The following is a 57,671-nucleotide window of genomic DNA, read 5'->3' as shown; positions in this document are numbered from 1 at the left end:
GGAAAGGGTCATCATCTGCACGCCTTTGGCTCGTTCACCCAGGTCGAATACATAGAGACAGTGGCCGTAACTGTATTTCAGACCGCCTCCGAACGAGCCCCCGGCAATCTTTTCCGCCAGTTTGTCGTCCCCGTCCTCTTTTGCGGCTTCGACGGCCATGCGGCGGTAAGTCTCGATGGGATCAACGCTATATCCGGCATCGGTAGCGCGGGTGACAGTGACATACATCTTTTGGGGCTTGTTCCCCGTAGCGGGTTTCTCCAGCTCCAGAAGCAGCTGGTGGACGGGATACTCATAGCCCGGACGTGTCGGCGAGCCGTCCGGATTGGGAGCGATGGGCAGGATACGGAGACGGTAAGTCCCGAACTTGTCCATGCGGAAGAACTCCGTACGGGCGAACGCCCTGTTCTCCTCCTGGGCACGCAACTGTGCCTCCTGATAAGATTCCTGAACGCCGAGGAACATTTCCTCGACAGACATGCCTTCCATGCCGTTGTTCTTTTCTTCTTCTTGCATAAACGCTTTGTTTTATGGATTTAAAAATGCCCGAAGAATGCGACACGGTATACCCGCATCGCAAAGAAACTGGTAACAGGACGGACGGGTTCGGTTGCACCGTCCGCGTTCAACTGATAAAATTGGGAGAGGATGTCTCGCTGACCGTATCCCGAAAGAGGATACTCATTTGACAATATGGAAAGGTCTTGCAGCGACCGTGGAATACAAAATTAGGCAAATTACCCGGAACAGCCATACATGTACATGAATGTTTCTCACCGGCATTGTCCTTCAGCGCATTACCGTTTCATTTTAAGAATGCTTTTAATCTCTCCGAGCAGTCTGTCGCCGCCCGGCGCGTTCCGCGCTTCGGCAAGCAGCCTCCTGCGGTTCCGGCGGATATACTCTTCTCTCTTGCGGCGGCATATGCCTTCATAGTAGGCTTTGCGCTCCGGCGTGAGCCGTTTCCCGCGCCGGCAATAGACCCCGTCCCGGCGGTACTCGTCCAGGTAGCGGCGGAACTTCGCCTTGCCGCAGGAAGGGTCTTTCGATGCCTCCGCCACCGACCGTATGACCTGCCAGTCCGGCTCGAAGGGCTGCTGCGTGGCGCATAACCTGCGGAGCAGATGATAGACTACCGGCATCTCATACCGGAGCATGAAGCCTATCCGTGTCTCGTCGAAAGGAAAGCGCTTAAGCGTCCCCTGCGGTCTTCCGTCTTCTCGCTTTCGGGGCTTCTGCTGCCGGGGAGACGGTTTCTTCTGCGGCTGCCGCCTGATTTTCTTCTGTTTCATGATGTTGCGGTTGAATGGTTTGCTGTACGGTTTCACGGACGGGAACGTTCCTGCGCTCCGCAATCCTCCGGCGGCTTTCAATATCGCCGTTTACATTGAGTTTATGTTTCATGACTATACAAAATAGGTGAAGTTGAGTTCTACATTGACATTGTACATACCGCGCTCGTAAAGCTGTATCCTGCGCGAACCGCCGTAGATGGTGAACGAGGAGCCCCGGTTGTACTTGTGGTCATCGTTCCAGTCAGCGGCGCTGCAGCGCACGCTGTATCTCGGGGGCTGTATCTTGTTCGGGATGACGGCAACGATGCCGCCCCAGTTGCTGCCGTCCCTGCGTGCGGTATTGATATACCCCTGTATGGACACGATATTCCCGATCTGGCGGATAAACAGCCCCTGGGTATCTGTTCCCGAGCCGCTGTTCTCCATGTGCATCCATCCCGTATCCGCCAGCAGGGGCTGGTATTCTTCCGCATAGGCGGCTCCGATAGCGCGGCAGGCCTGCCGTTTCGCCTCCGCTGTCGGCAAGGACAGGTCGGAAAGTTTGCCGTCCTTGCGCAGGTAGTCCTTGACGATTTCGTCTTTGGACAGCACGTCCAACTTGTTCCGCAGGAGCTGCCGGGCTTCCATGGGGGATTTTCCTTGCCCGGTCAAAAAGTCGATGTAATCCTGGAACAGGTTTTCAAGCGCGGCGAAGCGGGCGTCCGCCCCGACCTTGGTATACAGGTTCAGGTTGGTAGCGATGGTATCCTTTTCGGAAGCGTTGTAGCCGCCCATCAGCCGTTCCGCCTTTTTCTTGAGTTCCCTGACAACCTGCGAGGTCATCACGTATCCCTCGACCTGCGCGTGCGAAATGCCACCTTCATCTATGTAGGCGAACGAACCGGTCTTGATTTCCAGCAGTTTGTCCCTGAGTTCGGCTGTGAAGACAATGCCCTCGTAAGCGGAGTCAGTCCCGAGCTTGCCGTCCATCATCCGGTCTATCTCGGCCGTGGAATAGACTTCGAGGTTCTTGCGTGCCTTGCCCTTGTCCGGAAGGTCGGACAGGTTCGAGGTCTTGGCCAGTTTCAGCTCCCCGATACCTTTCTTTTCGGCATCGAGGGTATCCCTGACGGCCGCCTGCCGCTTTGCTTTCAGTTCGGCGGCTTCCTCTGCCGTCAGCCCGCTGATCTCGTCCGCCGTCAGGCGCACCAGCTCCTTCAATCCTTCGGAGATTTCCAGAAATACCTCCCCGGCTTCCGCTTTGGAATAGACATCGATATTCTTCCGGGCGGCAGCCTTGTCCATGACATCGGAAAGGTTCCCGTCGGCGGAGAGTTTCATTTTCAAAGCCGCCGCGACGGTTCCCGATGTGACATAACCTTCGCCGCCCTCCGTCAGTTCTCCGGTAGTGATAGCCGCCAGTTTCTTCCTGTATTCGGTCGTGAAGTCTTCGGTAGAGAGCTGTTTGCCTTCTACCACATCCACTTTCTTTCCCATCGCCTCCGTAAAGGCCCTGACGGTCACATAGGTGTCGGACACGGATTTTCCGTTGATTTTAAGCGTACCGAGCACATCCACCGCTCCCAAAGGGGCAAGCACGATGTCGCCCAGAACGTTCCTCAGCGCAAAACGGAAACTGTCAGCGGTGTCGAAACCGACGGTGGCGAGCAGCGCGGCGGCACTGTCACGCCAGGTAATCAGGTTTGTCAGCCTGGCATTGTCTTTCGTATAGGCGGTATTCTGAATATCGATACCCCGTCCGGTGCTTTGCAGGGAGAGCAGTCCGCCGACCTGCAGGGTGGCGGTACGCCCGATGACTTTCAAAACAGGTGTGGTGCAGGCTTTTCCGTCATGCACGGCAAAGTCACGGTATTTTGTTCCGCCGCCCTCCGTGCCGTGGTAATTGATACGGATACAACCCTCATCCGTCACATCCGAGGTGTTATAAATGTCGTATCCCTTGATGCGGACAGCCCCGATCCGGGCGTTTTCATTCAGCGAAGTACCGCAGGATATGCCGTCTTCCGTAACCCTGGCCAGTTCCTTGCCTTGTTTCATGAAACTGAACGTGCCGTCCGTCCGGATGACAATCTCGTTGACAAGCAGACCGTGCAGGTAGGCACCGATGGCGGCATGGCCGTCCGCCTTGACGATGCCTTTGAGCATGTAGCCGTTCCCGCCGCTGACGGAGACGGCGGTCTTGGAGCTGATTTCTTTCTGCCCGGTGAACGTTCCGGCCAGCACCAGATCCTTCTTGACGGTCTGCCGGGCAAAAGGTGTATCGAGCAGGACAGCATAGCGGCCGAAGAACTTGTCGATGAACCGGGGTGCATAGCTCTCCGTCACCTCGATGGCCGCCGGCAGTTTGTCAGTAACCGGATCGACCGTATCCGGGACAGCCTTGGCTCCGGCACAGAGATAACAGGTACGCCCGCGCTTGTTGACCTCATTGGCGTAGACCACCGATTCATGCCGGTTGATTTCGTATATATAATAGGGATAGACAGCATCGGCGCAGCCGTCGAAACGGCGTACCTTTCCGCCGAGCCAGACATAACCCGGGGAGACGCGGGGACCCTCGATCTCGCATCCGGAGATGATGAAGTCCGAGCAGCCGTCAAAAACGGCACTCATGCTGAGAGCCAGTTCCTGCAAGTTCAGGATATCGTCCGAGTAGGTATACCGTCCGCCGGTTTCCGCAATATATTCTTTCATTGTCCTGTATTCTTATTGGGGGTGTATTCGTCTTCGTCGATCTTGATCAGGTAGGTCTTGCCTGCTGTCTTATAGGTGTTCACCACATAGGAAAGCATATAGACCAGTTCCCGCGGAGGTATGGTGACGGGCGGGACGCAGACCATGAAGCTGACCTTGTTGATCAGCTTCTCTTCCGCCAGCAGGTAGAACGGACGGGGGCGTTCCGCCTCATTGTCCGTTGTAACCTGTTCCCCGTTGTACCATACGGTGAAAGGACGCTGGTATTCCGCCCCTTCGTGGTACAGGTCCACACCGACACTCGTGCTGTCCTTGATGAAGATGCGGTCCTTGCCGTCCTTGATGTATTTACCGAACCGGTAGTTCAGGAACCACTCGAAATAGATGACCTGTGAGGTCATGCGCGCCTCGATATGCCGTTCCCGTGCAAACGTACGGAACCGTTCGTTCAGGCTTTGCAAGGGATAGAGGCAGCTCTGCACGAAGAGGATGAACCGCCGTCCCGACAGGTAGTGCGGCACGAGCCGGTTCACCGAACGGTCTATGGGCAGCTTATATCTCATGGTTTTCGACTTTGAGCGTGATGGCTTCCCGGAAGGTCGGCAGTTCCGACTCCTCGTCCTTGCGCGAGGACTCTTTCAGGTAGCCCGAGGCGGTGTATGTCATGCGGCCGACACGTTGCAGGGGCTGGATTTGCCCGTCCGTATCGTGGCAAGCAATAAACACGCCCTGCTCGGGGATTGCCGTCTCGTCGATATAGACGTCTGTAACGTGTTCGGCACGGCGTATGGCATCCGTCAGGCGGGAGACATAGACCGCAGCGTCGAAGTCGATGCCCATAATGTAGTCCCGGATACGGGTCTCGATGCTGTCGTACATCTCCGCCTCGGGAACGGCACCATCGTAGAAGACCGTAAGACGCGGCACCAGCACGTCGCCTTTGGTCGAGATGACCTCGATGCGTGTGCCGGCGAATTTCAGCTTGCCGATATAGGCATTGATGGGCACCAGCTCCTCGGCGGGAATAGCTTCCAGATGTCCTTTCGTGCCGGTAGCGATTTTCAGTACCAGCTTGCTGTCGAGGTTGCTGTCGTCCGTGCTCTCCACATAGGAGACCTGCGTAATGATGCGTTTGGTCTCATCGACCTGGGCATACCCGAAAGCCAGTCCGTCCTCGCGGACGGTCAGCTCGTCGCCCTGCTGGTATTGCAGCAGCGCATTGGCGTAGTAGTCCGGCGTGCCGTTGATCCGGTTGTTGATGGCTTCCGAGATATCCACCGCGAAGACATCAAGCAGCGTCTCGAAACTGTAGATGACAGCGGCTACGGTCCATAGGATACCGTTCATGACAGACAGCTTCGAGTCGCTGGCGAACTCCGTCAGTTCCAGCCGCCGGTTGCGTTCCTGCACGGCTTCATTGTATATCTCCTTAATCGTCCGGCTCATTCCACTGTATAGGTTATATCGTCGATAATGAATTTCCACGCGCCACCCTCATTCCAGGCCTCCTCGTGCAGGATGACCCATACGGCTTCCATGCCCGAGGCGATACGGTAGCGCCCCGTTTCGGTATCCCGGTCCGGCTCCCGATAGGTTCCCGTCGGGGCTGTAGGTAAAATGACCGTGCAATTCCGTCGGTCGCCGTAATGTTCCACAAGGGTTGTCAGGTAATGATCTATGACTGTCGGTTTCAGTCGGGCGGCGGAGAGGTCGAGTGTCATCAGTTCCCGGCATTCGGCAAGCGGTGCAAGATCGGCCAACGCGCAATTCGACAGGTTCAGGCTGTAGGTTCCGGAAAGCAGCCGCAGGCTCTCCAAGGAGAGTGTGGCGTGCGTGAGCGTCAGCTCCTCCACCGGCAGTGTCTGCACCAGTACCAACGACCGCGGTTTGAGCCCGCTCCAGTCGATACTCCGGAAGCAGGCATCGGTAAACCAACGGATACGACGCCTGTCCCTGACTTTGTTGTCGAAGGTATGGGTGAGCAGCTGCGGCGTGTCCGCGAGGAGGACGGTCTCGGTGTCGCTGTTGTCGCCCCAGTCGATTTCCAGCTGTCCCGCACCGGAAACGGCACACTGCACGGTGATGATCCCGGCAGCGAGCGTGAGGACGACAGCAAGCGGCAAGGTGAACGTTTTGGGATAGACATGCCGTTCACCGTTAGCGGGGACGATGCCGTGCAACCCGTTATAGGCGACTACATCGGCGCGGATAACGAAATCGTCCGTGTAGACAAGTTCCCGGCCGGCAGTCAATGTCGTGGCGAAGGAGAGATCGGGGTTGTTGATGAGCAAATCCACGACTCCCTCGATGCTGCCGTACAGGTACAGGGCCACATCGTAGATATTCTGTCCGGCTACGACCCTGTACTTACCCATCGTTCTCCTCCTTTTCCTCGGTTTCTAAAAGCAGCTCTCCCGTGGCAGAATCCATATAGGCATTCTTGATGACGACCTTGTCCGACAGGAATTCCGACTGCAGTTTGGCGGCAAGACCGTTGTTTTCCAGACTCGAATGCAGGTAGTCGACGAGGCCGACACCTGTCGTAGAATGTTGGTAGAGATTTCCGGCTGAAGCTTTCAGCAGAAACGTCTCGTTCTGGGCTTTGGCGGCTCCTATTTCGAAGTCGGTCTCTGAGCCGCTGTACACGGCAAGGTAACCGTCCCGTGACAGCAGGTTGTAGACTCCCTTCTCATTGAGGGAGAAAAATGCGGCCAGGGCGATATCGGCCGTGCCGGCTTCCGTCTCCGCCACGACGGGAAACCAATGTTTGCCCGTCGCAGGATTTCTCAGGTACTCCGTGCCGCCCGAACCGCTTTCCATAACCAGACGGACCGTCAGGCGGCGCATGTCGGGCGTATAGGGAATCCTGACATGGAACCCTTTGCCGTCGTTATACGTGTACACGAAGCCGACGGGGACGGTAATCTCTCCGTAGCGGAAGGTGTCGTTGTCCGCACCCGCGACGGCATCGAGCAGGCGGAAGTCGTAGAAACTCTTGCCGGCGATATTGCCGGAAGTCTCCACCTCACCGTATTCGGCGTCCATTGTTATGTCCTGTCTTGCCATGAACGATACTTCAACAAAAAGCCCGACCATACATCAGAGTACGACCGGGCACTCTTTTCAAAAGAGTAGCGGCAGAAAGAAAGGATGGTTTACTTCTCCTGAATGAAATCGTAGATGCGCGACACGGTAGCCCACATATCGTCCGGAAGCTCCTCGTCCGAGATGCGTTCGCAGGCTTTCCGGAGATACTCCATCTCGTCCCCCGAGAACTCCACGGCAAGCGGTTTCTCCTTCTCCACATCCCATTCGATGCGCTTGTCCTCGGCATTCTCGTGAAGACCGATGGCTTTGCGCTCCTCGTCCGGAATGGCGATCTTGCGCAGAATCTCTTTTTTGAGGTTGAAGTCCTTGAAGTTGCCCCGTGCCGGCAAAAAGGACGGCAGGTAAAGGCGGTCTTTGACTGACAGTTCCATATTATTTATGCATTTTGTACGTTACTCTTTTTTATTTCGTCGATCATGGTATCGAAATCATGAAACAGGGGTGCAAGCGGCTCTCCCATAGGAATGTTGCATGAAATAACGCCTTGTTCCATGTAGATGATACCTATCTGCGGAGCGTTCCCCGAGCCATCCGTATCCTTCTTGCGGATGGAGGCGTGGACGCGGGTCAGCGCGTCATTGACGATGGAATATTCCAACTGGTAGTCGGCATTCTCCGTGCTCTCTTCGGCAACCTTGGTTACCGTTACGTTGGTGATGTTCATAATTCGCTTCTGTTTTTATTAAGTGTAGGGATATTCCCAGCAGAAAAGTTTTTAATAAGAGTGATTTAATATCTGGTAATGGAACGAGGGGTAATTGGCGCACAATACCGTAATGGAGTCTCCCTTGGCTAACGTGTAACTGGCAAGATCCCCGTTGTGGTTACGGATATTGGTGAATACAAGGCTATTCCCCCAGTTGTAGTTGTAAATTAGGGTAAATATGCAGGCGAAGTCCGACGGCAGAGTCGAGTAACCGAACATGGTGGCCACGGACGATGCCGACGGCAGGGTCACGCTGTACTTCTGGTTGGCATAAACGAAAAAGATGTTGAACTGCGAGAAATCGATCGTGTAACCGCTGCCTGTGAAATAGACATTCTTGATCTTGTTGCCGATGCAGGCAGGGGCTATAACAGAGGCATTGGACCATATTCCGTAGTTACGGTTACCGTTTTTGACATCGATATAAAGCCCGTAGTTGTTATTAAAGATGCTGTTCACCTTGTTGTTCACAATACGTCCGGTGGCACATGATCCGCCGGCGGATGCCGGTATGGTGTTGCTGCCGAACAGGACATACGAAATGGTGTCCCCCACGCGGAACAGGTCGTCGTAGATGGCAAGGCCGCCGCCTGAGCCGGTTCCTGTCGCCGTCGAGCCGATGCGCCCCTGACCGATGACGAATCCCCCGATGGTGCCGGCATTGGCGTTGATGGTGCCCGTCATCGTGACATTTCCCGAGGCGTCCCATTTGATATTCTGGTTGGCCAGATAACCCGATCCGTCATTGGCAAAGGAGATTTTCCCGCACCCGAACGTGGCGGAACCGTCCGTGTTCAGCGCCCAATAGTTTACTCCGGTGGAAGGGTTGTCGTGGTAAATATATCCTGAAGCCCCCATAACGATGCGGTGCCCCGAGGCCGGAGCCGAAGCGGTCAGGGCGCTTGTTCCGAGAATCCAGCCGCCGATCTTGCCGCTCACGGCCGTGATACCGTTCCTGTCCAGCGTGACCTTTACGCTATTGTTCGCATCCTTGACGGAGATGCTGCCGTTATAGCTGCTCCCTCCGACAGTCAGGGCGGAATCCACGATAATCTGGTTGGCGCGTACGGTTCCCGTGTAAATGCCGTTGGCATCGATGGTGGTCGTGTATTTCTCCGTGGAGGTAAGGTCGAAGACCGTGGCATAGGCCACATACCAGATGACAGGCGTATCGGAAGTCCCCTGCGTGCCGTCCACGTAGAAGAAATGGGTGCTGGAAAAATCGGCGGTGCCGCACACGACCTTGTAGACGTATTCTTTCCAGTCGCCCGTGCCGGCGTTCGACGTAAGCCACCGGTGCGAACCTCCCGTGCCGACGCTGTTCGTCGCCCAACAGAGATTTCTGCCGGCGGGGATCTTGGCGATAATGCGGGCGACGAGCACCTTGCGGTAACCGCATTTCGCCCCGAAATAGAAGCCTCCGTTGCGAGGGCTGGCACTGCCGCTGGTCTGGATTTTCAGGACATACTTGCTGTCATTGGGTGCCGTGGCATCCTGCTGCCGGGTAACGGTCACCATACCGTTCTGGGAGTTGTTGTAAACCACGACACCGTTGTTTCCGTTCCAGAAAGTCGGGTCGCGGTAGAGCATCTTCCCGAACGCCATGGCCGAAGCGAGTTCCTGCGCCGTCGTGATGCCCGTAGTCCACTGGGCGGATACGGATGCGGCAAAGGTAACCGTGCCGGCGGCATTCCATGAGATATTACCCGAGGCTATGTGCCCAGACCCGTCGTTGTTCAGACTCCATTTCGTGGAGTTGGCGATAGATCCGTCGCTGCCCAGCGAGATGTTGTTTTTCCAGATATGGTTGTGGTCGAAGGCCCACCCCGCGATACGGTTGTATACCTCCTTGCTGCCGCTTTTGGTATAGTTCACCGAGAGGCAGAAGTATTCCAGATTGTCCCATGACATCATCTGAAGACCTATGAATCCGGTCTTGACACTGTTGCCGGATGCCGCCACCTGCCCGAGGACGATATGCCCTGCATTGCTGCTCTGATACCACGTAAGGCATATACCCAGCGGCTTGTAGGCTCCCGTGTACCAGTAACCGCTGCCCGTGGAGGCGGAACGGATTTGCAACGGGATGGCACCCACAGCTCCGACGTTCCCTATGGTCATGTTGTCACTGCCGATGGAGAAACCGCCGATCTTGCCCTTCGTGAACGTGCAGCTGAGACCGTTGATGTAATCGGTATTGATAATGGACGACTTGATACCCACGGCATCGAGTTTCGAGGCGCTGATGCTGCCCGCGGCGATACGGTCTGCCGAAAGTGTTCCCGTCTTGATACTGCCGGCATCGATCGCCACGGCGTTGACCTGCGCCGCGGTAAGGGTGCCCGTGTAAATCCCTGTCGAGCCGATATAGGTCAGCGGGTGCGCCGCAAGCGTGCTGTCCGTGCTTTGCGCCAGAGCAATGAACCGATGGCGGCGGATCTCCTCCTCGACGGCAGCCGTGAGGGTGCGCGGCGCGGGGGCATAGGCTTGTGTGGAACCGCTCTGGAAGATAAGGTCGTTGCCGTAAGCGATTTGCGGAGCTGCCGGAATCGGCGAAGGACTATAACTGCTGCTCTCTATCGGCTGGTCGGAGTAGAGGTGGTACACGGCACCCGTATCGCCGCCGCCACGCAGGAAGACGGCGAACATGCAGTAGTTGCCGCACAGCTGCGCCCCGGCGAACATCCGGCAGTAGGTCTCGGAAAGGTCATAGATATCCCATGAATAGGCAATGCCACCCCAACCGCCGAAGTTGGTTTTGATAAGTACGATCAGACCTCCTTTGTGCGTGGATGTGTTCCACGAGACCGGAGCCTGCTCGGCATATCCCCGACGGACGAGAATGGTACGTTTGATGTTCTGGTCGCCACCTTTGAAAACGACTGGATAATAGGTCGCTTCGTCGCCGTTGATGATGAGTTTCTTGTAATATCGATAGCCGAAGTTCGTAACCTTGGCCGCTTCGATGTCGTTCTTCCATTGCAGCGATACGGAAGCCCCGAACGTAACGTTCCCGGCAGTGTCCCATGCAATGTTGCCCGAGGCGATCTGCCCCGAACCGTCGTTGTTCAGTTTCCATTTCGTGGAGTTGATGATCGAGCCGTCGCTGCCCAGCGACACGTTGCCCTTGCGAATGGAAGTCGTGTCGATCGTCCAGCCGGCTATGCTGTTGCTCGAACCCAGCTGTGCCACGCAGTACCCTGCACTGTCCGTGGTATAGAGCCCGAAGTCCGTGTCGCTGTTGTAGTAGAGCTGCACCCGCTGCCCGCTAGCGACACCCGAATTGGCCCCGTACACCGCGATGCGTCTGTTGCCGCTGTCTATCGAGATATGCGTGGCAGTGAGGGCCGAAGCCCCGATCATCCAGCCGCCGATTTTTCCTTTGGTGAAGGTACAGCTCAGGCCGTTGATATAGTCCGTGTTGATGATGGAGGACCTGATGCTGGCGGCATCGAGCTTCGAGGCCGCTATACTGCCTGCCGCTATGCGGTCGGCGGAGATGGTTCCTGCGGTAATCTGCGAGGCGGTGATACTGCCGGTATAGATTCCGTCGGCCGTGATCTTCGTCAGCTTGGGATAGCCGCTGCCGCCCAAAGCCGTGGTGAGGGAGCCGATAGGTGCCGTCCACAAGGCACTGACCGTCGAGGCGAACGTGACGTTGCCCGAAGCGTCCCACGCGATGTTGCCGCCCGCGACCGCTCCGGCTCCCGAGGCATCCAGCCGCCATTTATAGCCCCGGATACCGTTCGAGCCGAGCGTAATGCTACCTGCGGCAGAGGTGCAGCTCCCCACAGTGTTGTTCTTCGTACCCCGGTAAAGGGAGTCGGCATCCACCGTCCAGCCGCCGATTTTCCCTTTTGTAACGTTCAAGGTCAGAGCTTCGATGTTTCCGGCGGTAATCAAGGAGGCTTTCAACGCCGCCGTGTCGATGCGTGCCGCAGCGATAATCCCCGATGTGATCTGGGAAGCACTGATGGAAATCGTCTTAATCGTATCGGCCGAGAGTGTTCCGGTAAAGACGCCGTCCTTGTCGATGTAGGTCGCACCGACCCAGTTCAGACTCACTCCGCTGCCGAACTCGACCTTGCCTGTCGTGGCGTTATACCTGACATACTGGTCGCCATAACCCAACTGGGCGTTACCGCCGTTATCTACATAGAAGGTTTTGTAGCCATCCCTAAATCCATAGATGCCGTTTACCGCCTCTGCGGCGATCGTTCCCGAGGAGGTCTTCGTATTGAGTGTAAACGAGCCTATGGCTATCCCGGAGACGGTGCCGTCGCTGTTTTTCGTGCCCGCAAAGAGTTTGGGGGTGATGACCGTGTTGCCGTTGATGAGCGTCTTACCCGTATTCCACTCCTTGACCCAGTCGAGCATGTCGGCATCGACCCCGTCCTTGCCCGGGATACCCGCCTTGGCTTTCGACCAGACGAACGACAGATGATAGACAATACCGGAAATTGTCACGGGAATATCTATTGTTCCGTGGTCGGCGAGGGTCGTCGTACCGGCGGTGATAACGTAGGTTAAGGTCTTCGTGCCGTTATTGACGGTAACGGATGAGAATCCCGCCGGCTTACCCACCGCACCGATGGTAAAGGCCGTGAGTTCCTCGTCCCCGCACATCACCCGTACGGTCGAGGTGAGAGTGACGGACGAGAGAATCTTCCCCGTGTCATCCGCGGGGAACACGTATTCACCCAAAGACTGGGTTATGGTATACCCGTCCTTCTGGACATAGATGGTCGCCTGTCCCCGGGCGATGAGAATCTTTGCCATGAAACCTTTTTCTGAAAGTATAGTGCGGAATGATTCCGGCAGGTTGCGGATTTTTTTTCGTGTAAATGATATTATTATAAAAAATATTTGTATTTTTGTAATTGGAAATGGTTCCGGGCGGTTCGCCGCCACGGATGAAAAGGGAATCCGGTGAGAATCCGGGACAGTACCCGTTGCTGTAAGTCCCCTCAAGGTTGCCGCAACCTGCCACTGGTGTAATGCTGGGAAGGCGCGACGACTGGGACGAGTCAGAAGACCTGCCATGACCGGAAAAGGATTTACACCCGCGGGAGAAAATCGGGTTGCGATCAGATACGGAATGCCGTAGGAGTCATTCTCATATTTGAAGACAAACATAATCCCGTTCGTGTAAACCTGCGCGAACGGGATTTTTTGTGTTTGTTAAAAATATGTTTTATTAAAAAACAAGTAAGCTATGAAAAGAAACTTACGCTTTCTGGCGGGAGCTTTCCTGTTGACGGCAACCGCCCTGTTCTCCGGCTGTAATTCAGACGATGACTTTTTGATGAATCCTCAAACTGATTCAGTAACTCCCGAAACCCGAGCCAACTTTAATGATGATGGCACTACAACCATTACATTCGATGACTTCGATGAAACATTCATGGCGGTTTCGCCTAAAGCAGAGAACTACTACACGCTTTATGGATATACTGCAGAGAACCAAATCAGGGAAATATACGATCCCGATTTTGTGTTTGTCTCCGACATGAATACTGTAACCAATTCTTATGGAGCGTATACTGAATTTTCCAGTGGTGCCATTGCGTTGTCGAAATACAATTATCGTTCTGATTCTGCTGCCGGCAAGACTTCTGGAACTAATTGGTGGTATACTTGGGAGAATCAATGTAGTGTCTATAATACAGCATCCACAGATGGGGCCAATACAGGGGCAGGTCACAGCGGTTCCAATTTTGCTGTTGTATACGGCTACTCTGATTTCGGAAATACGGAGTGGATGGCCAAACCTGAATTCTATTTTGACTCCCCTCGCAAATTCAAGGGTTTATGGTATTGTAACACAGCATATACCTATGGTGTGATTATAAATGGTAATCAGTTCGGAACATCGGGTGTTGCAACACCGTTGAGTAATCTGAAAGATTCTGACGGCAACAATATAGGATATTTCCAAGTCAACATCGAATGTTATGACGTAGATGGAAATTTGATCACCACTGTATCGAAATTGTTGGCCGACTACCGATATGATAAACCAACAGTGTCCCCCGTAACTACATGGACATATTGGGATATTAATGTAGCGGATGTGCAAAGTGTAAAATTCAATTTTGAAGGATCTGATGTCGATCCTATATATGGACTCAATACTCCGGCGTATCTTTGTATAGACGACGTTACAATAGAATAACAATTTAATATAGTTTGGCATAGAACTGATTTCAGTTCTATGCCTTTTTTATTATGAAGGCTTTCATATTTAGTATTCTTGTACTTTTGTTTTTTATTACAAGCTGTAATAAGAACGATGTAATTACTGAAGCAATAAAACAAGCTCCTATAATTGAACTCGATAGTGAGACTGGCATTTACACTATCAAAGTTGGGCGTGAACTGACAATTGCCCCGACATATAAATATGCGAATAATGCACTTTATGCATGGACAGTAGATGGAAAACTTCTTTCATCTGAATCAATATTGAAGTATACATGGAATCAGGAACAACATCTATATATCAAATTGCGAGTTGATACACCAGAGGGTTATGCGGAAGAAGAGTTAAAAGTAGAAGTATTGGAGTTAACTCCACCTACAATTTCAATCATAATCCCCTCTAAAGGATTAAAAGTGCCTCAAAACACGGATTATATTTTATCTCCAGATATTCAACATGACGATCTTGAAAATTTTAGAATTGAATGGGTACGCGATGGAGAAATCGTCGGAACAGAAAAAGCATATACGTTTCACGAAAAAGAACTCGGTACATATTCGATAACAATCCGGGCATCCAATATAGACGGAGAAACAATCCGTGATTTCGACGTAGAAGTTGTGGAAACAATGCCTTATTCCGTACGGTTTCCGACACCATCCTATACACAAACTTCTACGGATCGTTATACTTTTGCAGGGCGTCCTGTATATTTGCGGCCTTTGCTGGAATATTTCGATTATCCACAGTATCAATGGCAGGTCAATGGAAAAATTATGGAAGCCGCTACCGACAGGGTTTTTAAATTCACGCCGACGACTCCTGGAGAATATTTCGTTGCTGTTACTGTTACAGAAAAAATGCCCAACACACAGCCACTTTCACGTAACATAACACGTAGTAATACTTCAATTACAACGACAGTTAAGGTTATTTGTGAAGAAAAAACGGAACAAGAACGCTATCGGCAAGCGACAGCGACAAGTTCAGGTATTTGGGATAAGGTTTATGAATTCATTCCTGCTCCCGGACAGTTTATTAATGAGTTATCCCAAAATACCGGATTTATAGGAAATGAAACGACGCCCCAACAAGCCATAGAGTATGCAACGAAACGATTGAACAAAAAAGCGCATGTTTCACTGGGATCTTTCGGTGGTTATATCATCATCGGTTTTGACCATAGTATTGCTCCGAGTGGCCGAGAATACGATTTTGCAATACAAGGAAATGCTTTTAACAGTTCGAGCGGTGGCTCAAATGAGCCGGGCATTGTTTGGGTAATGCAAGATATAAATGGCAATGGCCAGCCAGACGATGAATGGTATGAATTAAAAGGATCTGAAACCGGCATCGATGGTACAATACAAGACTACGAAGTAACTTACTATAGACCTGCACCCAGAGCACATACTCCGTGGGTAGATAGTGAAGGTAATTCAGGTTCTGTCGATATGAATGCATACCATGGCCAAGAATATTATTATCCCAATTGGATTAAAGAAGATAGCTATACATTATATGGGACGCGTCTGACTCCTCGCAACAATCAAGATCCCGTTACAGGATATTGGGCGAATAACGCTTATGAGTGGGGGTATGTGGATAATATGGGTTCAGATAATCTGGTAGGAGGAAATGTCATTGATGGTAGCGGTCAGCGCAACGGATTCAAAATAGCCAATGCAATATATCATGACGGGACTCCAGTAAAATTGCAATATATAGACTTTATCAAAGTTCAGTGTGGAGTATTATCGAAAAGTGGTTGGCTTGGAGAGATATCCACAGAAGTATTTTCATTTGAAGACTTATCAATAACTAATAATCAATAATATGAGACAGTTTTGGCTTTTACTATTCATTGCCCCATTTCTTTTTTTATCATGTTCAGAAGATAATCAGACTCCAGAAAGTCCTGCTGATGCCGATGACAATTTTATCACATCAGTCGTGATGACTGTGGCAAGTCAATCCTATACAGCGGAAATAATTGACAATATAATTACCATAACAGTTCCATATACTGTTTCGTTAAATAATGCTCAAGTCGAATTCAAATACACATCCTCGGCAACAATTATTCCCGATCCGGCAAGCATTACTGACTGGGATACGGAACGAACGTTTCGTGTAACCTCTTACAATGGAGAAGCGAATGATTATACATATAAAGTCATTAAAGACGAGATTCGCTATGAAGGGGATGTGGAATTGAAGACAACAGCGGATGTTACGGCTTTCATTGATACGGACGTAACGGTTATCAAAGGTGATTTGATTATCGGGTCGGATGCTGAGGATGCAGAAGAATTGTCGGATATCGCCGCATTAAAAATATTGAAGGAAGTCGAAGGAAACATCATCATTCGGAAAAGTTATGTTGGACAAGATCTTACGGGACTTGATAATATCACTTCAATTGGAGGTTTGCAAATAGGAACTGAAACTGCCTTTGCGACCAACAGTAAATTGCAGATGGTCAGTATGAGATCTTTGCAGCATATTACTGGCGACATCGTTGTCTGCAACAATCAAGTAGCATATGTGCAATTCGACAACCTTGAAACGATTGATGGAAATATAATATTCAGGACTTCATCTCTACAAAGTTTTGAATTCCCTAAATTAACCACTGTCGTAAAGGATTTTGATCTCCAGTGTCTGACAAGTGACGGAGAACCAGGAGGAGAAATCACATCTTTGAGAATTCCTGAATTGACAAAAGTAAACGGTCGCTTAGGGGTTAATAATTTAGGCAAAATGATTTCTTTGGAATTTCCGAAATTACAAGAAGTTGGAAGTGTGGATTTTGCTTCTATACCGATTCCGTTGGAGACCCTTTCATTGCCGGAATTATCGGTAGTAAACGGCGACCTTAATCTCGTTTCCAGTTATATTGCGTCCGATGCTTTTACATCTACGGGAAATAATAAATTACAAGAAATAGATGGACTGTCTAACTTGTCGATTGTTAAAGGCACATTGACAATATCTAAATTCCAAGTCTTGAAAAAATTGCCGGATTGGAGTAAATTAGAACAACTCGGAGGACTGACCTTGCTGCGTTTATTGGAGTGTTCTGATCGAATTTTAGATTTGAGCAAAGTAAATTTTGTACCTTTTGAGGATAACGAACCTTTAATTTCTATTACAGACGGGACTATATTCTCAAAAATTATCACAAAAGAGGATATGTCGCAAGTTAGCATGTTTCTAGCTCCGAGCGGTATTACCGGTTCAAGTGTTGGAATAGATCCAGAATTGAATTTTAAGAGTATTAAGAATTTTAAGTATTCTAGCAATATGACAACAGATCCTGTATTCCAATTTGAACGAGTTTACGGGAATATGGAAATTATAAGAGGTTCAAAAAAAGGCGTTTCAGCCCCTAACTTGGTAAGTGTAGATGGATATTTAAGCATCGAAACTACAATGGCAAACAATATCTCGTTCCCGAAATTGGAAATTGTCGGAGGTCAGTTATGTATTATCGGTAATCTGAACGCTGTTTCTAACTATGATTATGATTTTACGAATTTAAAGTCAGTCGGTTGTTCAAGCAATCCTCAATATATCAAAGAAGGGGTGATTAATAATATTTTATATGGTTCTTTAGATTTTATGGCATCAAATAAAGATTTTACATTTCCGTCATTGGAACATGTCGGGGGTGTTGGTATGACTGTTCGTACCGTAAAAACTATTTCATGCCCCAAATTGCAGGCCATTGATGGAACACTTTGTGCTGCAAATGCAGCATCGCTTACGACTTTCAATATGCCAACTTTAACAAAACTCTCAGGAGTTCGATTTATCCGGTTGACACGGTTTGTTGATTATACGTTCTTCAAATCTTTTGTAGAAGAAGAGCAAATCAAGAAAGAAGACTGGCTTGTAACCAATTGCGGTTATAACCCCACCTACGAGGATATGCAAGCCGGTCGCTATACCCAGCAGTAACACCCATTATTTTACAAGGGAACAGGGTACTGGCCAAAAGACCGGTACTCTTTCCCGTTTATAACAAGCCAATGAAACATCTGATACGACATATCATTCTTCTATGCGGGTTGCCGCTGTTGCTGGCGGGCTGCATGGAGTGGGACTACGGAGATGCGGTGGAAGATTTCAACGCTACCGGAGCCGGGTTGTTCATCACCAACGAGGGCAACTTCCAGTACGGCAATGCCACGTTGTCGTACTACGACCCCGAAACCCAACAGGTGCAGAATGAAGTGTTCTTCCGTGCCAACGGCATGAAGCTGGGCGACGTGGCGCAATCGATGTGCATCCACGACAATAAGGGCTGGGTCGTGGTGAACAATTCCCACGTGATTTTCGCCATCGACCTCAATACGTTCAAAGAGGTGGGCCGTATCACGAACCTGACTTCGCCGCGCTATATCCATTTCCTCAGCGACGAGAAAGCCTATGTCACCCAATTGTGGGACAACCGCATCTTCATCATCAACCCCAAGAAATATGAAATCACCGGTTACATCCAGGTGCCGGACATGACGATGGAAAGCGGCTCCACGGAGCAGATGGTGCAGTATGGCAAATATGTCTATTGCAACTGCTGGTCGTACCAAAACCGCATCATCAAGATCGATACCGAAACGGATCAGGTGGTAGAAGAACTGAAAGTCGGCATCCAGCCCACCTCGCTGGTAATGGACAAGAACCACAAGATGTGGACGATCACCGACGGTGGGTACGAGGGTTCGCCCTACGGCTACGAAGCCCCGTCTCTCTACCGCATCGATGCCGAGACGTTCACCGTAGAGAAGCAGTTCAAGTTCAAGATGGGCGACTGGCCTTCGGAGGTGCAGCTCAACGGTACGGGCGACAAGCTCTACTGGATCAACAAGGACATATGGTCGATGGACGTGGATGCGGAACGTGTTCCCGTGCGCCCGTTCCTCGAATACAGCGGTACGATTTATTACGGCCTGACCGTCGACCCCGTGCGTGGCGATGTCTACGTGGCCGATGCCATCGACTACCAGCAGCAGGGCATTGTCTACCGCTACTCGTCCGAAGGTGAACTGATCGATGAATTCTATGTCGGGATAATCCCCGGCGCATTTTGTTGGAAGTGATGGGCAGGATACGACACCTATACCATCTCATCTTCGTTACCAAAGGACGCAAGATGACGATTCCGACAACGGGAAAAGGATTGATGCTCGAGCGGATGACACGGATTTTTACAGGGAAAGGTTGCCGCGTACATGCCGCCAATGCCTTTCTCAACCACGTGCATGTACTTGTCGAGATTCCGAATTCCGGGGATTTCAGCAAGATCGTGAACAAGGTGAAAGGCGCCACGGGAACGGTATACCAGAAAACCCCGGAATATGCCGACTTCTCCGGTTGGGCTGCCGGATTCGACTCGTTCAGCGTGTCGTTCAGCGACCTTCACCGGCTCAGACGGCACATCGAGGAGCAGCATACAATCCATCAGGAGATCTCGTTCGAGGAAGAATACGGACAACTGCTTGAAGAGAATGGGTTCGACCCGCATCAAACGTCCGTGCCGGCATCCTCCACGGTACATTTTTCCGCGAATACCCACCCTAAAAACGGAATCAAATGATTTATACGAAATACATACTTTTCTCGCTACTGCTCGTCTGTCCGTCCGTATTGTCCGCGCAGGGAATCACACGACGCATCCACCAGATAGACGAGGTCACGGTGTGGGGCAAACGCCCGATGAAAGAAATCGGCGTGCAGAAGACGAAGTTCGACTCGCTCGCACTGAAAGAGAACATTGCCTTATCGATGGCCGACATTCTGACGTTCAATTCGTCCGTGTTCGTCAAGAGTTACGGACGCGCCACGCTCTCCACCGTTGCTTTCCGCGGCACGTCGCCCAGCCACACGCAGGTGACGTGGAACGGCATGCGCATCAACAATCCCATGCTGGGTATGACCGACTTTTCCACCATACCGTCCTACTTCATAGATCAGGCCTCGCTGCTTCATGGCACGTCGTCGGTGAATGAAACGGGCGGCGGACTCGGCGGACTTGTCAAACTCGGTACTACGCCGCAGGTCGGCGAGGGCTTCCATGCCCAATACGTGCAGGGCATCGGGTCGTTCCGCACGTTCGACGAGTTCGCCCGCTTCACCTACGGCAGCGACCGATGGCAGGTCTCGACCCGCGCGGTCTATTCGTCGTCGCCCAACGATTACAAGTACACCAACCACGACAAGAAGATAAATATCTACGACGAGGAGAAGAACATCATCGGACAGTATCATCCCAAGGAACGCAACCGATCGGGTTCGTTCAAGGACCTGCACCTGTTGCAGGAGGTATATTACAACACCCTGAAAGGCGACCGTTTCGGGTTGAACGCATGGTATATCAACTCCAACCGGGAACTGCCGATGCTCACGACCGATTACGGCGATGAGACCGCCTTCGAGAACCGCCAGCGGGAGCAGACGTTTCGTGGTGTCCTGTCATGGGACCATATCAAAGAGAAATGGAAAGTCGGCGTGAAAGGCGGTTATATCCATACGTGGATGGCCTACGACTACCGTCGTGAGGTGGCGCCGGACAACTGGGCCTCCATGACCCGTTCGCGGAGCAAGATAAACACGTTCTACGGACAGGCGGAAGCGGAATACTCGCCCGGCAGGAAATGGTTCTTCACCTCGAACGTATCCGTGTACCAGCATCTCGTGCGCAGCGAAGACAAGAACATCATCCTTCAGGATGGCAACAAAGCCGTCGTCGGATATGACAAGGGGCGTGTCGAGCTCTCCGGTTCTGTATCGGCCAAATGGCAGCCTGTCGAGCCGTTGGGCTTGTCGCTGGTCTTGCGCGAGGAGATGTCGGGCGACAAATGGGCTCCGCTCATCCCGGCATTCTTCATCGACGGACTGATTTCGCGCAAAGGGAACGTGATGGTGAAAGCCTCCGTATCGCGCAACTATCGTTTTCCGACTTTGAACGACCTCTACTTTCTGCCGGGCGGCAACCCCGACCTTAAAAACGAACACGGCTTCAGCTATGACGCCGGAGTGAGTTTCGATGTCGGCAAAAAGGGGGTATATAAACTGGGCGGCAGCGCAAGCTGGTTCGACTCCTACATCGACGACTGGATCATCTGGCTGCCGACGACCAAGGGGTTCTTCTCGCCGCGCAACGTGAAGAAAGTCCATGCCTACGGTGTCGAAGTGAAGGCCAACCTTGCCGTGCAGCCGGCAAAGGACTGGCTGATAGACCTGAACGGTTCCTATTCGTGGACCCCCTCCATCAACGAGGGCGAAAAGATGTCGCCCGCCGACCAGTCGGTGGGAAAACAACTGCCTTACGTGCCGGAGCACTCCGCCTCGCTGACAGGACGGCTGTCATGGCGGACGTGGGCGTTCCTCTACAAGTGGGCTTACTACTCGGAACGTTTCACCATGTCGAGCAACGATTACACGCTGACAGGCCACCTGCCCCGGTATTTCATGAGCAATATCTCACTGGAGAAAATGCTGTCGTTCAAACCGCTGGATGTACAGTTGAAACTTGCCGTCAATAACCTGTTCAACGAGGACTATCTCTCGGTGCTGTCGCGTCCTATGCCCGGCATCAACTTCGAGTTCTTCATCGGCATCACCCCGAAATTCGGGAAAAGCAGAAAATAATGTAAACGTAAATAAGGTAATGATATGAAAGTATTAAAGAATTTGAGCCTGATGGTGCTGCTTGCGCTGGCATTTGCAGGCTGTCGTGGCAAGAGTTCCCAACTTGCCGATTTCAACAAACAGCTTTACGCTCCCGAATATGCCTCGGGATTCAAGATTGAAAGAGCAGACGGCAGACAGAGCGTGCTGGTTTCCGTCATGAATCCGTGGCAGGGCGCGGATAGCGTCACCACCCGGTTGTTCATCTCCCGTAACGGGGAACCCGTTCCCGAGGGTTTCGACGGGCAGGTCCTCGAAGGGGATGCGCAGCGCATCGTGGCGATGTCCTCGACCCATATCGCCATGCTCGACGCCATCGGCGAGACGGCACGTGTGGTCGGCGTTTCGGGACTCGACTATATCTCCAATCCCGACATTCAGGCACGCCGCGACAGCATCGGCGACGTGGGTTACGAGGGAAATATCAATTATGAACTTCTGTTGTCGCTCGACCCTGACCTTGTGCTGCTTTTCGGCGTGAACGGGGCCAGTGCGATGGAGAGCAAACTCAAGGAGCTCGGCATCCCGTTCATGTATGTCGGCGATTATCTCGAAGAATCTCCGCTGGGCAAAGCCGAATGGCTGGTGGCGCTTTCGGAGGTCGTCGGGAAACGCGCGAAGGGCGAAAAGGTATTCGCGGATATTCCGATCCGATACAATGCGCTGAAACAGAAAGTGTCCGGTGCCGTTCTCGATGCCCCGTCGGTCATGCTCAATACGCCCTACGGCGATTCGTGGTTCATGCCCTCGACGGAAAACTATGCCGTGCGGCTGATTACCGACGCCGGAGGCGACTACATCTACAAGAAGAACACGGGCAACTCTTCGACGCCTATCGACTTGGAGGAGGCATACCTGCTCGCTTCGGAGGCCGATATGTGGCTGAACGTCGGCATGGCGAACACACTCGACGAACTGAAAGCCGCCTGCCCGAAGTTCGCCGATACCCGCTGCGTCCGAAACGGCTATGTCTATAACAACAACGCCCGCACCAATGCCGCCGGAGGCAACGACTACTACGAATCGGCCGTCGTGAATCCCGACCTTCTTCTGCGCGACCTCGTGAAGATATTCCACCCCGAGTTGGTCGAAGAAGATTTCGTATACTACAAACAACTGAAATAGATGCGTTCACGCCCCGTCATCCTGTTCACCGCGTTGTCCGTGCTTACGGTCGGCCTCTTCCTGTTGGATTTGGCTGTGGGCGCGGTTCGCATTCCCGTCGGCGACGTATGGGCGGCCCTGACGGGCGGCGACTGCCCGCGGACTACGGCGAAAATCGTACTGAACATACGGCTGATAAAGGCGGTTGTGGCTCTGCTGGCCGGGGCGGCGCTATCGGTCAGCGGCTTGCAGATGCAGACATTGTTCCGCAATCCGCTGGCCGGCCCCTACGTGCTGGGCATCAGCTCGGGTGCAAGCCTCGGCGTGGCGCTCGTGGTGCTGGCAGGCGTCGGCTCGTCGATAGGCATCGCCGGAGCGGCTTGGCTGGGTGCGGCCGTCGTGCTGCTCGTAATCGCTGCCGTCGGACACCGCATAAAGGACATTATGGTGATATTGATTTTGGGTATGATGTTCTCGTCAGGCGTGAGCGCTGTCGTGCAGATATTGCAATATCTGAGCAAAGAGGAGGCGTTAAAGGCGTTCGTCATCTGGACGATGGGGTCGCTCGGCGACGTGACGGTGCCGCAGCTCGCCATCCTCCTTCCGTCGGTCATCGTCGGGTTGCTGCTGGCCGTATGGACGATCAAACCGCTCAACCTCCTGCTCTTCGGCGAGGAATATGCCGTAACGATGGGACTGAATATCCGCCGTTCGCGCGGTCTGCTGTTTCTCTCGACGACGCTGCTGGCCGGCACGGTAACGGCTTTCTGCGGCCCGATCGGCTTCATCGGTCTTGCCATGCCTCACGTCGCGCGGATGCTCTTCCGCGAGGCCGACCACCGCGTGCTCCTGCCGGGAACCCTTCTCTCGGGGGCGGCGGTATTGCTTCTTTGCGATATCGTTTCCAAAATGTTCACTTTGCCCGTAAATGCCATTACCGCACTGCTGGGAATCCCGATAGTCGTATGGGTGGTTTTACGCAATAAATCGATGACGGTATGATAGAACTGTGCGATTTTTCCATAGGCTACGCAGAGAAGAGGCTTCTCGATAAGGTCGATGCCTCTTTCAAAAGAGGACAGCTGACTGCCCTTATTGGCAGGAACGGCACGGGGAAATCTACACTTCTCCGTGCCATAGCCGGACTGAATCATAATTATTGCGGTAAAATCCTGCTCGACGGACATTGTATCGCAAACATGAGAACTCCGGAGAAGGCAAGGCAACTGGCATTTGTCACGACCGAGCGCACACGCATCGCCAACCTGCGGTGCGAGGATGTCGTGGCTATCGGCCGCGCCCCTTACACCAACTGGATCGGCCGCATGCAGCCTCAAGATAGGGAAATCGTCATGCGGTCGCTCTCTTCGGTCGGAATGGAGGCGTATGCCGGCCGCACGATGGATAAGATGTCGGACGGTGAATGCCAGCGCATTATGATAGCCCGTGCTCTGGCTCAGGAAACGCCCGTCATCCTGTTGGACGAGCCGACCTCGTTTCTTGACATGCCCAACCGTTACGAATTGTGTTCCCTGCTCGCACGGTTAGCGCATGCTGAGGGCAAATGCATTCTGTTCTCCACTCACGAACTGGATATAGCCCTCTCGCTGAGTGACAGAATAGCCCTTATCGATACGCCCGTCCTTCACTGTCTGCCGACCTCCGAAATGATCCGCAGCGGGCATATCGAGCGGCTGTTCAACAATGCCGCCGTACAATTCGACCCCGTGAGCGGGATCGTGAAATCCATGCCAAGAGACTGACTTTCCTGTCGGGAAACACGTCAGACGCAATGAGGGTGTCCCAAAAAGTATTTGGCACCCTCGTATTCGTTGTAAGACATGTCGTTTATTTCGATACCTCGCACATCAGCACGCCTTTCCCCGTCACATCGGCTTTCGAGACCGTGATGGATTTTCCCGTGTAGGTCTTCACGACGGAAGTCCCGGCAGAGTTCCACAGTTTCCATGTATAGGTATAAGCTGTCCCGCCCGTGTCGATTTCCTCACCGCCCCTGTATAACACGGCTTTGGCATCCACGTCATTGCCGTTGTTCTTGATGGTGAACCCCTTCTGGCTGACCAGATCAACCGTGATGGGGTCGGACATATCCGTGAAGGAGATGATGTCGCAGACGACCTTGTTCGCCGAGGCGTTGCCCGCCGAGGTGTCCGTATCCTTGATGGCGCACTTGAAGGTCTCGAAGTTGAGAACGGCATCTGCCGTAATCGTGATTTCGTTTGTCGTCCAGCCTGCCGTCACGCCCCGAGGATTGGTCGAGGTAAGGCATGCCCAGCCGGCACCCAGCATGGAGTTGTAGTAGGGACACGAAACGGCGGCTCCCGATGCGGCTGCGGCACTCAGTGCGGAGGTCAGCGTCACGACCTTCGTGGAGGCGTTGACTGCCGAAATGGTGTACTGTGCCGATCCTATGGTTATCCTGCCTCCCGCCTCCATGTTCATTACCGAAGCGACCGTTATGGTCGTGGCTCCGGCTGCCGCGGCAGCTGTCAGTGTCGTGCCCGCGAATACCGCCGAATCCTTGATGCCCCACGCGTAGGTGACGTTCGTCGTGTCGATAGAGGCTCCGCGCCACAGGTCGCAATGCGCCCTGAGCGTCGCCACCTCGTCGTTCTTGAATACGATGCCGTCGGGTGCATACGCCACGGCGGCGATCATCGCTCCGGCGTTCAGGTGCTGCGTGAACTGAATCTCCGCCCGGAACGGAATCTCCAGCCCGTTGGCGTCGATGTAAACCGCCTCGAAAGTATAACGCACTTGCGGAGCGGAAACGGTCATGTGGTTGGCTTTGACGGTAAGGGCATACTTGGCCGATGCCGCGCCGATGGTGCAGCTGTCCTGTCCGGAGACGATCGCCGTACCGTTCTTGTACCACTTGGCCGAGCCGCTCTTCACGCCTGCCGTAAGCGTCGCGGCATTGCCTACCGAGGTGATCTGGTCGGTCGCCGCCTGACCGCTGACGAAGAGCGAAGGGGTAAGTACCAGATAGGGAGAAGCCGCCCACGAAGGGGCATAGGCATTGTTGTCTCTGTTGTACACCTGTGTCAGGGGCTGCGAGGAGCCGATGAATGCCTGCAACGATACCGCGTCGTTCTGGTCGATGATGGTGACCTGCCCGCGGGCTACTTTTACTGCCATAATAGATTATCGGTTATTTGTTATTTCCACTTCGCAATCGAAAACGGCCTTGCGCCACACGTCCCCGCCGGTTATCTCTATCTCCCTGCCGTAACGCGGTGCGGCGTTCCATATCCTGTCACTCTCCGTATCGCGGCTCGTCCGTATCCAGCGGAAATTGCCGTCGGGAATGAGCGATGTAATCTCTTCACCGCCCCTGTACACCCTGGCACGGAGTACCGTCGAGACGATTCCGTTGCGGAATGTCGTGCCGTTTTCAGACTCCACATAAACAGTATAGGAGGGAGATCCGTCGTAAAGTTTGAAAAAGGTATGGGTCGCACTGATTTTTTCATTACGGTATGTTGCCGTGTAGCGGAGGGTCAGCACGTCGCGCCCTTCCCAGCCATGAAACGGGGGTGTCATTTCAAATACGGCGGCATTGCATCCGGCATCTTTCCATATGCCGTCAACGGCAAGGTATTCCCACTGCCGACTTTCCGGCTCGAAATTGTATTCGGTCGCCACAAGCGGGATATTCTCCGGCTCGCATGCGCCTGAAAGCTCGTCCTTGAAATGGAACGCCGTGCCGCCTGTCAGGGAGACGGAACGGGGCTTGAGCAGTTCCTGCGCCTCCTCATCGAGGTCTTCCCAGCGGATGGTCACATCGCGCAGTTCGATGGTATCCTTGCCCCACTTGAACCGTCCCGAGGCGAAATGGCCCGTCCCGTCCGGATGGATGACGAAAGAACCGTCCCGTGAAACGATCGAGCCGTCTTCGTTCAGCCGCAACAGGGGATTCTGTATGGTACCCCCGATACCTCCCTTATTGAACCAGGCACCGTAATCGTCCGTGTAGGACAAGGCTTCATCGGTCGCCTGATAGGGGGTCACGTTCCTTCCGGCCTCCAATTGAGGGGCGGACAACGACAGGGGGACGGAAGCGGCAATGCCGAGACACATGACGGGGGAATCTGACCCGCGTATGAGGAACGGGACATTATAACGGACCCATCCTTTACCGGCAGCCACCGTCCGATCACCGACAAGATGTTCATCCTGATAGAACCGGATGGCTGCCGTATCTTCCGCTTTTATCCAGACTGAGAAACAATAACAGACTCCTGTATGAGCCTCCCGCCAGGCGGCACTTTGCGCACCAAGAAGACTGTCTCCGGCTATCCGTACACACCGCCCGAGTCCGGCGGGAGATGTTTCATCCAGCTCTTCCGAATGGCTGAACCGGCAGGACAGGCTGTCGGGTATGACATTCTTGTGGATTTTGCCCACATAAAACGTGCTTGAAAAACCGTTCTCGTCTCCCGCGGTAAGCGTGCCGGCTATATTGACATTGCGTGTGGCATAGAGATTCTGGAAATAGGCCCCGTAACCATCCAACATGCCGAAGACCGGATCGATGATGCCGCTGACCTTTCCCACACGGGCCTTGCTCGCCTCGCTGAAAGCGGATACGGAGGCAAGACGAACAATGTTCAGGTCGGCGACCTCGCACCAGTCCCCCTCGGAGGCCAGGCTTGATGTCAGGTCAAGAAACAGGCTCCGGCTGTACTGTGCCGGGTAATCCACGGTGATGACCCATAACTTGTACTTCCATTCCCGGCCGATGGAGATTTCATCTTCCGCATCCGTCTTTTCACGGTTCGTATAGCCGAATCGGATCGGTACGGAACCTGATGTTTTGGAAGACCTGACCTTGAACGATACCAGCAGGCGCTCCGGGTATCCGACCGGTTCTTCCAATGTCAGCATCAGCCCGAAGGAAGCGTTTCCTGCCGGTTCCGCGTTGCGGATAATGCGGACAATGCGTGTCGCTTCCGAATCGGCATCCAGATATTCCGTTTGCAGCATGCTGCCATAAACGGCGTACCTGGACTTGTCCGGCACTCCCGCCATGCCTCCGTCCATGACGGGATAGCACAGGGAGCGTTCGGTCGCCATGCCGTCGATGACATCCATATAGGGTGAATCGCTGTCAGAAGCCGTCAGGTACAAGGCGCCGCTACGTGCCGTATCGAACAGGTTGGTAATCCGCACGAAGTCCAGCAGTTCACCGCCCTGCGGTTCGTCCCCGTCCAGCAATGCCCCGATGAAATAAGGGGCGTCCTTGTCTCCGACAAGCTCCGTTCCGATTTCTGTCACGCACATCAGCGAATAGACGGTACGCTCCCGTTCGGCATATTGCCTGCGGATGATATCCCCGGCTTGCAGTCCCTGTGTCTTCTGCGAGTCGGGGGCAATACGGATCTTGTATGTCGGATAACGGAATACGGACATGGATTATGACAGTTTTTCCACGGTGTCTCCCGAACAGCTGTCGCTGATCCAGAAGGAACCGTTGGTTACCGAAGTCTTTTCGACCTCGAACTCATAGGCGCGGAACTTACGGCGGGCCACCACCTCGTCGAATGTGGCGGAGACGCCTCCTGTCGTCCGGTTCCGGCGGACAGCCCATCCGCTTCCGGAAAGGCCCGGGGAAAAGAACTCCGAAGAGAGCGACCCGGTAAAGACGCTGTTTCCGTAATGCCGGATACCGTCCTCCACCGCTTGCAGGCGTAACGCCTCTGTCAAGTATAGGATTCTGTCAGTAATCCGGGTGGGCGACGCATGGATTCCGATATGCCCGGCTGCTTCCAACGGAACAGCGACCGTAACGAAATCGGCATCGGTGCGGATATGGAACGATTCGCTGTGACGGTTCTGCGGGGCATAACAGCTCACGGACGGACGGTGTGAAAAATCCGTGCTGTGAGGGATAGCCGTCCTTACGTCCTCTTCCTCGTAGATTACCTCGGAAGAAAGCGATACGCGCTCCCTGTCGCCTGTGAACATAAATCCCTCTGCTGTGCCCATCCGCAAGCGCTTGTGGATAACGATACCTTCATCGGAAGTGTCTACCCGGTATGAGGAGAGCAGGTCGGCGCCGTAGTTGTGGCGGACAGTCAGCGAGCCCGGAAAACAAGCCTTTCCGTAAGGGGAAAGCATCAGACACTCGCCGTCCACGTCCGATATGCCGGAGAACAGGCGTATCTTCGGGGTATGGTCGCCGCCTAAAAGAAGGTCACCGCCGATACTCCCGAACTGTATCTTGTCCTTGTCGGTACAGAGCAGTACGGGAACATCTCCGATCCGGATGCCGAATCCGTCCAGGAACGAGAGGAACCCGCCGAGCGCGACATCCTCTTCCGAAAACGAAAGCAGACATTTCCCTTTGTCGCCCAGTTCCACGCCTTGCAAGGCTTTCAGTCCGCCATCCATGACCGTACTCCCTCGCACCGTCAGATTCCGTCTCACCATGCCGTCCCGCATCGTCCAATCCACCGTGTCCGTATTGGCGTTGCCACGATGATAGACATCCTGCCCGCCCACGGCCAGCCGTGTCGGGGAGATGGATATTCCTGTATCCTCGTCCCCGATAATCCATGCCCCTTTGGAATGTACCGTCGCATCCAGAAAGTCTATATGGGAAGCGTTGATTGTAGCGGTGGCCTTGTCCGCGTCGTAACGGAGCAACTGCCTGCCGCCGATATGCAGGCTGTCGCCCCCGACTTTCAGGTTGCCGGTAATCCTGATACCGTACTCGATGGCAGTTACCACACCTTCCGGATCGGTAATGTCCTGCGAATAGGTTTCCAGGATACGGGTGTTTCCAATGCCGGCTTCGAAACCGTAATTGGCACTGAGCTTGCCGGTCATGTCACCGCCCGATTTCTTCAGGTAATCCAACAGCAAGCCACCGCTTCCGGAACCGCCTTCTCCCGTAACGGCTCCGGCAATGGCGGATGCAAAACCGTAAGCGGTATTCTTCAGTCTCAGGCTGGTCTCGTCGCCTTCCTCGATGCCGTAAGGATGCTCGTCGTCCTTTTTCTGCTGGGCATTGAAAAAGTTATGGTACAGCTGTGCATAGATGGAATAGCACAGGCTCTCCTTGTCGAGGGTTTCTATATCGGGATGCAGTTGTACGCTCATTTGGTATAGCTGGTCTTGGAAAGAAATTTCTGGATACGTGATGTCAGCGAGATGAAGTTCGGCATATTGATCGGCGACATCGTGCCCATCAGTGTGGGAGTCATGATTTTCGAACATTCCGTCAGGAAGTCGAGCATCAGCCGGGCAAGCTCATTACCCAGAACCAGCGGCTCGGTGGCATTCTCGTCACCGAGCGTCACCTTGTTGTCGGCAACGGCAACGGTCGTGGAATTGACCTTTTGTACCACTTTATCTGCTGTCTGTCTGACTTCAGACTTGTCCACCGTATGCGTGATGCTTTCCGCATCGATAACGGTTGTCGCTTCCTTGTCCTTGTCATTCCTGACGGTTGTTGTGACGGCAGTCGGCGTATAGTGGGTGGAGGTCTCGTTACCGGTGGTTTCCAGTTCGTCGTAGTCCGGGGAAGAGTCGTTTTCCGGATCCAGTTCCTCCATTTCGGTCACGCCGATGACGGTTTCCGTGCGGGCATTGAGCCGCAGGATATCCACATGGGAGAAGTTAACCACATAGGCATAACGGGTGGCGGCATCCATGAAGATGGTCACGTCGGAAAAAAGTGCGGGGACGATCAGGAAGCCGCCTTCGCTGTTGGTGGCGGCCGAGAGCAACACGCCTTTATGGATAACAGGTTCGGCGGAGGCCGTCTCGTCCGGGTACTCGCCGACATCAATGGTACCGCCGTAGTCGGAAAACTCCTCGTCCGAGGGGTTGTCGTGTATCTTGGCTACATAGCCGTGTATCATGCGGGCCGTACCGATACCGGACATGCCTCCGGGAGCCAGATTGATACGCTCCATACTCCGTCCCAAGGCTATCTTGCGGATAGCCTCACGGATAAGCAACTGGTTGGATTTGTCTGAAGACATGAGTTTTTTGAAAGAATAGGAGGAGCATAGTTTATTGGTTGCCAATTATTTTGTACTTTTGCAAAGACAATGATATTACTTATGAAACAAGAAATTTTAGAATCCTATATTACATATATATTTGATTTCTTTCAAAAATCAAGATGCTTTAAAGCCGGGCAAGGTAACATGCTCAGAAATTTTAGATTTGCAGCTGAAAAGCAATTTACTCGTAATCAATTGGGTATATTGTATTTCCTGGTAAATACCCTCATTGATAATGGCTATCTCTACTTAAAAGATAGAGATTTTATAGCTCTTACGGAGAATGGTGCCGATGTTATAAATGGGGGAGAGTGTGTTATTCCTAAAATTTCCCTTGAGCGGACAATTTATGAAAAAGAGACCAGTAGATCAGATATATATGAACAGCTTTGGAATATTATCGGATCGAACAAAGAAAATGATTATGCGCCGCTGTATGTAGATGGACCATTGTTTTATAATACAATCAGGCCATATTTAACAACATTGTCGTTACCTCATACATATGGGGAATATATGGCAGAATTGCGGGAAAAGGAAGAATTTACATCAAGAATTAAATGGTATAGGACTTTATTTTTAGCTCTTGATGAGAATGATGTACAAAAATTCCTCAAAGATTTGTCTATCAAAATAAACAGGCTGCTGCTAATGAATACTCCAAAAGATGCGATACAAGAAGCTTTGAATCCTTGGGCAGATGTAGACATTCCTACAATCGATAATACGCCTCTGCCTGAAATTCTCAATAAAGTGGCGGAAGAACCAATTGTGAATAAAAACAAGCCGTTTGTGTTGATTTCGTATGCGTGGGAGGTAGAAGACAATGTCTTTATGAATTGGATTCAAACTTTCGCCAAAGATTTGCGAAGACGAGGGATTGATGCTCAAATAGACCAGTATCAACCTCATGGAACTGACTTGCCTAAATTTATGCTTGAAAGCATCCGTAAGGCAACTAAAGTTCTGTGCATTCTGACTCCAAAGTATAAAGAGAAAGCTGAATCCGGTAAAGGAGGTGCCGCTTATGAAGGGGGTATAATATCACATGAAATATATAACAATCAGGGAACCACTAAATTTATACCGGTTGTACGCAAAGGGTCTTTTGAAACTTCGACACCGGATTTCATTAGTGGAAGAAAAGGTTTTGATTGCTCTACTGACGATAAATACAATAGCGAACTTCCGAATATTATCAAGGTAATAAACGAAGAACCATTGATAGAAATTCCTCCTGTTGAATAACGGTAAATCTTATTTCCTAATTTTATACGGAATACTCAGTTGTTGCCTGTATCCACCCACCCCGAAAGTAGTCGTTACCTCTTCCACGAGGTATACGCCGTTCTTGGAAGGATTACGGTAGTCGATCAGTTCCACCTGTACGGCAGGAGACAGTCCGAAATCCCCGAATACTGTCACATTGCCGGTGATTCCGTTCAGATTGTAATTCCGAAAGTATTCCGTCGTCTCTTCTACAAGCCGGTCGGAATTGATTCCGACATGAGGTGACATATATGGTACGATGGTATATGTGGATAAATCCACCTTGGTCCTGGTCTTCGCTCCTGATGCCGTCGTGTTGCCCGTTACTTTGTGCGTCTTTTTTGAAATCTGCGTGGCATTGACCGTCTGAAACTCCTTGCTGCCCGGCGTCGCCGGGTCGTATTCAGGATTCATGCGTACTGTCACCTCAAAGAATTTTTCATCCGTCCCGAGTGCCTTGCCCGTCACCGCCAAAAACTTCGGATCGGTCTTGACCACTTTCAGGTTGCTCTGCGCCACATGCTCGTTGAAGTATATCCTGTACGGTCCTGTCGATTCATCCTCCGGGAATACCGGCTGAGCCTTGCTGGACGAATAAGGACGCCCGACGGCAATGGACGGTATGGCCCCGTCATCATCGGCATCGTATTTTAAAAAACAGTAGACCTTGTACTTCGACCATTCGGAAAGGATATCCGCTACCGTGAAGTTGTCCGTGACCTTTACCTTGCCGATATGTATCTCAAACCGCTTCGTATCCGAGTGTATCCTGAAGCCGGTATCTTTCAGGATATTATACTTGCCTTCCAGCACCTCGTTCACCGTCGTCCCTTTCGCCGGGGTCTCGAAATGAGGTGCCTGTTTCAGTTTGAGTTTGTAGGCCATATTCTCACACTGGATTTCCAGCGTGCTGTCCGAATTGTATCCGGTAATGTATCCGTCGAACATATTTTTCAGCACGCCGTTGTAGCCCAGCTTGATATTGATGCGCTGTCCGACCTTGAATGTCGTCTCGTCAACCAGACGCTGCGCGCTGCGTTTCTCGATGATGACACCGTCCTGCATCACCTCCGTCGTTATCCTCGACACGTCCTTGCCCTCCAATGTCACGTTCCCGATAATCGTGGAGCGGCATACCGACCCTTTCGGGAATATCACTTTGGCCGTTCCGATCAGCTTCTTGTAACTCTCGTTGATTTCGAGCGACTGGACTTCCGTAATCTCCACGCCGTTCTGTATCCTCATCGGATTGGATGGGTCGGCATCCCCGATGGTGATGCGACAGCAGAGGATATCCATTGCAGCTATACCCATAAACGTGTCAGTTTAAGCAACGAGGCGGGGTCGATGACCTCCGTACCGAATTTAACATACTTGATCCACTTGTTCGTGTGCTTGATGGCCGTGTCCACCTTTTCCTGTTCCGCCAGTTTCAGTTCCACGGCTTCCGATGGCTCCACGGCGACACAGTTCAGCGAATACGGCTGCACGTTCCGGCAATCCGTAGGCTGTAAGGTATAGCCCTGTATAATCAACCGTGAAATGTTGAACTGGCGCAATACCGTGTTGTCGCAATCGATGACACCCTTGTATTGTACCAGCCTGATAAACTTGGACACTTCCGCCTCGGGATACACGTCCGGGTATTTGGAGGTGATCTTGCCGTTGATGGTAATCTCGAGGTCACCCCCGGATATATATTCCTTGCGGGTATAGTCCCGCCCCTGTACCCGGGTCAGCAGGATATTGTTCCGGCTGCTGACCTGTACCTGCGGTCCCAGGTCCACGAATGTCACCAGTCCATACCGGCTGTTCGGCAAAACCTTGCACTCGCTGTTGTCATAATACTTCCCCTCCTCTGATATGGACAGTTCCAGAAAATCCGCCACTGTCCGGCCGACGATGGAATCGATATGGTTTTTCTTCTGCGCCACCGCCTGCTGTTCCCTGATGAGCTGGTAGTACTGTCCGGTCTTGTTCGCAAGGCTGGACTGCGACTGTGTCTGAAGATATTTGTCCCGCACCTGCTGTTCCCAGTATTTGAGGTATCGGGGATAGGAACGTAGCAACCCGTAAGCCGTCTGCGAGGCAACCTGTATGGCTGCCCGTTTGAGCAGGTCATGGTGCCTGGAGAAGTAATGTACCTGCCCGTCCTGCAATTCGGCAAGCCCCATGCCCAACGCCAGACGCGTGGCGTTGCTGATGTATCCGCCAAGCGAACCGTGGTTGAGTATGCCTCCGCTCAACAAAGTCGAGGCCGCGATTTGTATCAGTCTTCCCATAATCCTTTCATTTTATGCGTTCCAGGAGGCATCGAAGTCATGCACGACATCGATGAGCGCCTGTGCCAGTTGTTCTTTCAGGTTCTGTATCTCTTCCGTCTGCCCCTCCTTCGACTTCATCAGGTCGATGGTCCTGACACTGAGCAGGCTCTCTATGTTCACGATGACCTGTTTAGGTGCCGCCGAGGACAACCGCCCCGTGCCGGAATAGTTGCCGCCGGCCCCTCCGTCATCCAGATGCGTGTTGGTAATCGGGTTGACAGCAAACGGACGTGTATCGTTGGAATCCGGTTCGTTGCCGTACTGGTCGGGAGTGAAGCCCGCCACGCGGAGGATGTTCTCGGCTGCCTCCGCCGAACCTCCGAAAGTCTGCCGGAGCGATGAAAAGAACTTCACGAGTGTCGTATGTGCCAGCTTGCGATGCGCGATGTTGTCTATACGCTGCGCATCGGTGGCGTTCTGCCCCAGTGCCCGCTGTTTCCATAGCCCGTTTTCGTCCTGCTCGAATCCCCAGGCCCTGAACTGGTCAAAGTCGAACCCTCCCTTACGCATCAGCTCATGCGCATTGGCGGCACTCGATATGGCATTCCGATAAGCGGTGGCGGCACGCACAATCTCCGGAACGGTCTGCGTGTTCATGTACCGGGCATAGTCGTATGTGCGGGCGGCAACCGCTTCCGACCTGTCCCCGATATCATTCACATAGACGGCCTTGCCATCCTGCATACGCCACAAAGACTTGTCGAGATCCTTCTCCTGTTGCCCGAAACGCTCCTTTACCGTCTTGAGGAAAGCGTCCACTTCCAATACCGTACCCATCTTCCCGAACTCGGCGTACGCGGCATCGATACGTGTCTGGCTGTCGCGTTTGGCAAGGGTGACAAGCGCATCCCTTATGTCATCCTGACGGGCTTTGTCCATGTTATACACATGGTCTCGCGATACCATCCCCTCAGATGAAGCGATGGCAAATTCCCCCAAGAACCCGGCCCACCAGTTGGATGTGAAGGCTCCGATTTTATGTCCCGAAGCCTCTTCGATACTTTTGCCGGCAACGACCTCGTCCACGGCACGCTTTGTCTTGACAGCCATGTTATAGGTCTCGCTCAGGGAGGAGTAAAGTGCCTCTATGGACGGATAACGGTACTTGCGGTTCGATTCGATCTCTTCCAGTACGGCATCCTTCGCCTCCTTTATCTTCCAGGTCTTGTAAGCCACCCATCCCAAAGTCCCGACCAATGCGGCTATACCTGCCGTGGCGGCAACCGCGCCTGTACTGATGGCACTCAACGAGGCGGCAGCACCGGTCAGTCCGCTGCCGGTAGCCACCTGTGTGGCAAACAGCGACTGCAGGACTCCTTTGGCTCCGATGACACCGCCCCCGGCCATCAAGGCGCGGTTCATCGCTCCCCGTCCCGCCACGCCTGCGGACTGCATGGCCGACACGATGGCCCGCTTCTGGGCAAACGAAACCTTACCGATACCACCCGCCCCCAGCAGCCCCTGCACGGCACTGATTGATGTCGTGGCCGCAGACTGTTTGCCGATAAACCCCATGGCGATGCCGATATTCGTCAGGGCTCCCGCCACCTTGAACAGCCGGGTCGCAACAACGCCTGTAAAGACAAGCGGTTCTATCCAATGGAAATTGCGGGTCACCCATGCGCCGATATTGCCGATCACGGTGAAGATGTCCAACAAGGCATTCCCGATGGACACCAGGCCACGGGTAAATTCCGGAGCCTTGAACTTTGCCAGAAAAGTGCGGAGCACAGTGCGGATAGAGGGTTCCAACACCTCGTATGCCTGCATGAACCCTTCGGTCAGCTGGGAGGTCACCTGCGCCCACAATCCCTTGGTCGTATTCTGCTTTACCAATGCCAGTTCTGAGGAAACGCCCTGGGACCCCCGGTTATATGAAGTCAGTTCTCGTAGTTTGTCGTAGTTCTTCAGGAACATCATCGCCGCGTTACCGCCAATTTTCCCGAAGATTGCCTGGACATCCGCCATCGACGCGCCCTTCTTGTTCAATTCCTCGAAAATGTCCGCTATAGGACGGAGTTTCTCGACCTGCACCCCCTCGATGTCGCGCATTTCCGTGAACCGGATGCCCAGGCGGTCCAGAACTTCCTGTGCCTCCTTGGTAGGTTTGGCAAAACGTGTGGAAAGAGCACGCAACGAGGTTCCCGCCAGCGTTCCCTTCAGACCCATATTGCCCAAAAGACCGATGGCGGCACTGCTTTCCGTGAAGTCCACGCCCGCCATACGCAGGTAACCGGCAGCCATCTTGTATGACTCCGCCATCTCCACGATATTCACATTCGAGCGGGAAATGGTGGAGGAGATAATGTCCGCCACGCTGTCCATGCTGTCGTTATGGATATCATAACCGGCCATGATGTTCGTGGCCAGGTCGGCGATATACGACACGTCGTTGTCACCGATAAGTGCCAGGTTCGTGATCGGGCGGATGGACTTGTTGATTGTCTCGATATTCATGCCCGCCATCGACAGGTATTTGACGGCACCGGCAATCTCCACGGCTGTGTATTTCGTGTCGATGCCGATTTTACGGACATGACGGGCCATACTGTCAAAACGGGTCTCGAATGTCTTGAGGTCGCTGTCCGCCACACGGAGGATGGAATGTGCCGATTCCATGATGTTGGAATAGTCGATGGCCTTCGTCAGTTCCGAACGGATCAGGCTGTAACCCATATAGGCATTGAGCATCGAAGCGAACGGGAGGTTCCTGAGTGACGGCGCTTTCGAATACTGGATACGGTTGATGGCGGCACGGCGTTTACTGCGGTAGAGCGTACCGGCTGCAGTATGTTCCCGCTGCATGAGCCTGACGGACTGCATCGCATTGCGCTGTTCCTGCCGTCTTGCAGCCTGCTCGGCCTTTATACGTTCCGTTTCTGCCTTACGGCGTGCCTGTTCTGCCTGCCGGCGTATTTTCTCCGCAGCACGGGCGGCATTCTTGCACTCCCGTTCTTTAGCCCGCGCTTCATCGGCACGCCGCTTTTCCGCCGCGGCGGTTTCTGCCAGAGCCGCCTTACGGCGCTGGTCTGCGGTAAAGAGCTCCTCCGCGTGGACCAGTTTCTGGCGATGCAGCTGCTGTCCTGCATAAAGCCGTTCCATCAGTTTTTGCCGGGCCTTTTCGGGCATTACGAAGGCCTGCGGAGCATATGGCACCGGAACGGAAGGTGTGAGTCCTTCGGATGGTATGCCTCCCTGCATGTTGAAAGAAATGACAGAAGCACTTTTGATACGACCCAATAGGGAAAGTATCTGCTGCAACCTGTTTTCCGCCGTCCCGGTCTTGATTTGCAGTTCCCGGTCACGTTCCATGGAAACCAGGGCGGAGTTGATTTTCCCGATGGCTTTGGTAATGCGTTTCTGCGCGTCTGCCATCGTGCCAACGGACGAGGCGGCATTCTTTTCGATCTCCGCTTTGCGTATCTCGGCAGCCTTTTTCTCGTAAAGGCTTTTGGCGTTGGCCTTGATTTTCTTGCTGTCCAAAGCCTGACCGGCATTGATGGTCAGGCTGATGCCTTTGGAAAGCGTGGAAATATCCGTGAGTAACCCCTTGATACGTTCCAGCTTCTCTTCGCTTTTTTTCGTATCGATGGTCAGGCGGTAATCGAAATTACGTTTCTTGCCGTTCTTGGTGCGGAACACGCGGTCTATCTCGTCCATCATATTCTTGATGTTCGTGACGGCCGGAGTCAGGGACGCTTTCGCCTGTACCAGCTTGCCTACCGCCTCACCGAAGGCGATAACCTGCTTGGTGCCCTGAGAGGCATCCACGTTGATGGAGTAGTTGACCTGATAGTTCTGTTCCTGAGCCATGGTAATGGGTACTGCGTTAAAAGAATAGTCTTTCCGCAAGGGCGGAGATTATGAAACGAAGGCCGCCGCAAACCGGAAGCTTACGGCGGCAGGTCAAGGAGTCCTCTCCGGCAATGACATCGGAACGGGCATACGGCTGATGAGCATCTGCTCGTGCAGCCACAACGCCTCTTCGGAAAGCATCGCGAACTCCTCGTCGGAAATCGTGTCGAGGTTGACGCCGGGAAAGTAGTGGCGGACATAGATCATCCGCTGGCGGATGCGCTGCTCGTCGGTCACTACCCACCGGCTTATAAGTTTACCAGGACACTCTGGCGGGTGGTGATCAGCTCGGAAAGCTGTCCCATCAGACCGAACAGGAAGAGCGACTCGTCGTCCACGAGTTCCTTATCTCCGTCCACGAAGCAGTCGCGGGCCAACGTGCGCATGGCGATTACCTCGTCCTTTTTGGAAGCGGCCATGAATTTGCTGAACTGCGGAAAGCTCGGTTCGGACATGTAGGCCACATAAATCTCTTTCTCGCCGTTTGCGGTGTCTCCGAAAACGACCATCGGACAAATCTTGCGGAGTTTCTTCTCCTCTTTCAGTTTGAGGGCTTTTTCCTTGATCTTGATCTCCTGTTCCAATGAAAGCATTTTTTCGTCCATATCGAATTTGTTTTGATTCACCGAAAGAGTAGGACAAAGAATCGTGGAAAGGTTGAAGACACGGTTCTTATTCACTTGTAATCCATATGTTATACAAAAAACTTCTTTGCTCCTGATATTCCCAGATCAGTCTTTAAAGGAAATTTCGCTGAATATATTTCATATATTTCTTTGATATATAGTATATAATCGTTAATTTTGCATATTCTCAAACATAAATGATTATGTGCAAAATAGATGATTTTATAGATGTGACAAGCCGGTACATCGCTGAATTGCTTGATTTGAGGGCGGACATCAGGCCGGTCGAAAAGGATGTCTTGCATACATTCCCAGCCAATATTACTGCCGGTTATACATTTTGTACGGCTAACTTGTTGGGGCATGACGTAGTTCTTCTGTATAGTGCAGACAGTTCTGCATATACTCCGGGGCAGATGCGGAAACAAAAAGAACTGGTTGAGCGAAAAGCCCAATGCCCGGTAATATTTGTATTGCGTACAGTGGCGGCCTATAATGTACGGCGTCTTGTCAGACATCGTGTAAATTTCATCATACCGCAAAAGCAAATGTTCATACCGGATTTGTTGATAGATTTGAAACCGCATAAAAATAATATCGGGGGAGGTGAAGAAACGCAGATTCCTGCAATTGCCCAATGCATAATCCTTTATCATCTTGAAGTAAAGTCTCTCGAAGGGAAAGGAACTTATGATATTGCAGATCTTTTCAACGTGTCGTATGCCAATGTAAACCGGGCGGTCAGATGGCTGAAAGATAAAGAAGTTATCGCTTTATCCGGCGGCAAGACAAAGAGTATGATATTTCAGTTCAAAAAGCGTGAATTATGGGACAGGATGTTGCCGTTCCTGGCAAACCCCATCGAGCGGATTGTATATACCGATAGTCTGCCTGATGAAGTATTTTGTATTAGTGGAGTAAATGCCTTGTCGGAATATTCAATGCTGAACAAGGAAAAAAATGACACTTATGCCATTGCAAAAGAAGAAGCTCGACGGTTGCAAATCCGGACAGACAAGGAATATGGCGAGACCCGCATAGAGATATGGCGTTACAATCCATGTTTTTTCTCAAAAAACGGCATTGTAGACAAATTGTCTTTATTTCTGGCCATGAAGGATATGGATGATGAACGCATTCAAATAGAATTGGAAACTATGATAAATAATATGATATGGTAAGAGGAATTGATAAATTCAGGGAGTTTTTCACCGGATATGAAGGAAACTATGTCATCATAGGTGGTACTGCCTGTGAAATGTATGAAGAAATATATGCACAAACTCCAAGGGCGACCAAGGACATAGACATTATACTGATTGTGGAGGCGCTGTCTTCGGATTTTGCTGCAAAATTCTGGGAGTTTGTAAAAACCGCAGGGTACAGACAAAGGAATAAGGGAACCGGGAACGGGGAATGCAGGCATGAATATTACAGGTTCAAGGAACCGGGAAATCCGGATTTCCCGTATCAGATAGAACTCTTTTCACGAAATATCGGGGTTGTCAAATTCCCGGACGATGCCCACATTACCCCCATTCCGGTTGATGATGACCTGTCAAGTCTGTCAGCCATTTTGATGGATGATGACTATTATAATTATACCATTGAACACAGCACGTTGGAGGAGGGCGTACATATTGCGAACATTGAAAGTCTTATCTGTCTGAAATGCAGGGCCTATTTAGAAATGACCGAGCGGAAAAGCAATGGAGAACAAGTGGACAGCAAACATATCGTCAAGCACAAGAAAGATGTATTCCGGCTGGTTGCCATGCTTGCTCCTGCCGACACCTACGAAGTTCCTGATTCGCTTAAACAAGATGTTGACAGGTTTTGCCTGGCTGTCAAAGAAGAAGTGCCAAACTCTGATTTTTTCAAATCGGCAGGACTTAAAAGCATTTCCGGAGAACAGTTATTGGAACAACTTGAAGCCAATTTCATAACACAACAATGAGAATCCAATACGCATCCGACCTGCATCTCGAGTTTCGGGAGAACAGCAGTTTTTTGAAGCACAACCCGCTGGCTGTTGCCGGAGAAGTGCTTGTCCTTGCCGGAGATATAGGATATATCGGAGATGAGAACTACTCCAGACATCCGTTCTGGGACTGGGCTTCCGGAAATTACAGCCGGGTCATCGTGGTTCCCGGAAACCACGAGTTTTACAAGATGTTCGACATAGACAAGCTGTATAACGGCTGGTCGCTCAAAATCAGGGAAAACATCACCTGCCACTATAATGCCGTTATCCCATTGGGTAACGATATAGAATTGATCGCTACCACACTGTGGTCACATATCCTGTTGCAGGATGCCTATGAAACTGAGGCAGCCATCACAGATTTCCGCAGGATGCGTTACGGCAGCGAACCGCTGGACTGGACAAGGTTCAATGACGAACATTCGCGCTGTTTCCGTTTTCTGGAACAGAGCGTAAAACAAAGTACTGCCAGACATCTCATTGTCGCCACTCATCATGTACCGTCATTCGAACTGATGGCGCCGGAGTTCAAGGGCAGTCCGCTCAATGGGGCATTTACCGTGGAGCTTGGCGGTTTCATTGCAGACAGTCCGATTGAATACTGGATATATGGCCACTCGCACCGCAATATCAATAAGGTCATCGGAAACACCCGGTGCATATGCAACCAGTTGGGCTATGTGTTCAGTAACGAGCATACGTCATTCGATAAGGAAGCGCATATTTCGATTTAAGTCTGCCATACATAAATCCCGTCTGTCAGCCAAGGTCAATATCCGGCAAACAGACGGGTTATTATGTAACAAATTTATGGTTGACTATTGAAGTCGTGGCTTCACCAACTTCCCGTCGATACCGCATGTTTCCAGAACCGCGGTATTTTCTTTGTTGAAGGCGATCAGGCATGACGGCGCTCCGGCCGTACCACCCTGTTCCCCCGTAACATGGTAAAAACTGAGCCGTCCCTTGATAAAGAGTATTGAATCGGCGTTTGGGAATATCAGTTCGTGGAACAGGCGCGTGTCCGTGCGGGCAAAAGTGAGCGCGACGGCATTCCTGTGTTCGACACACCTGCGGATAAACCGGACAATCAGTGCAGTGTCATAGGGAGGATTGCAGAACACACGTCCGAACCAGGGTTGTTGCAGGCCGTCATCCTCAATGGTATAGTGATGTCGCGCCGTATCCCATGGGCGGTTTACGGGCGAACACGGATCCAAATCGAACGGCCCCAGCCTCCGAAGCAGGCAGGGAGGCGTGAGCCATTCGTTCTTTCCGGTAGAAGATTTCCCCTCGAAAGTTACATCCATGACAGCTTAGATTGTATCACCCGAGCCGATTTGGATATCGAACGGGTTGAGATCGAATTCATGGGTGATATTGGTATCATCCTGCTGTGACTCGAGACAATCCTCCGTGAAGATGCAACCTTTGAGCGTTACGGTCGTCGTTGTCCAGTCCTCGCCGGCCATCGGGTTGGCAAAGCTGATAATCAGGTCGAACTCGCCGATTTCGAGCAGCGAGCCGTACACCGAACGCAACAGCTGTTGCGTGGCATAGTCCATCGTGATGCTCGCCGTATAGGTAATGTTCCCGAACCCCCTCGACACCGGCCGTCCTCCCATGCCGTAGTTACTTTCGACCTTGCGCTTCTTCGACCATTTGATGGCCGACACGCCTTCAAGGGTCGTGGAACCTTCATCGATTCCCAGGGCGGTCGATGACAGGGTTATCATCGACCACGAGTATGCTACATTGTTGATTATTGCCATATGCTATGTCTTATTTGCGGTTAATGACAGTCCTTCCTCTACATAAATCTTCACGGCCACGCCCACCGGGACAAGGACATAGGAGATGCGCAGCGTGTCGTCCACCAACACGTTCTGGTTCGGGTCGATAGTGACGGCGTATCCTGAAATTTCCTGCGCCGCCTGCATCTTGGCCAGTATATCCCCGATGAGTGTCTTGAAAGCTGTAATCTTCGACGGGGCGAGGAACCCGGTTGAAGGATTGACCATCAGCGGTGAGTTCACATACGGCAGCAGGGCTGCACGCACGGCACGGCGGCTCTTGTTGATGGTGCGGTTCCGGGCAATGGTACGGAAATCCCCATGTGAGCATGTCTGGTCTTTCGAGATGTAGATCCCGTTCTCGCGGCCGGCATACTTGATGGGAAAAATATACCCCTTATCGTCGAGTTCGTCCAGCAGTGACGGGGAGAGTGACTCGTACCGGTTCAGGCTGAGGAAGTTCTCCTCTGCCTCGTCGAGGTTGATGTCCCCGAACCCCAACTCTATTTCCTGGAAATCGTCCGCGAAGAGATTGAACTGCTTGACCCATGCGATGGATTCGTGCACGTTGGCCTTTGCTATGGCTCCCATAACCGCTCCCAAAAATCCCACGGGCGTATGGTTCCTGTTGCACATCTGCATCGTGGAGATCTTTTCGTGATGCGCCTGGCCGAATATACAGCTGATACGGCTTGATTCACAGATGCATGAAGGTATTTTATTCAGGTCAATCTGACGCCCCTCAGTCGTATCCGCCCCCGTATTGGAAGGATTGGCGGAAAGGATGAGCGAGAGCGGCTGGTTCTGCTCCGCAAGCCCCACGGCCACGTCGTTGAGCCCCTTTACCAGATTGAGGTTGTATTGTTCCGATGCGCCGTTCGCTTTCCACAGCGGCTGTTCCGTCCATATGCCTATCTGGTTGATCATACCCCCGGCAGCACGCTGCATGATTTCCAGCGCATCCCAGTTCGCCGAACAGTCCGCGAGCATCACGTAGAGTTTTCCTGAACCGCCCGGATTGCCGGACATGCGGAAAAATTCACGGATATGGTATGCCGGGATGCCGTGCAGGAAATTGACATTCATCTCCTCCTCGTCGGTTGCCTCCACACGTTCGATGATACCGAAGTCGTTCACGGCGGACTTGAACGAGGTGATGTAGCAGACATCGCCAGGCTTGAGCCTGGTCTCATTGGTTTTACCATACCCCTCCGTGAAAAGCGTCGGCTGGAGGGACACGTCGAACAGCAGTCCCGTCACCTTCTCGCCCGACGAGCCGGTATCGTAAGGAATATTGCCGTCCACATCCTTGATAAATACATTACCGAGTGCCATTATGATTTCTTTTTAAGTTCGTTGTAGAAAGGATTCCTGTAGAGTACGGCCTTGCCCCTGATGGCGGCCGCCGTGTCCGGCGCATAGGTTCCTCCGTGCGTGTCGATGTACAGCGACGGATATGCCGGGAACTTTTTCAACAGGGACAGGATGTGAGGCTCTGTCGTCTCCTCCGACCCTGCATTCCCTTTCCCCGCGGTCTTGGCCGGCAGCCTGTCTTCAGTCTCGCCGCCTGTCCCGAGGTTTTCCGATGCCGTTTCCGGAACGGGCACCGCCTGAGCCTCCGGTGCAGGAATATTATTGTTGTCTGTCTGCGGAGTTTCCTCCGTGTTGATTTTCTTTGCCATAACAGTAGAATGAAAATGGGGAACGGGGCCTTGCCTCCGCTCCCCGGGTGGATATTGAGAATGAAGAAAGGTGTGTTATTCGCTCTTCTTGTAGGCGGTATGGACCACGATCTCCGCCGGGCGGACGATGTTCACGTCCATTTTCATGCGCATCTGGAAAAAGAACAGCTCGGAGTTGGCCTGCAGACGGTCGATTTTCAGGATGTCCGTGTCGTTCGCGTAATCCACCCCCATCCACAGGTTGGAGTCCATGCCGGTGGAGAACTCGCCGAGCACCATCGTGTGTTCGGGGATTCCCACGACCGGGACGATGCGCTTGCCCTTGAAGCGATAGCGGTTGACCTCGGTATTCTCGGAATACTTGACCTGCTTGTCCGAGATATATTGGTCATACGCGTCCCAGGCGTCCCATCCGACCACAAAGGTCAGAGATGTCTTCTTTCGGATCTGCTTCGGACATTTCCTCCACATCGCATAGAGCGCCGCCTCCACCGCGGCCCCGTCCGTCAGCTCGGTCGTTCCCGAAATGATGCACTGCCCTCCGGCAACCACCTCGGCATCGGAGGAGTTCACATTGTCGAGGATCCGTTTGATGACCCCGTCAAAATATTTCTCCTTGTTGGCTCCGATTTTCGTGCAGCCTTCCGGTGCGGTAATCTTGGCCACCGTCTCTCCTCCGCGGGCGGAAGTCCAGATGGCGTTTCCGATATACTCGTTTTTCTTGTCCATAAGGAGACGGAGCATCGTCGCCTGGATTTTCGGGTCGAGCTCGCGGAACACGAGATTGCCTTCCGGCTGCGCGAAACGCCAGTACTTCTCGTAGTCCCTCGGGTTAAACTCGAGATAGACCATAAAATCGGACGGCTCAAGATGGCGTTCGGTGAACTGGTACTCGTTCGTGCCGTCATCGCCCTTGGCTCCGTGGATGGGTTGTGGGGTCGGCACGTTGTCCTGGATAATGTTGCCCAGCTTGATGGCAGGAAGCGTATAGCGGTGCTGGATGCCCGTCTTGATATGAATCAGTCCCTCGCGGACTGTATCATTGCCCTGCACGGTATAGGTCAGCAAGTCCTCAAGTACTTCGCCGCTATACCCGTTTTGAAGAAAGTTTACTGTATCAGCCATTGTCGTTTTAAGTTTTCCGTTGAAGAATGAAACTCGGCCGACTGGCGGATACCTGCTGTTTCCGCGCGAGACACTGCGGTCTCCGGCATGTCAGTTAAAATCGGGCGGACGCCCGCGGATAGTCTGTCAGAGCTTTCGGAACTTGAAATCCGCACCGACCACTTCCGCCACCTTCTCGGCCATCAGCTGTTCGGCGGTCTTTGTCGCTTCCGCCGTGGCCTGGATGTTGGCAGGGTCATCGGCGATTTCCTTCGAGATTTTCTCCCGCGCGGGAATGGAAGCCAGCGTGCTTTCCGCCAACTCGAAGTTGGAACCGGCCATCTCCACCCACTGCGTTTTCGCCTCACGGTCAATCTTGCCTTCTGCAATGGCATTCTCCACCAATGTCTCGATACGGGAAGCCTGCTCGTCCTTCTCTTTCTGCTCGTAGGCGGAAAGGCGTGCCGTCGCTGCGGCCAGGTCTGTCTGCAAGTTCCGGATGGAGGCGTCTTTTCCGGCGATGACGGTCTGCGCGTCGCTCAGTGATTTCTGTATTTCTCTGTATTTGGGTTCCATCGCGGCCAGTTCAGAGATACGTGCCATCACGTCCTTGACCTCACCGTCCTTCATGCCCAGCGAGGCTGCAATCGCCCCGTACTCAAAGCCTTGTGTCTTGTTTTCGTTTGCCATATCGTTTTCCGTTTCTGTAAGAGTAGGTTCAATGCCTTTGAAAGGTTTATTTCCCGCGCTGACACGGCTCATCAGTTCCTGGATGGCGGCCGTATCGGTCAATCCTTCTATCTCGTCATGCACTTTACGGCAAAGCTGCTTCGAGGTATGGATGACATGCTCCGCAGGTATGATGCCGGCCTTGACGGCAGCCTGTGCGTCGAAATAGGTCCCGTCCTTTCCTGCCTGTCCGTCCATGATGGCCCGCACATGCTCCGCTTTCAGGCCGAACCGTTTCCGGTAAATCGTCTCGATCTGTTTGGTAAAAGCCGTTACCATGTCCGACGGTTCCCCTCCGTCATCGTCCGGCAACATCGGGTTATGAATCATCAGTATGGCATAATCACGCATGAGAGAACGCTTGCCCGCCGCCCAGATGATGGAGGCCATCGATGCCGCGACCCCTTCGATGATACATTCCGTATCCACCGTGGCATTGGCGATGGTGGAATAGGTGGACATGCCGTAAAGGACACTGCCGCCCTCCGAGTTGATCAACACGCGGATACAGGAGGGACGGATGATATTTTCCAAAAAGTCGAACTCGTCATTGAAACGTGAGGTCGTCTCTTCCGTCACGCGACCGAAGAAACGGATAACAGCCGGCTGGCCTGCCTTCGCCTCTCCGACGACATATTGAAGTGTGTTCATATCCATATGCAAGGGTTATTTGAACAAGAGTAGGCGGTGGAAAAAGAAAAGGTTTTGCACTGCTATTTATGGAAGTGGAAATATGAGAATCCATCCATTTATGGAAATGCGATTATCTTTACAGTATAATAGATTGTTCAAATTACAGACCGGTTGCAACTATTTGTATCAAGACCGGCATGCTGAACATTCTAAATTCAGCAAGTACAGAAAATGTATCATGAGTCTTGTATTATCTGCTGATTCATGTCTGTTTATACGCAGTGCGGATAAATCTCCTGCATGGATTTCAATTTTCCGATCCGGTATCCGAAAAACCAGATACTTCGTCATGTTCCGGACGCGGATGGAAGCCGTGTCCGCCGCTGTCATGTTGCGGCGCATCGCTGTGTTGGGTGAACGGGGGCATGACCACATACCTTTTTACCCAGTCCCTGTATTTCCACGCGGAAGATTCCCTGAACCATACCTCGTAGTCTATCCAGTACGCCTGCAACATATTGGTTGAAAGCGGCATGTCGAAATAGGTCAGGTTGCACCGCTCGCTCAGCGCCGGCTCATGGTTCTTGGCATCCTGTATGGCTACATTGAGCCGCTGGAAGACCAGAAACGCCTCGCATTCCTTGTCTTCGTCCGCATTGTTGAGCGTATTCAGGATAAACCGCACGCGCATGGTGGCGCGTCCCTCACCGATACGCTGTTGCTGTACCAGGTACCTCACGTTGATAAAGTGGATGAACACGGCAGGGAACACAGTCTCATACTCCGTGTTATCGTCACGGACAATGCGGGCGAACTGGCCGTTGTCGATAGCGACGGTTTTGAACAGGGGCGGCGACAACGGGTCGTCCGGATTCTCCCGCAGGGTCAGGACAGCCCGCTTAACGGCCCGGTATATCTCCACGAAAGGGTTCGCGGAAACTTCTTCAGGCAGGCTCTCCGCCGGTGCCGACGGTTGTGCGGGCTGTGGTGCTGGGTGTTTGTCTTTTATCATAACGGCTGGTGTGGAAATCCTTTAAAAATCATATCTATGAAATGGGCGGCGATATAGTCGTCCGTCTTCGGTGAGAATCCGATGAACTGCCGGTGTACGGGACGGCGCGTGGAATACTGGTTTACCGTGTACAGCCCGAACTTCGGATCGGTATTGTGTATGGCGGCATAATGCCCGTAACGCTCCTTGCTGCGTCCCCGCTTGCCCTTGACTGGAAAGCTCTTTTCCGTAGTCCACATGCAATACCTGGCGCCTTTCCGGAAGATGCGCGTACGGTCCGAACGCCGTCCCACTATGTCTGTCCGGCCGGCTTCCGACTGTATGCTCCGGGCCAGAGTCCCCGTATCGTTCATGAGAGGATGGGTGAACCTCTTTCCCCATTTGGAGGTACGAGGCGCCCATTTGCTACCGTTGAATCCCCCCGAAGCGAATGAGGACACGAACTGCTGCCTGGTATAGTCACCGGCAGCAGTTGCGAAGTCGAATACGTTGAACTCCAGCCGGCTGGCCATGACGCGCGTACTGGTCCTGCTTACCCAGTGGCTGCAAAACTCATCAAGCGTTATCTTGGGCATAGGCGAACTTTCCTTTAATGCGTTTCACAATATCATTCATGTAACCCGGAAGCGGGACGGAGAAATAGCGGTGCGCATCGGAAAAGATACGCCCGCCGGTTGCCAGGCTCTCCCGGAAGACCGGATCCACCTTTTCCAGATAGTCTCCCTTATCCGGCAAAGCCGCCCGGACAGCGGCGAACCCCTCCGCGACCAGAAAGCAGCGGCATCCCCATTCGATCGGCGGTATCAGCTCCGGAGGAAACTCGGATTTGCGGAAGGAAATCCCTTCCAATGAAAGATGCCAGGCACGTACCCGTTCATCGCCTTGTGTCATGTAGGTAAGCACGGTATCCATATCCACCGCCATCCACCATGCGGCCATCGAGGCCGCGAAGAATACCTGGTTGTTCTCTTCCTCCGCATGGACGAGGTTATACCTGCGGCATATCTTTTCGTATGCTTCCATGTCCTGTTCATCCGCTGTCTCGGGCAGTTCCCCGAGCATGGCATACTCCTCTGCCGCGGCAAAATCCACCAGGTTGTCTATAGCTGCAATCAGGATGTCACGCTGCTGCCGTTCCCTCTCTGTTGTAAAGGAGTTGTGATTTTTCAGTATCTCCAATGCCCGGTCCATATCGATTCGCAGACCTGTCAGCGCACGGTCTATGAGGAAAGAGGCACGCAGGGTGATGATGTCCTCTATAATGTCGAGACGTTCCGCGCTGTTCTCCCAATAGAGGATCAGCCTGCGGAATGCATCGAAAATGACACGATACTCCTTTTCCGTATCGGATTCCGTGGTTGCAGATGCCCTGACAGCCCTGAACGGAGCGTTGTCCGGGAGCGGAAGACGGGCTTCTATTCCGCTCCCCGCAGAAAATTTCCGACCTTCGCCCCCCGGGGGCGTCCGTAACGCCGGAAATACTCCTCGTCCGACATGATGCCCCGGTCGTTGTGGCTGAGACCGGATGAGCCGCCTTCGGCTCCGAAACCTAATCCCGGGATAACATTGAGCTGCCGGCCCACATTGATACCGAACTCTTTCTCGATCTCATCGGCCGCCACTTCATATTTGTCCGTGATCAGCGAATAGAGCTTGATGCGGTCCTCGTTGCTCATCTCTATCCGGTTCGAATACCGGAACTCCAATCCTCCGGGGATATACCCGATAGCCACCAGGCGGGGGATTATCTCCTCGTTCATGACGTTTTCGATATACCGACGGTAGACTTCGATACGGTCGCGGAAAATGTCCTGGTGTGCTTTCGTGGAACCCACGTACGACTGCATCCCTCCGGCCATCGACTCGGAGCCGAGCACGAGGTTGGCAACTTCCTTGTTCACAAACTCGATAAGCCCGGTATATATCTTTTCCGAGTTGGACATGGTGAATGTCTTGATATCGACCTCGTCCTCAATGCCGGTAACCACCACCTTGTTCTGTGCCGCGTTGGCTATCTCGTTAGCCAGCCTCTTGCGGTCGGCGTTGCTCTCGCTGACCGTCTTTCCGTGGATAATCGGCTGTCCGTAAGTATGGGAAAAGTTCACATAGTTGGCCACCGTGAATTTCTTGGCCAGTATCAAAGGGGTCGTGGCGGAAAAAAGTCCCAAGTCGCCGGAGTTTACCAGTACATAACAACGGTAATATGCCGGGTCATGTAAATCCCAATGCGGCTCCCACAGTCCCTGCCGCTTCAGTACCGTTTTCTGGTCCGGCAACACATTACGCCGTTCGATGATGTTGACTTCCGCCAGCTTGTCCGTTCTGGGGTCAGTATGCGGCATGATTTCAAGCAGGGTGTACCCGTAGAGCTTGGATTCCACTATGCCCTTGATTATCTTGTCGAACTGCGAACCCTGTATCTTCAGGGAGTTCGCCACGTCCTTGATGTATTTTCCCTTTTCGTTTACACGGGCAAGCATATAGCGGTCGCCGAGAATCTGGCTTTCCAGTGTCTCGACAACGGAACGTATATGAGCGTCCTGTTGCAGGCAGGCTTCATACAGGTCAATGAGCCGGGCGCGGTCATCGAGAATATATCCCGAGCCGGTATCCTGACGGCATGAACGGTAGCGGTTGTTGCGCTCGATTTCGCGGACATACTCCTGAATTGTCTTTTTGGAGGTCTTAAAAATACTCTCCAAGAGTTCCCCGTTAAATGATTTGTCCGATGTAGCCATAATTTTTTTGTTTCTTGTTCAAAGAGTAGAGACAATCCTCAAGAGAGGTTTTTACGGCTAAAAGAATATATGGAGAACGGGACTCTTAATGCTTGATTTACAAACCGAAATATACAACTTAAATATATAGATATTTCGGTTTTATTTATGTTGTAAATATCTTATTATCAGTGATTAACAATTTATTAAAAGTGTAATTTATGTATATATTTATAGTGTATTTCATATTAAAAAGATATATCTTTGCACCACGTTAGATACAAATCCAAGAACAATGAAAAAGAGAACATGAAAGAAGAAAAGATTCCCTGCCGGATAATCCGGTACAGGGAGTTCCCCGATCTGCTTTTCGGAACGTTACGGGAAGACGGACCGGTCTATTTCGACGCGACACGCTTCATCCAGGCCAAAGGAGATGCACGCCGGCATAATGTCCGTGATTTCCGTGTCGCTTTCCATCACTGGGCAACGGCGTTGGCAGACGCCTACGGAATAGACAGGGAAAAGATGATCATCCGTGACGAGGCGTCGGGACACCTGTTAATTGATGAATGTCTGGCTCTATTATTTGTCGTTTACATCGATCCCGCGTTCGGTGTCTACCTTCTGGAGCGCGTGGACGAACTGCTGTCCGGTGGATTTACGGTTTCAGACACTTGGCTGGTACAGGCTGCCGGTCTTAGATTTACAAAGGAGGAATTAACGCAAATTTTAGAACAACATGAGACGCAGCACATTTAAACGACCCAAGATGGTGCTCATCTTCAACGGGGCACAGGTTCTTGTAGCGGTCACGCGCTCGCTGCACAGCGCGGCGGAATTGACAAAAGGCAACTTGCAGGCTATCTCATTCTGTTGCACGGGCAAGTATGTATGCAGCGGCGGATTCTATTTCAGGCATCTGCATCCGGATGTGGAAATCGAGCTGGCCGACCTCGGCACACTGATGCTGAAAGATTATGACGCCCTTTGCGGCGAGAAACGCACGTACTATCCGGTGCGCAAGATGGCACATAAGAGAGCCTTGCTTGAAAACAAACGTAAGTCTGATAACCAAAAGAAAGGAGGAAATACCTATGAGGGAAAATAGGAATGTTCCGTTCCGGGACTGGAACATAAGGGTTTCCCGGAACCATAACGGCCAGCTCCATATCTGCGCCGTGGATATATGCGATATACTCAAGCGGGACGAACTGCTTGAAAACGGCGCCATCGCCCGTGTTTGCCCGACGGCATTGAAAATCAGTTTCCGGAAAAACGGCAGGGAACAGTGGGGTTTCCGTCCCATCGATATGCGTCGGCTTTTACAACTGGTACGCAAGGAGACTATTATACCCCGTGACCTGCTTGATGAATTGGAAGTGTGGGGCAACAAGCTTCTGGAACTGGAAGCCGGGGAGCTGCACGCCGTCCCGCAGGACGACATCGTCATGCACTTCGAGGAAGGGTTCCCCGTCACGTTCCGGCGTGTCGGCGACAAGCTGATGGTCAACGCCACGCAGATCACGATGCACTTCGGGAAAATCCCGTCTGAATGGCTACGCATCGCTTCCACGGATATGCTCCGCAGGGAAATGGCCGGCAACGGACATACCGGGAAATACGAGTCGCAAGTCTTCACCACACGGGGGCGGGGGCACGGTGCGACCTGGTTGGAATCACCGCTTGTCATACCGTTGGCCAGATGGATCGCCCCTGACCTGTCTTTGGCGGAATGGTTGGGCGAGGCTATCGGCAAACTCTCCGTGAAACGAGGGAAGACAATCGTACGCGAACGCCCCAGGGTGGCGGCACCCGGTCTGCCCTGTATGGATTGTCCCATGCCGCAGGATATGGAATCGGCGACGAGACTGATTCTGGAACTGCGGAAGGTGGTGAGTGAATCCCTGCCGAAAATCGTATTCTACGAGGAGTTTATCGAGAACAGGGACTGGTTCAAGAGCACGCGCATCGCTGACGAACTCGGCATATCGCCGCGACAGTTGCACCAGTTCCTTGCCGAAGAGGGCATCTGCAAGTACGAGAAGCGGCAATGGGTGGTCTTTCCTTCCTGCCGGGCCTGGCAATGCGATGTGCCTTACACGTGGGAGAACAGCCGGGGCAAGGTATATACTTTCGGATCCACCAAACGATGGACACAGGCCGGACGGGAGTGTATCATAGAACTGTGGCGCAAGAGGAACCCTGAATACTGCCCACCGGGTGCATAGCGATGGAAACGGCATTACAGCGGATCATCCGCAAGACAGGAAGACGGCCGGTAGAGTGCCGTTGCCGTCTGTGCAGGCAGCAATGCCGGATACCGTGCCTCGGTACGCCGGAAGACATCCTCCGGTTGCTGAAAGCCGGATACAGGGAGCGTCTTGCACCCACTCGGTGGGCGGTAGGCCTGCTGTTAGGAAAAATCCCGTATATCGTGCCGATGGTACAGGCGAAACAGGAAGCAGGCGGGTGCACATTCTTTCAGGACGGACTGTGTGAACTGCATGCGGCAGGGCTCAAGCCCACTGAAGGCAGGTTGTCGCACCATACCATCACCATGGAGAACCTGAAGTTCGGAATGTCGCTCTCGTGGAACGTGGCCAAAGAATGGCTGGACGAGCGGAACTTCGACACGATACGGGAGATTGTCCGGATAATGGGAAAATAGATGAGGGACGGTTTCATGAATGAAGTATCAGTATAACCGGTTGATTCCTCCTTTGCCGATTTCATGGAACCGCCTCTTATTAATTCATACCATTTGCAAACAGTTCGTATTAGTCGCGGCTATCCTTTATCAGGAAAACATTTAAACGCGAATGATATGAAACTGAAAAGCAGAATGACCGTCGGGGAGATGTCGGAACACCTGACGGAACATACCGGCAAGTTCGCCAACCGCGTATCCGTGGGGCGTTACGCCAAAAAACTGGGATACGCCGTGTATAAACCGATGATAAACGGCAGGATATGCCAGTTCTATGTCAATCCGTCGATTAAGGATGACGGGGAAGCGGAAACATTACGGACGAACGAACGCGAAAACGGACATGAAAGGGAATGACGACAAAAGGCAACACGTGATACCGTTTATGAAATGCTTCACCGGGCTGGTCGGCGCGTTCACCCCGGAAGAGGTCATCTTCATGCTGTACATGGCAGACCGTACACGCCTGCGTGAAAAAGGTTACGACACCTTGCGCAGCAAGCGGTACTACATGGAGAACATGGAGATGGGTTCGCGGATTTTCGACAAGTGCGTGGAAAAGACAACGCGTATGGGATTGCTTGAACGGGTGCCGGTCAGCGGGATGTACGATTACCTGTGGCACATGGATTCCTACAACCGGCTTGTAGGGATATTGGCGGAACTTGGAAATCCTTTTTCTACCAGGGCATTCTGTCATCGGATGTTCGATGTGGAAAAAAGGACCGTGGCATCCGTCTCTGACGAAGAGGTCAGCCAATGGAAAGAGAGACACCGAAAAGTTTGAGCGTATCTGTCCACGGAACGTAAATGAATAAAAACAGACGGCATCGTTGTGATTTGCCGTCTGTTTTTGTGTTTTTGCGACATAAAATCCGATAAAACCGGAAGGAGGTGGTAGCCGGGTACAATATTATCCGGGCAAACGACAGAATATGCTAAATATACTTATTCAGTTCTTCCACAAGAAGATGCACCGTTGTCGAAGATTCCGCCTGTGCCGGCGGTATTCCCTCCATTCGGCGCAATACGGCTTTTGCGTTCGTGATGGCCTGAGCCTGTTTACCGCCCAGCTCCCTGAAAACACGACCGCCTGTACCGGCTTCCTTGTTGTAGGAGAAGCCCAACAAGCCGGATAGCTTTGTTTCATATTGATTTCTGTGCATCGGGCCTTGTACCAGGTTATAGTGCAGCAAGAACCAATACTCGAAAGCCTGGTTGCTGTATGCCACCCTCATGCCACCGGCTTCCGCCATACCGATAGCCCGGTTGAAATCCCGATCGGGAAAGTCATCCTTGTCAAATACCACCCAGCACTGGTCATACTCGCGTCCTTTCTTCCGCTCTTCTTCTTTCATCCGTAAAGCCTTTTGGACAAGACCTACCGTATTGAGTCCCTGGCCTACCGCTTTAATATTGGCGGAAGTCAGGCGAAATGCATTGAAATAATCCGGTTCCGTATTTACCCCCTCGCAGATGATCAGGAAGGATTGTTTGACCTCACGGACAAAACTGATACGCCTGAGTGTCCGTGCCGCGCGTGGATCACGCTTGTTCGTCCGTGCTGCCATATTCTTCCTCCCTCAGGTCAAATAACCGTTCAAACTGGCCGATGACAGGGATACCGCCATATTTCCCCATCAGGTACTCCTTTTCGAAAGGTGCACTGTTGCGAACCTTGTATTCCGCCAACGAATAGAGTTCCGAGGCTCCAAACGAATCTTTCTGTGTAAACCAGATCTGATCCCTGCGGAACAGGCTTGCATTAAGCAGGTTGGTGTCATGTGTCGTGAAAATCAACTGTGCATTCCTGGGATTTGTCACTCTGGAATTGAACAGCCCGATGATGCGACTTGTCAACAGAGGGTGCATTTTCGAGTCGAACTCGTCGACAACCAGCCTTTTGCCATGATCCAACGCGTCGATTATAGGATAAGCCAGCGAGAAGTATTTGATCGTACCCTCCGACTCGTTTACGCGGAACGGGAAAGTGACCGTCTTCGTGGCGTTGCCCTCCTCGTCATATTGCTGGTGTGAACTGATGACTGTATTGTCAACCTTGCGTATGTCGTCGATTCCGAAGTCTGCAAACCGGGCAAACTCCACAATACGCCTTTTCATGGACGGATCATCGATCTGGGCTATCGCCATTTCCCAAATCCGCTCGTCGCTGCTGCCAAGAACAATCGTGGTGTTGGCCAGCCATCCCATGATTTCCACCGAGACGCTTTCGTTGAACTGTGCTGCCACGGAAAGAAGCAGCGCATTGTCGCGCACCATTTTTTTGGCGACAACCTCTTTGCCGACCGAAAATTTGGGATGCAGTTCATACTCATCGCCGTCACGCAGGAACAGTTCCACCTCCTTTGCCTTGCGCTTGTTGCCCTTTTGATAAAGCCACTCCCGGTGTACACGTTTTTCATCGACTTCAAACCCATAGCGGTATTGGACCGTTTCGTCGGCAAAGACCGCCTCAAAATAACTGGGCTCCTGTTCCGTCCTCCGGTTGAGACGGAAACTTTCCACCCGTATGCTTTCGCCGGACTGCACGCCTTTGGAGGAATTGATGACAAACCATTTGAAGAAATCGAGCGCTTTGACTAGATTCGATTTCCCGCTGGCATTGGCCCCGTAGATGACCGCACTCTTCAGCAAAGAGAGGTTCGTACCTTCAAGCTCAAAAACAATCTCATCGGACCGGGTCTGTTTTTCTTTCAGCGCGGAAGCAGCCAAAGACAAGGTCGCCGGCTCCTTGAACGAAAGGAAATTTTCGACTGTGAACTGAATAATCATATTATATCGCAGTTATATGTAAATTTCATGCAAATATAGGGGATATTTTTTATATATAGATGTTTTATCGGATCTCTTTTTGCGGTTATTTTCCTGCACGTGAAAATCAGACCGTTTTCGTTCTTGCAATGCTGCCCTGCAAAAGGCGACTGCAATTTTCCGAAGCGGCAACATCGGCTTGCGATTCATGCTCCCGATAGTGGAATTTGGGTGGAAAGACGCGAAATTCGCCACATCTTTCCCCTCAATGTGGTACAAATGTACCGTGTATCTGACAGGAGGGGTGTTACAAATGTAGCAACAATACTATAAGTAGTATTATACAAGAAGAAAGAAGAAAGATGTACTTTTTTCTTTGACGCAAAGAAAAAAGATACCAAAAAAGAAACAAATCATGACAGACGGCACGCCGTCTGTTTTTTTGAATCGGAAAGTGTTGAAAACGGATAAGATGAGGATTAAAGGACCACTTCCTCCCCAGATACAAGAGAGAGAAACAGAACGAATACCTTATACCGTCACCCTCTTACCGTCTGGCATCCTTGTCGCGGTTCAGCCTTACGACAGAGCGCACGCAGTCACGTACCAGTTCGGCATCCCTCCACTCCATGAAATAGTTCCCGCATTCCAACCGTTTCCTGTCCGCCGGCCTGTTGTTGTCCCTGCATTCACGGATTTCCAGTATGTCATTCAGGTAATAGTACTTGTCACCGCGTCTGACACGTGTTGCCAGCCGTTCGAGTTCCTTCAGCCGTCCGTTCCATGCAAGCCCTTTCTGGCGTAGGGCATCGGAAAGCCTGCTACGGCCACTGGTTCCGATAGGCAGTATCTGGAGATTCACCGCGTACCCGACTGTTTCATGCAGGGAATAGCGCAGGCTCCCGTCTTCGTCCAGCAGGCAATACAGCACAACATGTCCTTTTGCGTCGATTTCCTTGAAAGCCCCCAGTATTACATGCTCATCCAAGATGCTGAGTTTTACCAACTGCCCGTCTTTGGGAGCATAGAGAGATTCCGAACATACACCCCGGCGCTTGTCCCATGCAAGATGGCCTTCGTTCAGCAGGCGTTGGAGGGCAATCTTTTGCTCTGCGCTCGCTTCCCGGCAATCATTCAGAAACATGACCGCGTCATCGGTAACGAGTTCTCTGCCCGCAGTCATCCTTACCGGAACCGACACGCAATTACCCGTGACATCTCCCACAAGTCCGGTTTCCGATGTCCCACCGTTGAAGACGACCATTCCCTTGCGAATGGACGACCCACCCGTGCTGTCTTTCGGAATACTCCCGATTTTCTTCTTATGATATGATTCCATTCTTTCGATTCTTTATCCAGATATTTCCTGTAACAGCAAAATGCCATACTTCATACATAAGTGGATACAATACGGCAAATATACGTATAATTCACCAAAAAGGCAGGTGACTGAACCCCATTTCTTCTGCATTTCCACGGTTTCCTGTATAAAGTCACAAAAACCGTACAAATAAGTCGGAATCCATGTGGATAGCTTCGTTCTGTATATTCTATATGATTAAGGAACAAAACATTACAAGATTGTCCGATTGTGAAAAGCATATCCGAACATACTGAATGA

General features: G+C 52.2%; 52 protein-coding genes and 1 riboswitch (1 of these 53 cut by a window edge). Of the genes, 20 read left to right on the top strand and 32 right to left on the bottom strand.

What is annotated here, in order from left to right:
- A protein-coding gene (locus H8S52_RS03345; RefSeq protein ID WP_004293566.1) for a hypothetical protein crosses the window boundary here: on the bottom strand, positions 1–516 show its beginning. Its footprint begins 744 nt before the window's first position; 516 of the gene's 1,260 nt are visible here — the first part of the coding sequence; the start codon lies at positions 514–516; its stop codon lies off the left edge, out of view.
- A 14-nt stretch (positions 517–530) separates the two neighbouring features.
- Between H8S52_RS03345 and H8S52_RS03340 the strand changes: the two genes are divergently transcribed.
- Positions 531–689, top strand: coding sequence for a hypothetical protein (locus H8S52_RS03340; protein ID WP_008672739.1), 159 nt, complete (start codon positions 531–533; stop codon positions 687–689).
- Between the two features lie 108 nt (positions 690–797).
- Here the strand turns inward: H8S52_RS03340 and H8S52_RS03335 are convergent, their stop codons facing one another.
- The 9 genes from H8S52_RS03335 to H8S52_RS03295 form a co-directional block, all read right to left on the bottom strand.
- A complete protein-coding gene (locus tag H8S52_RS03335) occupies positions 798–1,292 on the bottom strand; it encodes a hypothetical protein (RefSeq protein ID WP_017140885.1) in 495 nt (164 codons plus the stop codon).
- Positions 1,293–1,406: 114 nt separating this feature from the next.
- The gene (locus H8S52_RS03330) at positions 1,407–3,989 is read right to left on the bottom strand and encodes a hypothetical protein (RefSeq protein ID WP_117513712.1); all 2,583 of its coding nucleotides are present in this window, start codon (positions 3,987–3,989) and stop codon (positions 1,407–1,409) included.
- Complete coding sequence (locus H8S52_RS03325; RefSeq protein WP_004293571.1) at positions 3,986–4,552, bottom strand: hypothetical protein; 567 nt, start codon at positions 4,550–4,552, stop codon at positions 3,986–3,988. Before H8S52_RS03325 ends, H8S52_RS03330 begins: the two co-directional genes overlap by 4 nt.
- Positions 4,542–5,435 (bottom strand): hypothetical protein, encoded by an 894-nt coding sequence (locus H8S52_RS03320; protein ID WP_004293574.1) that lies wholly within the window; start codon positions 5,433–5,435, stop codon positions 4,542–4,544. The genes H8S52_RS03325 and H8S52_RS03320 overlap by 11 nt, the downstream gene beginning before the upstream one ends.
- On the bottom strand, positions 5,432–6,364 hold the full coding sequence (locus H8S52_RS03315; RefSeq protein ID WP_004293575.1) for a hypothetical protein: 933 nt from the start codon (positions 6,362–6,364) through the stop codon (positions 5,432–5,434). Before H8S52_RS03315 ends, H8S52_RS03320 begins: the two co-directional genes overlap by 4 nt.
- Complete coding sequence (locus tag H8S52_RS03310; protein WP_004293576.1) at positions 6,357–7,034, bottom strand: hypothetical protein; 678 nt, start codon at positions 7,032–7,034, stop codon at positions 6,357–6,359. Before H8S52_RS03310 ends, H8S52_RS03315 begins: the two co-directional genes overlap by 8 nt.
- A gap of 110 nt (positions 7,035–7,144) precedes the next feature.
- On the bottom strand, positions 7,145–7,468 hold the full coding sequence (locus H8S52_RS03305; protein ID WP_004293577.1) for a hypothetical protein: 324 nt from the start codon (positions 7,466–7,468) through the stop codon (positions 7,145–7,147).
- Between the two features lie 5 nt (positions 7,469–7,473).
- The gene (locus H8S52_RS03300) at positions 7,474–7,761 is read right to left on the bottom strand and encodes a hypothetical protein (RefSeq protein WP_004293578.1); all 288 of its coding nucleotides are present in this window, start codon (positions 7,759–7,761) and stop codon (positions 7,474–7,476) included.
- A 51-nt stretch (positions 7,762–7,812) separates the two neighbouring features.
- Entirely contained in the window at positions 7,813–12,582 is a 4,770-nt protein-coding gene (locus H8S52_RS03295; RefSeq protein WP_004293579.1) for a hypothetical protein, read from the bottom strand.
- A 91-nt stretch (positions 12,583–12,673) separates the two neighbouring features.
- Positions 12,674–12,862, top strand: a riboswitch (cobalamin riboswitch).
- A 156-nt stretch (positions 12,863–13,018) separates the two neighbouring features.
- On the opposite strand from H8S52_RS03295, the gene H8S52_RS03290 reads away from it, so the two are divergent.
- The 9 genes from H8S52_RS03290 to H8S52_RS03250 all read left to right on the top strand — a co-directional run bounded on the left by H8S52_RS03290 (position 13,019) and on the right by H8S52_RS03250 (position 24,567).
- Entirely contained in the window at positions 13,019–13,978 is a 960-nt protein-coding gene (locus tag H8S52_RS03290; protein ID WP_117901649.1) for a DUF4465 domain-containing protein, read from the top strand.
- Between the two features lie 53 nt (positions 13,979–14,031).
- Positions 14,032–15,840 carry a PKD-like domain-containing protein gene (locus tag H8S52_RS03285; protein ID WP_087393864.1) on the top strand — a complete coding sequence of 603 codons (1,809 nt, stop codon included), beginning with the start codon at positions 14,032–14,034 and terminating at the stop codon, positions 15,838–15,840.
- A 1-nt stretch (position 15,841) separates the two neighbouring features.
- Positions 15,842–17,968, top strand: a complete 2,127-nt coding sequence (locus H8S52_RS03280; protein WP_008142913.1) for a hypothetical protein — start codon at positions 15,842–15,844, stop codon at positions 17,966–17,968.
- 71 nt (positions 17,969–18,039) lie between these two features.
- Complete coding sequence (locus H8S52_RS03275) at positions 18,040–19,110, top strand: glutaminyl-peptide cyclotransferase (protein ID WP_004293583.1); 1,071 nt, start codon at positions 18,040–18,042, stop codon at positions 19,108–19,110.
- On the top strand, positions 19,110–19,607 hold the full coding sequence (locus tag H8S52_RS03270) for a transposase (protein WP_004303978.1): 498 nt from the start codon (positions 19,110–19,112) through the stop codon (positions 19,605–19,607). Before H8S52_RS03275 ends, H8S52_RS03270 begins: the two co-directional genes overlap by 1 nt.
- Positions 19,604–21,661 (top strand): TonB-dependent receptor, encoded by a 2,058-nt coding sequence (locus tag H8S52_RS03265; RefSeq protein ID WP_004293585.1) that lies wholly within the window; start codon positions 19,604–19,606, stop codon positions 21,659–21,661. The genes H8S52_RS03270 and H8S52_RS03265 overlap by 4 nt, the downstream gene beginning before the upstream one ends.
- Positions 21,662–21,685: 24 nt before the next feature.
- Entirely contained in the window at positions 21,686–22,825 is a 1,140-nt protein-coding gene (locus tag H8S52_RS03260) for an ABC transporter substrate-binding protein (RefSeq protein WP_004293586.1), read from the top strand.
- The gene (locus H8S52_RS03255; protein WP_004293587.1) at positions 22,826–23,806 is read left to right on the top strand and encodes an iron ABC transporter permease; all 981 of its coding nucleotides are present in this window, start codon (positions 22,826–22,828) and stop codon (positions 23,804–23,806) included.
- Positions 23,803–24,567: an ABC transporter ATP-binding protein gene (locus H8S52_RS03250; protein ID WP_004293588.1), complete on the top strand. Its 765-nt coding sequence runs from the start codon at positions 23,803–23,805 to the stop codon at positions 24,565–24,567. The genes H8S52_RS03255 and H8S52_RS03250 overlap by 4 nt, the downstream gene beginning before the upstream one ends.
- 85 nt (positions 24,568–24,652) lie before the next feature.
- Here H8S52_RS03250 and H8S52_RS03245 read toward each other — a convergent pair whose 3' ends face one another.
- From H8S52_RS03245 to H8S52_RS03230, 4 genes are read right to left on the bottom strand one after another with little or no spacing between them, the layout of a single operon-like run.
- The gene (locus H8S52_RS03245) at positions 24,653–25,963 is read right to left on the bottom strand and encodes a hypothetical protein (RefSeq protein WP_004293589.1); all 1,311 of its coding nucleotides are present in this window, start codon (positions 25,961–25,963) and stop codon (positions 24,653–24,655) included.
- Between the two features lie 6 nt (positions 25,964–25,969).
- A complete protein-coding gene (locus H8S52_RS03240; RefSeq protein ID WP_186909298.1) occupies positions 25,970–28,237 on the bottom strand; it encodes a hypothetical protein in 2,268 nt (755 codons plus the stop codon).
- A 3-nt stretch (positions 28,238–28,240) separates the two neighbouring features.
- Positions 28,241–29,929 (bottom strand): hypothetical protein, encoded by a 1,689-nt coding sequence (locus H8S52_RS03235; protein ID WP_004293591.1) that lies wholly within the window; start codon positions 29,927–29,929, stop codon positions 28,241–28,243.
- Positions 29,926–30,816 carry a hypothetical protein gene (locus H8S52_RS03230; RefSeq protein WP_004293592.1) on the bottom strand — a complete coding sequence of 297 codons (891 nt, stop codon included), beginning with the start codon at positions 30,814–30,816 and terminating at the stop codon, positions 29,926–29,928. The genes H8S52_RS03235 and H8S52_RS03230 overlap by 4 nt, the downstream gene beginning before the upstream one ends.
- A gap of 81 nt (positions 30,817–30,897) precedes the next feature.
- On the opposite strand from H8S52_RS03230, the gene H8S52_RS03225 reads away from it, so the two are divergent.
- Positions 30,898–32,088, top strand: a complete 1,191-nt coding sequence (locus H8S52_RS03225; RefSeq protein ID WP_224200102.1) for a toll/interleukin-1 receptor domain-containing protein — start codon at positions 30,898–30,900, stop codon at positions 32,086–32,088.
- A 9-nt stretch (positions 32,089–32,097) separates the two neighbouring features.
- Here the strand turns inward: H8S52_RS03225 and H8S52_RS03220 are convergent, their stop codons facing one another.
- The 5 genes from H8S52_RS03220 to H8S52_RS03200 all read right to left on the bottom strand — a co-directional run bounded on the left by H8S52_RS03220 (position 32,098) and on the right by H8S52_RS03200 (position 38,893).
- Positions 32,098–33,423 carry a hypothetical protein gene (locus tag H8S52_RS03220; protein ID WP_004293594.1) on the bottom strand — a complete coding sequence of 442 codons (1,326 nt, stop codon included), beginning with the start codon at positions 33,421–33,423 and terminating at the stop codon, positions 32,098–32,100.
- The gene (locus H8S52_RS03215) at positions 33,414–34,391 is read right to left on the bottom strand and encodes a DUF6046 domain-containing protein (protein ID WP_004293595.1); all 978 of its coding nucleotides are present in this window, start codon (positions 34,389–34,391) and stop codon (positions 33,414–33,416) included. Before H8S52_RS03215 ends, H8S52_RS03220 begins: the two co-directional genes overlap by 10 nt.
- A 12-nt stretch (positions 34,392–34,403) precedes the next feature.
- A complete protein-coding gene (locus H8S52_RS03210) occupies positions 34,404–38,246 on the bottom strand; it encodes a phage tail tape measure protein (RefSeq protein WP_117513715.1) in 3,843 nt (1,280 codons plus the stop codon).
- Positions 38,247–38,339: 93 nt separating this feature from the next.
- Positions 38,340–38,525 (bottom strand): hypothetical protein, encoded by a 186-nt coding sequence (locus H8S52_RS03205; RefSeq protein ID WP_004293597.1) that lies wholly within the window; start codon positions 38,523–38,525, stop codon positions 38,340–38,342.
- Positions 38,526–38,536: 11 nt separating this feature from the next.
- Complete coding sequence (locus H8S52_RS03200; RefSeq protein WP_008860783.1) at positions 38,537–38,893, bottom strand: hypothetical protein; 357 nt, start codon at positions 38,891–38,893, stop codon at positions 38,537–38,539.
- A 224-nt stretch (positions 38,894–39,117) separates the two neighbouring features.
- Here H8S52_RS03200 and H8S52_RS03195 point away from each other — a divergent pair, with 224 nt between their 5' ends.
- Genes H8S52_RS03195 through H8S52_RS03185 form a run of 3 tightly spaced genes read left to right on the top strand, consistent with a single transcriptional unit; the run spans position 39,118 to position 41,632 of the window.
- Positions 39,118–40,095, top strand: coding sequence for a hypothetical protein (locus H8S52_RS03195; protein WP_004303975.1), 978 nt, complete (start codon positions 39,118–39,120; stop codon positions 40,093–40,095).
- A complete protein-coding gene (locus H8S52_RS03190) occupies positions 40,089–40,871 on the top strand; it encodes a hypothetical protein (protein ID WP_117513717.1) in 783 nt (260 codons plus the stop codon). Before H8S52_RS03195 ends, H8S52_RS03190 begins: the two co-directional genes overlap by 7 nt.
- On the top strand, positions 40,868–41,632 hold the full coding sequence (locus H8S52_RS03185; RefSeq protein WP_004293601.1) for a metallophosphoesterase: 765 nt from the start codon (positions 40,868–40,870) through the stop codon (positions 41,630–41,632). The genes H8S52_RS03190 and H8S52_RS03185 overlap by 4 nt, the downstream gene beginning before the upstream one ends.
- An 84-nt stretch (positions 41,633–41,716) precedes the next feature.
- On the opposite strand, the gene H8S52_RS03180 is transcribed toward H8S52_RS03185, so the two are convergent.
- The 10 genes from H8S52_RS03180 to H8S52_RS03135 all read right to left on the bottom strand — a co-directional run bounded on the left by H8S52_RS03180 (position 41,717) and on the right by H8S52_RS03135 (position 50,589).
- Positions 41,717–42,208: a DNA N-6-adenine-methyltransferase gene (locus H8S52_RS03180; RefSeq protein WP_004293602.1), complete on the bottom strand. Its 492-nt coding sequence runs from the start codon at positions 42,206–42,208 to the stop codon at positions 41,717–41,719.
- 6 nt (positions 42,209–42,214) lie between these two features.
- The gene (locus H8S52_RS03175) at positions 42,215–42,670 is read right to left on the bottom strand and encodes a hypothetical protein (RefSeq protein ID WP_004293603.1); all 456 of its coding nucleotides are present in this window, start codon (positions 42,668–42,670) and stop codon (positions 42,215–42,217) included.
- 3 nt (positions 42,671–42,673) lie between these two features.
- Positions 42,674–44,026 carry a DUF2586 family protein gene (locus H8S52_RS03170; RefSeq protein WP_117513718.1) on the bottom strand — a complete coding sequence of 451 codons (1,353 nt, stop codon included), beginning with the start codon at positions 44,024–44,026 and terminating at the stop codon, positions 42,674–42,676.
- A complete protein-coding gene (locus H8S52_RS03165; RefSeq protein WP_004293605.1) occupies positions 44,026–44,373 on the bottom strand; it encodes a hypothetical protein in 348 nt (115 codons plus the stop codon). Before H8S52_RS03165 ends, H8S52_RS03170 begins: the two co-directional genes overlap by 1 nt.
- A 75-nt stretch (positions 44,374–44,448) precedes the next feature.
- On the bottom strand, positions 44,449–45,498 hold the full coding sequence (locus H8S52_RS03160) for a hypothetical protein (protein WP_004293606.1): 1,050 nt from the start codon (positions 45,496–45,498) through the stop codon (positions 44,449–44,451).
- 126 nt (positions 45,499–45,624) lie between these two features.
- Positions 45,625–46,863, bottom strand: coding sequence for an ATP-dependent Clp protease proteolytic subunit (locus H8S52_RS03155; RefSeq protein ID WP_004293607.1), 1,239 nt, complete (start codon positions 46,861–46,863; stop codon positions 45,625–45,627).
- 283 nt (positions 46,864–47,146) lie between these two features.
- Positions 47,147–47,851, bottom strand: a complete 705-nt coding sequence (locus H8S52_RS03150; protein ID WP_004293608.1) for a hypothetical protein — start codon at positions 47,849–47,851, stop codon at positions 47,147–47,149.
- Positions 47,848–48,426, bottom strand: a complete 579-nt coding sequence (locus tag H8S52_RS03145) for a hypothetical protein (RefSeq protein ID WP_008860784.1) — start codon at positions 48,424–48,426, stop codon at positions 47,848–47,850. The genes H8S52_RS03150 and H8S52_RS03145 overlap by 4 nt, the downstream gene beginning before the upstream one ends.
- Complete coding sequence (locus H8S52_RS03140; RefSeq protein WP_008142943.1) at positions 48,407–49,042, bottom strand: phage minor head protein; 636 nt, start codon at positions 49,040–49,042, stop codon at positions 48,407–48,409. Before H8S52_RS03140 ends, H8S52_RS03145 begins: the two co-directional genes overlap by 20 nt.
- Before the next feature lie 224 nt (positions 49,043–49,266).
- Positions 49,267–50,589, bottom strand: a complete 1,323-nt coding sequence (locus tag H8S52_RS03135; RefSeq protein ID WP_117513720.1) for a DUF935 family protein — start codon at positions 50,587–50,589, stop codon at positions 49,267–49,269.
- Between the two features lie 288 nt (positions 50,590–50,877).
- Between H8S52_RS03135 and H8S52_RS03130 the strand changes: the two genes are divergently transcribed.
- From H8S52_RS03130 to H8S52_RS03105, 6 genes are all read left to right on the top strand, one after another.
- Positions 50,878–51,330 carry a hypothetical protein gene (locus tag H8S52_RS03130; protein WP_004293612.1) on the top strand — a complete coding sequence of 151 codons (453 nt, stop codon included), beginning with the start codon at positions 50,878–50,880 and terminating at the stop codon, positions 51,328–51,330.
- A 10-nt stretch (positions 51,331–51,340) separates the two neighbouring features.
- On the top strand, positions 51,341–51,679 hold the full coding sequence (locus H8S52_RS03125) for a hypothetical protein (protein ID WP_117513722.1): 339 nt from the start codon (positions 51,341–51,343) through the stop codon (positions 51,677–51,679).
- Complete coding sequence (locus tag H8S52_RS03120; RefSeq protein ID WP_004303966.1) at positions 51,666–52,799, top strand: phage antirepressor KilAC domain-containing protein; 1,134 nt, start codon at positions 51,666–51,668, stop codon at positions 52,797–52,799. The genes H8S52_RS03125 and H8S52_RS03120 overlap by 14 nt, the downstream gene beginning before the upstream one ends.
- A 2-nt stretch (positions 52,800–52,801) precedes the next feature.
- Positions 52,802–53,239 carry a hypothetical protein gene (locus tag H8S52_RS03115; protein ID WP_004293615.1) on the top strand — a complete coding sequence of 146 codons (438 nt, stop codon included), beginning with the start codon at positions 52,802–52,804 and terminating at the stop codon, positions 53,237–53,239.
- 156 nt (positions 53,240–53,395) lie between these two features.
- The gene (locus H8S52_RS03110) at positions 53,396–53,635 is read left to right on the top strand and encodes a hypothetical protein (protein WP_004293616.1); all 240 of its coding nucleotides are present in this window, start codon (positions 53,396–53,398) and stop codon (positions 53,633–53,635) included.
- Positions 53,622–54,065 carry a hypothetical protein gene (locus tag H8S52_RS03105; RefSeq protein ID WP_004293617.1) on the top strand — a complete coding sequence of 148 codons (444 nt, stop codon included), beginning with the start codon at positions 53,622–53,624 and terminating at the stop codon, positions 54,063–54,065. Before H8S52_RS03110 ends, H8S52_RS03105 begins: the two co-directional genes overlap by 14 nt.
- Positions 54,066–54,216: 151 nt before the next feature.
- Here H8S52_RS03105 and H8S52_RS03100 read toward each other — a convergent pair whose 3' ends face one another.
- The 3 genes from H8S52_RS03100 to H8S52_RS03090 all read right to left on the bottom strand — a co-directional run bounded on the left by H8S52_RS03100 (position 54,217) and on the right by H8S52_RS03090 (position 57,389).
- Positions 54,217–54,849 carry an RloB family protein gene (locus H8S52_RS03100; RefSeq protein ID WP_004293618.1) on the bottom strand — a complete coding sequence of 211 codons (633 nt, stop codon included), beginning with the start codon at positions 54,847–54,849 and terminating at the stop codon, positions 54,217–54,219.
- Positions 54,824–56,071: an ATP/GTP-binding protein gene (locus H8S52_RS03095; RefSeq protein ID WP_004293619.1), complete on the bottom strand. Its 1,248-nt coding sequence runs from the start codon at positions 56,069–56,071 to the stop codon at positions 54,824–54,826. Before H8S52_RS03095 ends, H8S52_RS03100 begins: the two co-directional genes overlap by 26 nt.
- 526 nt (positions 56,072–56,597) lie before the next feature.
- The gene (locus H8S52_RS03090; RefSeq protein ID WP_117513723.1) at positions 56,598–57,389 is read right to left on the bottom strand and encodes a hypothetical protein; all 792 of its coding nucleotides are present in this window, start codon (positions 57,387–57,389) and stop codon (positions 56,598–56,600) included.
- Positions 57,390–57,671: the final 282 nt, after the last annotated feature.

The organism is Bacteroides sp. NSJ-48, assembly GCF_014287405.1.
GTDB lineage: Bacteria > Bacteroidota > Bacteroidia > Bacteroidales > Bacteroidaceae > Bacteroides > Bacteroides stercoris.
This window is presented reverse-complemented; position numbering and strand designations above follow the sequence as displayed.

Coding starts and splice junctions, on each gene's coding strand:
- H8S52_RS03200 (WP_008860783.1), bottom strand. CDS start 38,893: ATGGACGAAAAAATGCTTTCATTGGAACAGGAGATCAAGATCAAGGAA.
- H8S52_RS03250 (WP_004293588.1), top strand. CDS start 23,803: ATGATAGAACTGTGCGATTTTTCCATAGGCTACGCAGAGAAGAGGCTT.
- H8S52_RS03195 (WP_004303975.1), top strand. CDS start 39,118: ATGTGCAAAATAGATGATTTTATAGATGTGACAAGCCGGTACATCGCT.
- H8S52_RS03155 (WP_004293607.1), bottom strand. CDS start 46,863: ATGGATATGAACACACTTCAATATGTCGTCGGAGAGGCGAAGGCAGGC.
- H8S52_RS03145 (WP_008860784.1), bottom strand. CDS start 48,426: ATGCCCAAGATAACGCTTGATGAGTTTTGCAGCCACTGGGTAAGCAGG.
- H8S52_RS03165 (WP_004293605.1), bottom strand. CDS start 44,373: ATGGCAAAGAAAATCAACACGGAGGAAACTCCGCAGACAGACAACAAT.
- H8S52_RS03170 (WP_117513718.1), bottom strand. CDS start 44,026: ATGGCACTCGGTAATGTATTTATCAAGGATGTGGACGGCAATATTCCT.
- H8S52_RS03130 (WP_004293612.1), top strand. CDS start 50,878: ATGAAAGAAGAAAAGATTCCCTGCCGGATAATCCGGTACAGGGAGTTC.
- H8S52_RS03320 (WP_004293574.1), bottom strand. CDS start 5,435: ATGAGCCGGACGATTAAGGAGATATACAATGAAGCCGTGCAGGAACGC.
- H8S52_RS03235 (WP_004293591.1), bottom strand. CDS start 29,929: ATGAGCGTACAACTGCATCCCGATATAGAAACCCTCGACAAGGAGAGC.
- H8S52_RS03215 (WP_004293595.1), bottom strand. CDS start 34,391: ATGGGAAGACTGATACAAATCGCGGCCTCGACTTTGTTGAGCGGAGGC.
- H8S52_RS03110 (WP_004293616.1), top strand. CDS start 53,396: ATGAAACTGAAAAGCAGAATGACCGTCGGGGAGATGTCGGAACACCTG.
- H8S52_RS03135 (WP_117513720.1), bottom strand. CDS start 50,589: ATGGCTACATCGGACAAATCATTTAACGGGGAACTCTTGGAGAGTATT.
- H8S52_RS03095 (WP_004293619.1), bottom strand. CDS start 56,071: ATGATTATTCAGTTCACAGTCGAAAATTTCCTTTCGTTCAAGGAGCCG.
- H8S52_RS03180 (WP_004293602.1), bottom strand. CDS start 42,208: ATGGATGTAACTTTCGAGGGGAAATCTTCTACCGGAAAGAACGAATGG.
- H8S52_RS03140 (WP_008142943.1), bottom strand. CDS start 49,042: ATGGACCGGGCATTGGAGATACTGAAAAATCACAACTCCTTTACAACA.
- H8S52_RS03105 (WP_004293617.1), top strand. CDS start 53,622: ATGAAAGGGAATGACGACAAAAGGCAACACGTGATACCGTTTATGAAA.
- H8S52_RS03325 (WP_004293571.1), bottom strand. CDS start 4,552: ATGAGATATAAGCTGCCCATAGACCGTTCGGTGAACCGGCTCGTGCCG.
- H8S52_RS03245 (WP_004293589.1), bottom strand. CDS start 25,963: ATGGCAGTAAAAGTAGCCCGCGGGCAGGTCACCATCATCGACCAGAAC.
- H8S52_RS03340 (WP_008672739.1), top strand. CDS start 531: ATGGATTTAAAAATGCCCGAAGAATGCGACACGGTATACCCGCATCGC.
- H8S52_RS03190 (WP_117513717.1), top strand. CDS start 40,089: ATGGTAAGAGGAATTGATAAATTCAGGGAGTTTTTCACCGGATATGAA.
- H8S52_RS03150 (WP_004293608.1), bottom strand. CDS start 47,851: ATGATAAAAGACAAACACCCAGCACCACAGCCCGCACAACCGTCGGCA.
- H8S52_RS03255 (WP_004293587.1), top strand. CDS start 22,826: ATGCGTTCACGCCCCGTCATCCTGTTCACCGCGTTGTCCGTGCTTACG.
- H8S52_RS03090 (WP_117513723.1), bottom strand. CDS start 57,389: ATGGAATCATATCATAAGAAGAAAATCGGGAGTATTCCGAAAGACAGC.
- H8S52_RS03275 (WP_004293583.1), top strand. CDS start 18,040: ATGAAACATCTGATACGACATATCATTCTTCTATGCGGGTTGCCGCTG.
- H8S52_RS03120 (WP_004303966.1), top strand. CDS start 51,666: ATGAGGGAAAATAGGAATGTTCCGTTCCGGGACTGGAACATAAGGGTT.
- H8S52_RS03310 (WP_004293576.1), bottom strand. CDS start 7,034: ATGGACGCCGAATACGGTGAGGTGGAGACTTCCGGCAATATCGCCGGC.
- H8S52_RS03265 (WP_004293585.1), top strand. CDS start 19,604: ATGATTTATACGAAATACATACTTTTCTCGCTACTGCTCGTCTGTCCG.
- H8S52_RS03185 (WP_004293601.1), top strand. CDS start 40,868: ATGAGAATCCAATACGCATCCGACCTGCATCTCGAGTTTCGGGAGAAC.
- H8S52_RS03260 (WP_004293586.1), top strand. CDS start 21,686: ATGAAAGTATTAAAGAATTTGAGCCTGATGGTGCTGCTTGCGCTGGCA.
- H8S52_RS03280 (WP_008142913.1), top strand. CDS start 15,842: ATGAGACAGTTTTGGCTTTTACTATTCATTGCCCCATTTCTTTTTTTA.
- H8S52_RS03285 (WP_087393864.1), top strand. CDS start 14,032: ATGAAGGCTTTCATATTTAGTATTCTTGTACTTTTGTTTTTTATTACA.
- H8S52_RS03125 (WP_117513722.1), top strand. CDS start 51,341: ATGGTGCTCATCTTCAACGGGGCACAGGTTCTTGTAGCGGTCACGCGC.
- H8S52_RS03305 (WP_004293577.1), bottom strand. CDS start 7,468: ATGGAACTGTCAGTCAAAGACCGCCTTTACCTGCCGTCCTTTTTGCCG.
- H8S52_RS03220 (WP_004293594.1), bottom strand. CDS start 33,423: ATGGGTATAGCTGCAATGGATATCCTCTGCTGTCGCATCACCATCGGG.
- H8S52_RS03300 (WP_004293578.1), bottom strand. CDS start 7,761: ATGAACATCACCAACGTAACGGTAACCAAGGTTGCCGAAGAGAGCACG.
- H8S52_RS03295 (WP_004293579.1), bottom strand. CDS start 12,582: ATGGCAAAGATTCTCATCGCCCGGGGACAGGCGACCATCTATGTCCAG.
- H8S52_RS03290 (WP_117901649.1), top strand. CDS start 13,019: ATGAAAAGAAACTTACGCTTTCTGGCGGGAGCTTTCCTGTTGACGGCA.
- H8S52_RS03315 (WP_004293575.1), bottom strand. CDS start 6,364: ATGGGTAAGTACAGGGTCGTAGCCGGACAGAATATCTACGATGTGGCC.
- H8S52_RS03115 (WP_004293615.1), top strand. CDS start 52,802: ATGGAAACGGCATTACAGCGGATCATCCGCAAGACAGGAAGACGGCCG.
- H8S52_RS03225 (WP_224200102.1), top strand. CDS start 30,898: ATGAAACAAGAAATTTTAGAATCCTATATTACATATATATTTGATTTC.
- H8S52_RS03240 (WP_186909298.1), bottom strand. CDS start 28,237: ATGTCCGTATTCCGTTATCCGACATACAAGATCCGTATTGCCCCCGAC.
- H8S52_RS03230 (WP_004293592.1), bottom strand. CDS start 30,816: ATGTCTTCAGACAAATCCAACCAGTTGCTTATCCGTGAGGCTATCCGC.
- H8S52_RS03270 (WP_004303978.1), top strand. CDS start 19,110: ATGGGCAGGATACGACACCTATACCATCTCATCTTCGTTACCAAAGGA.
- H8S52_RS03330 (WP_117513712.1), bottom strand. CDS start 3,989: ATGAAAGAATATATTGCGGAAACCGGCGGACGGTATACCTACTCGGAC.
- H8S52_RS03100 (WP_004293618.1), bottom strand. CDS start 54,849: ATGGCAGCACGGACGAACAAGCGTGATCCACGCGCGGCACGGACACTC.
- H8S52_RS03335 (WP_017140885.1), bottom strand. CDS start 1,292: ATGAAACAGAAGAAAATCAGGCGGCAGCCGCAGAAGAAACCGTCTCCC.
- H8S52_RS03160 (WP_004293606.1), bottom strand. CDS start 45,498: ATGGCTGATACAGTAAACTTTCTTCAAAACGGGTATAGCGGCGAAGTA.
- H8S52_RS03210 (WP_117513715.1), bottom strand. CDS start 38,246: ATGGCTCAGGAACAGAACTATCAGGTCAACTACTCCATCAACGTGGAT.
- H8S52_RS03175 (WP_004293603.1), bottom strand. CDS start 42,670: ATGGCAATAATCAACAATGTAGCATACTCGTGGTCGATGATAACCCTG.